The sequence below is a fragment of the Sphingobacterium sp. LZ11T8 genome, assembly GCF_024261425.1.
Taxonomy (GTDB): Bacteria; Bacteroidota; Bacteroidia; order Sphingobacteriales; family Sphingobacteriaceae; genus Sphingobacterium.
Genome location: NZ_JANBZY010000004.1, coordinates 288,358 through 346,028, shown reverse-complemented (window position 1 = coordinate 346,028; position 57,671 = coordinate 288,358). Strand labels below are relative to the sequence as shown.

Below are 57,671 nucleotides of genomic sequence, written 5' to 3'. Positions count from 1 at the left end.
CCATTGGAAATCGCATTTGCATAACTGCGCCATTGCCAGACGGTCCTTGCCTTCTCGCCCTCCAAACGAGGAAAAGGTAAGGAAGTCTCCTGATTTGCTGTCTCGATCAATTCCGTCCCTATACTTTCAATTCGATCTGCTACAGCATGCATAAACTTGGCCCGATCTCTAACCGTAGTGGACTTTAAAAATTGATACGCCTCAACAGCCAGCTCTACACATTTATCTAAGTATTCTTTTTTTTGGTTCATATTCAATTGGGATTACTATTAAAGGGACATAAAGCTGTAAGACCAATTTTATGTCCCAAAGAATGCACTTCTTCCGATTTAATTCAAAACCGGACGACTTGCAATGCCATCAGCAATTATCTTGTTTATTCTTGTCGCTTCTTCACCTACCAAAGGCAACCTTGGCGCACGAACATGCGGTGTACAGATTCCTTCAGCTGTAGCAGCTAATTTGATGTACTGGATAAGTTTTGGATGGATATCCAACTCTAACAATGGCATAAACCATCTATAGATTTCAATGGCTTTTTCAATTTCACCATCCAGGGCATAATTGTACATTGCCATGGTTTCTCTTGGAAAAGCATCAACCAATCCTGCGACCAATCCATCGGCACCAAGGAGTACTGTTTCCAATGAAATAGTATCTACACCACCCAAAACCTTAAAGCGATCGCCAAACTTATTCTTCATTCTGGTAATGTTTGACAAGTCTCTGGTTGATTCTTTCACCGCTTGAATACTTGGGTAATCCTTCAATTCTTCAAACATGCTCAATGAAACGTAGGTCGCATAATCAACAGGGTTATTGTAAATTAAGATAGGTAGGTCAGTCGCGCTGGCAACAGCCTTAAAGTATTCTACCACTTCACGGTCATCTGCTTTATAACGCATTGGAGGCAGTAACATCAAACCATCCGCGCCAAGTTCCTTTGCTTTTTTTGCAAAGTCAACCGCATTTTTGGTCGTATTTTCCGCAATATTCAGAATTAGTGGAATTCTTCCAGCAACAACTTTTTTCGCATAAGAGAGCAATTCAAATTTTTCATCATTGTCTAGTACAGCAGCATCTCCCAGAGTTCCCGCAATAATGATCCCATGAACACCCGCAGAAATCTGCGCCTCCGTGTTTTTGGCAAACATTTCAAAATCAATTTCTCCATTCTCCTTAAATGGAGTCAAAACAGCAGGATAAATTCCTTTCCAATTTAATTGAGCCATAGTAAGTTTTCTTGTTTTAAATTATAATTGTATAACCAAAACTAGCCACTTAATAGCTCCTCGCCTAACCGCCTTTTAATATTTGTTTACTGAATTTTAACCTTTTCTATTTATTGATATAAAAAGTTCTTGTAGTTTAATGCATATTCCTTGGGTGAGGTGCCGATAACACTCCGAAATACTCGATTGAAATTGGTGATGCTGTTAAATCCACTGCTGTAAGCTATAATGGAAACACAATCATATTTATCATTACCTAATAAACGACAGGCTTCACGAACCCGGATTTCATTTAAATAGGATACAAAAGTCTTTCCCGTGCATTTCTTGAAATATCTACAGAATGCCTGTGGGGTTAGGTTTGCCTTTTCTGCCACATCACATAAGGAAATGTTCTCTTTAAAATTTTCCTCAATAAACCTACATAAAGAATTGATCTTGAAACCACCAAAGGCATCTGTTTCATAATGAGAAACCCCTGAAAGTGGCGTCAAATCAGCAGAGACCATATTTAACGATTTTAACAGATAAAAGAAGTTCACCAATTGGTCCATCCTATCAGATCGTTTCAAAACCTCGATTCTTCTCCGTATCGGAGCTAAATGCTGTTTTGGAACCTGAAAACCTCTACAGTTATTGCTGATGAATTCCATTAATACGCTCAACTCAGGCAAATTTAACAAATTAAGCAAGGCGCCCTCTAGATTGAAAAATACGGAAACAGACCTTATCCCTTCTGAACTTTGGTCATTCTTGAAAACATGAGCTTGATTGGAACCAACCAAAAAGATATCACCCTGTTGAAAATTATGAAGATTGTCATCAACCAACAGTTGACCGCTACCAGCTACAATCATAATAATCTGATACTCAACATGACGATGCATATACGGATAAAACTTATCTAATATGTCTTCCTGCACAAATACCGTCCTATCCTTAGGAACTGGTACATTATATTGTATTGGTTTCATAATTTAAAAAGTTTATAAATGTCAATTTAACACTAAATATAATTATAAAGAGGTCATTCAGCAAAATATTTAACAGGAATGGCTAAGAATTGGCCATATAAAGCTAAAATCCGGCAATCTTAAAACAATTATTAAAACCATATTTGTAACAAACAAACAGGAAAAACTTAATCGTGTGTATTAAGTGTGACTTTGGATCAATGCTAATAAAACCAGTTTTTTTAGAGTAAATGGAAAACACCCCATTTAATTTCTTCCAAACTGTAATTTTGCTTCCACTAATCTAATTATTTTACTTAATACAATTAAATTTTTCCTTCCATTCATTTTTAGAATTAGATTAATTGGCTTTCTATTAATAATTCAAGACTTCAACAGAAATGATGAAAATTAAAAATTTCTATTATCTCCTTTTAGTGGCCTTGACACCTTGCTTGTCCCAACCTGCTCATGCTCAACAGAATGAGCACCCTGTTTGGAAAAAAGTAGCTGCTGAACCTCCTACCCTTGGTATAGACCAAGGCAACAAAACCTTTCCTTTGAAAGAACTAAACCTGCAGCTTTTAAACAGTTCTCAGACCGCATCATCAATCAAGCTGATCCATGCAGATACTAGCTTTGACTACACAGCAACCGAACTCTTAAACAAAAGAGATCGCAATGGTTTCTTCCATATCGGGGACATCAATCTCAAAATTCGTAATGCCGGCAACCAGGAATGGCAGGCCTTCTCCTCCGCAAATAACCGTCAAAAAGTATTAGAATTAAAGCCTGAGGGCAATGTATTGGCCATGGCTGATCTGAGTTCAACCCTTCAAAACATACCTTTGAAGGTAATCCGAAAATGGGAAGACATAAATGGAAATCTGCAACTTACCTTCCAGATCATCAATAATTCAAACAAATCCATTGAGATTGGAGGCCTTGGGATTCCATTACCGTTCAACAACAACATGGATTGGAAAAGTTTAGACGAAGCCCATGCTAAAAATGTCTTCTTCGACCCTTACATCGGAAAGGATGCCGGATATATGCAGGTAAACCGACTTCATGGAAATGGACCTAGCCTATTGGTCCTGCCCAGTGAAAATGCAGGTTTTGAAGCTTACAACCCATTAAATACAGATCCAACCCCTAGAAGCATCACCTTTGAAGGCTTTCATGAATGGTTGATACACAGCAAAACTTATGCAGAAACTGAATGGCAAAATGTCAACCCTTGGAATCAACCTACATCATCTATTTTGAAACCTGGTGAGACCAAAAACTTCTCCTTGAGATTTGTTCTCGCACCGAGCATCAAAGAAATTGAATCTACCCTATTGGCCAATAATAGACCTGTAGCCATTGCAGCCCCAGGTTATGTCATTCCAATGGACAACCCAAGCAAATTATTCATCAAGCATAATAAGCAGATCAAGAACATCGAGGTTTTCCCAAAAGATGCCCTAAGCATAAAAACCTTGAAAAAGACCAAGAATAATTGGAATCAATTTGAAGTATCAGGAAATACCTGGGGAAGGGCAAGACTGCAGATCACCTATCAAGATGGAATCGAACAAACCATTCAGTATAAGGTCATCAAACCTGAACAGGAAGTAGTCAAGGACTTAGGGAATTTCTTGACCAATGAACAATGGTTTGAGGATTCAAATGATCCATTTAAAAGATCTCCTTCGGTAATTACATACGATATTGAAGAAAGAAAACCAGTTACCCAAGAGCAAAGAGCATGGTATGCAGGCTTAAGTGATGAAGCTGGTGCTGCCAGCTGGCTCGCAGCAATGATGAAGCAGGTTATGATACCTAACAAGGTTGAAATTGAAAAACTGAAGCGTTTTGTCAATGAAACTATGTATGGCCGAATCCAGCACAAAGAGGGAAAAGATAAATATGGCGTAGTTAAAAGTCTTTTCTATTATGAGCCAGACTCCCTACCAAAAGGTACCTATAGTGAAGATATCAACTGGAAAACATGGTCGGCTTGGCCTAAAAAAGAAGCCGACAATATAGGCCGATCCTATAATTATCCCCATGTTGCTGCTGCCCATTGGGTCATGTACCGACTCGCAAGGAATTACAACCAGCTAGTTTCTGAAGAACCTTGGGATGTATACCTCGACCGGGCATTCCATACGGCAATAGCCATGGTTGAGAAGGCCCCACATTATGCTCAATTCGGACAGATGGAAGGCAGTATTTTCCTACTGATACTAAATGACTTAAGAAGGGAAGGCTTAACGGATTCTGCAAATAAGTTGGAATCTGAAATGAGAAAACGTGCCGAGCATTGGAAAACCTTAAATTACCCATTTGGCAGCGAAATGCCATGGGACTCTACCGGTCAGGAAGAAGTTTACCTCTGGTCCAAGTACTTTGGTTTCGATGAAAAAGCACAAGTGACGCTCAACGCCATATTAGCCTATATGCCGACAGTTCCCCATTGGGGCTACAATGGCAGTGCTCGCCGTTATTGGGACTTTGTATACGGCGGAAAACTATCCAGAATTGAAAGACAGCTACATCACTACGGCTCTGCCTTGAATTCCATACCAGTTCTCACCGAATATAGAGACCATCCCGATGACTTCTACCTACTGCGCGTAGGTCATGCTGGCATGATGGGTGCTTTGGCAAATGTTACCCAAGAAGGATTCGGACCAGCAGCATTCCACTCCTATCCATCAACCCTAGAAATCGATGGTATTACTGGCGATTATGGATCAGGATTTTATGGCTATGCCGTTAATTCAGGAACATATATCATCAAACACCCCGAATTCGATTGGTTGGCATTCTCAGGAAACCTGGTCAAGAATAAAGAAAATATCGATGTTAAAATCAAAACTGGAGCAAGAAACCGAATCTTTCTAGCTCCAGAAAAACTTTGGATTGAACTCGATGCTGGAGAGCTGGACCTACTTTCCTATAATGAGAAAAACAAAACGGTTACTTTGACCCTTACCCCCAATTCAGAAATCCTGGAGAATAATCTCATCAGGTTTAATTCCGAAAGTGGTTATACATTAAAAGGCTTTGAAAAAGATGCTTTGGGTAGATATGTCATTCCAAATCGCGTTACACAAATTCAACTAAGCAAAGATTAAGATGCTTAATCAACCGGTAACAACTTATTCCTATAAATACTGTGGTTCCTAAAGATGGTTCCACAGTTTTTGTTTAATTTCGTTATAAAATTTTAGAGCAATGTTTTCGTCAAGTACCTATCAGAATAGAAGAACCCAATTAAAAAATGAGGTTTCCCATGGAGTGATCGTTTTATTGGGAAATATTGAAAATCCCATCAATTTCGAACATAACACTTACCCATTCCGCCAAGACAGCAGCTTTTTATATTATTTCGGAATCCAAGCCCCCTTTATCGCTGGGATCATCGACATTGATGAAAACCGGGAAATAATCTTTGGTGATGAATTGGACATGGATGCACTGGTTTGGACCGGCAGACAAGAAACCTTGAAGGAAAAAAGCCTAAAAGCGGGCGTTTCTGAAACCATGCCTTTCAAAGAACTGGAGAACCACCTTCAGAAAGCTAAGTTCAACAATCGCCCAATCCATTTTTTACCTCCATATCAATCTTACAACAAAATCCTATTGAGCAGACTTTTGGATAGGCATTTAGATGAACTACTGCCATCTGAAAAACTGATCAAGGCCGTCGTAAAGCAGAGATCGATCAAGGAACCACAGGAAATCCAGCAGATTGAAGAGGCTCTTCGTGTTTCTACGGAAATGCATCTCCTCGCCATGAAGATTGCAAAACCTGGAATGAAAGAATATGAATTGGTGAATGCGATCCAAAAATATGCTGCAGACCAAAATTTCACATTTGCATATCCACCGATCGTGACAGTGCATGGTGAAATTCTCCATAACCAATACCGTGAGAACAGCTTTAAAAACGGTGATTTGATCTTAAACGACTCGGGCGCTGAAACTCCAATGGGTTATGCAGGTGACTTAACCAGGACTTTCCCTGTATCCGCCACTTTCACGGAAAGACAAAAAGATCTTTACAATGTGGTCTTAAGATCCTTTACAGATGCTAGAGACATGATGAAACCTGGGGTTAAATTCAAGGATATTCACCTGAAAGCTGCCAAAACTTTGGTAGAAGGCTTGACTGCAGTTGGATTGATGAAGGGGAATGCTGAAGACGCCGTTGCGAACCACGCCCATACCATGTTCTTTCAATGTGGCTTAGGCCATATGATGGGATTAGATGTCCATGATATGGAAGACTTGGGTGAACAGTATGTGGGATATACCGAAAGAGAGCCTAAGGACAAAAATACGTTTGGGCTCAAATCTTTGCGCCTAGGAAAAGAACTGGAAGCAGGCTTTGTCTTGACTGTAGAACCGGGCATATACATTATCCCTGACTTGATCGATATGTGGAAGGCTGAAAAGAGAAACCATGAATTCATCAATTATGATCTCCTAGAAGATTACCGTAATTTTTCGGGGATCCGAATTGAAGACAATTTCTTGATTGAAGAGAATGGCTACCGATTATTAGGTCCAGACCTGGTAAAAACCGTGGAGGAAATCGAAGAAATCAGAAAGCAAAGTTTAAATTAAGGTCCAATAAAAATTAGAGTTTTTTAACTTAAGTTAAACAATCATTTGCCATATAAATTGTAAGTTTGCACAAATACAACATTCTTGTCGGGCTGGTCGACAAAGTGGAAGTGGGTAATAATTATATGAAATCAACCATAAAGTTCAACAACTTAAACAGCTTATTCTCAAAATCATTAAAAAATAATATTAACGAATATTTTAATAATACCATACAAAAAAAGACTGGAAACAGTAAGTTGTACAGTAAAGCCATAATCTTGATGGCTTCCTTTGTTTTAATATACTGTATATTAGTTTTTGTACAACCGCATTGGGCCATCAGTGTCCTGTTATGTATGATATTTGGTGTCAATCTTGCAGCAATTGGATTCAATATTATGCATGATGCAGGCCATAATTCGTTTTCTGAAAATAAGCAAGTCAATAATATCCTTTCCTATTCTTTAAATCTATTGGGAGGAAATATATTTTTTTGGAAGCAAAAACACAATATCGCCCATCATACCTACACCAATATTGATGGTGAAGATCCCGATATCGAAGTGAAGTTTATGCGTATCCATCAAGATCAGAAACTAAAGAAACATCATCGCTTCCAGCCTATTTATTTTATTTTTCTTTATGGAATTTCATATTTAGCATGGATATTCTATCAGGATTATGAAAAATACTTCAGGCAAAAAATGGGCAGCTTAGAAAGAACTTTCCACTTTCCATTGAAGGAAAAAGTAATCTTCTGGATCAGTAAACTCATTCACGCCTTGATCTTTATTGTCATCCCGATTATTTATGTAGGATGGATTCCAACTCTACTTGGTATTTTGATTGCAGGTGCAGTATGCGGAATCTGTTTAGCGACAGTATTTCAGTTGGCTCATGTGGTTTCAGAAACGGAATTTAAATCTGGTGACCAACCTAAAATTGAAGAGGAATGGATGATCCACCAAATCCAATCCACAGCAAACTTCTCCACCAAAAACAAAATGTTAACTTGGCTTTTGGGCGGTCTGAACTTTCAGGTGGAGCATCACCTTTTTCCAAAGATCAGCCACATCCATTATCCGGCATTAAATAAGATCGTTAGACAGGCTTGCAAGGATTATGAAATAAAATACAACGAGTATAATTCCTTCTGGTCAGCCTTTAAATCGCATGTCAAGGTCATTAAACTCATGTCTGTTTAGGACCTATAAATCGTCCCATTAATAAAAAAGAAAAATATTATCGAAATATTTTAGTAATTTTGTAATAATATTGGAATTTATTCTATAATATCAATGACTTTGTAAACCCTCCTTAATAAACTTTGTCACTGCTTCTTCAGATTTCATTTTAATATTAATTGACATATTTTATGTCTGTAAGCAGTTTGTGCAATCGAAGAGCATTTCGTAAAACAAATTTTTAGAAGACAAATTTTAAAAACATCAATGAATTTCAACAATATGGAGCTAATCGCTCCAATCATAAAAGCACTCGAAGGTCTTGGCTACAAGGCCCCTACGGATATACAGATTGAATCAATTCCCCACATTTTAAAGGGAAATGATATCATCGGATGTGCACAGACCGGAACTGGAAAAACGGCTGCTTTTAGCATCCCTATCCTACAAAACTGTGCGAAGCAAAAATCGAATTCCAAAGCTCCAAAAGCCTTGATCTTGGCACCTACTCGCGAGTTAGCTATTCAGATTGACAAGACCTTTGCTGAACTGAACAAACACCTTGGTCTAAGGCATTTGGTCGTATTTGGTGGTGTCCCTATCTCCAGAAATATTAGATCGCTTCAACAGCCTGTAGATATATTGATCGCAACACCAGGTAGGTTATTAGACCTCATCAATCAGAAATATTTAACATTGAACAGCATTGCTACCCTAGTATTGGACGAAGCTGATACCATGTTGGATATGGGATTTATCCATGACATCAAGAAGATCCTTAAATATGTACCGGAGAAAAGACAGACCTTGTTCTTTTCTGCCACCATGCCTCCTGAAATCAGGAAGTTTGCCAATACGATCTTAAAAAACCCAGCAGAAGTAAATATCAACCCCGTTGTAAAAGCCTCTGAAAATGTCAATCAATCTGTTTTCTTCATTGAGAAAAAACAGAAAACCGACTTATTGGTTGATCTATTGAACAGAGATAAGAACCTACAAACTCTGGTTTTTATCCGTACAAAACATGCTGCAGACCGTCTGGCAAAGCAACTCAATAAAAGAGGATTCAAGGCAGATGCTATTCATGGAAATAAATCACAGAATGCAAGACAGAATGCCCTGGAATCTTTTAAGACAGGCAGATCCAAGATTTTGATCGCAACAGATATTGCTGCCCGTGGTATTGATATCCATAAATTACCACAGGTCATCAATTATGACCTTCCTACTGAATCCGAAACCTATGTACACCGGATTGGAAGAACAGGAAGGGCCGGAAATGCTGGCCATGCTTATTCTTTCTGCAGCGAAGAAGAGAAAAAAGCATTACATGGAATCCAAAAACTGATTGGCTTCCAACTAGAAACGAATTAATAATTAAGTAAGTAAATAATAATACCATGCAAGAAGGAAAAGTAAAATTCTTTAACGTAACTAAAGGATTCGGTTTTATCACTCCAAACGAAGGAGGAAAAGATGTATTCGTACATTCAACAGGTTTAGTACACGAAATCAGAGAAAATGACAATGTTACGTTTGATACTGAAAGTGGTCCTAAAGGAATTAATGCAATCAATGTACGTGTAGTTAGATAATCTAGCTCAAACGTGCATGTTGCACAACAAAAAAAGCAGCCCAAGGGCTGCTTTTTTTGTTGTGCAAAACTAATGGCTTAGCATTAGTCGATATATTTTCAAGTACAATCCGACTATACCAATTCCACTTCTGAAATTTGGTTTCCCTGTCTGGTTCTGGTGTACTTATACCTCACATTTTGATGCAAAGAAAGAATCTTGCCTGCAAGGGTATCGTTAAAATAAACAGTTTCTCTAGTCTCGTTATCGCGGATAAATCCATAGTGACCTGTTTCATTGTAATAAGAAACACGTCCCAATAGGAATTCATCCTCAGGATCCTTCGGTCTCTCTAAGTCTTCAGGTTTAAACTTATAGGTTTCTGTTGGAGGTGTATCGACGATGTTTCCAAATTCATCAACATATGCATACATTTCTTCCAATGACTTGCCTTTGTTGTTCTGAGACTTGTTCTGTTCTCTACGCTCTTGCTTTTCTTGAAGTTTTTGCTGTTTTCTTTTTGCTAGTTCTTTTTTCTTGAATGTGAGTTGGTTTCTTGACATTAAAAATTATTAAGTTAAAAAATGAAAGGGGTATCTCTTTAAATAACCTGGATTGGCTGAGGATTAAGATAGGGGCCTTTATGAATGAATACAAAGATACAAAAAATTAGCGAGATTTGCTAATCTTTACGTACTACGCCCTCCAACTAATTAGCTCTCTCCCCTTCTACTTTCTACTTTATAGGTAAAACTTTCCGCCCTGTAATAACCTAGGTTATACTCAATAGGTTTTCCTGATTGATCATATACAAAACGCTTCCTCGAAAGAATAGGCTCTCCAATGGCAATCTCCAATTTCTCAGAAATAAATTTATTGGCAGCTTTGGCATCAATCTCCTCTTGGGAAAGATCTGCAATGATATTGCATTGTTGCTGCAAAATATCATATAAAGGTAATTTGAAGTCTTCCTCCCCCGTCAGTCCGACCCTTGGGTGAAAATAGGAAATGAAATAGACAAATGGATCACCTGGCTTACCTCGCAACCTTTCTAGCTTCAGGACCTTCTGATCTTCCGGAATTTCAAAAAACTTAGCAACAGCGGGTTCCGGAACAACCCAACGAACATGGAGCTCAAAATTCTTCACCTCCAGCCCCCTGTTCTTCATCTCCTGTGAAAAACTCAACCAATTCTTGGATTTTGAACTGAATTTCTGTTGCGTAACTTTCGTCCCTACACCTTTCTTCCTCACCAAAAGTTCTTCATAGACCAACTTATTGATCACCAATCGCAAGGTAGACCTGGAAATCGACAATTTCTTCGCCAGATCTAGCTCATTGGGCAAATACTTGCCATCCTGATACTCAGGCTGTTTGATTAAATCTCGAAGCAAAGTTTCCACCTGGACGTGCAGGGGAATGGGGCTATTATGGTCTATCTTCAGATTCATACTTTTTTGATTGTGACTTAAAATAAGATAATTCTTTTTTAAATAGCAAATTATGTATGTTTGTATACACATACTTCAGTGCCCTAATATTATCGATTTTCGTAGTTATAACCAATAAAAACAATGAAAAGTTATCTATTTTATGTTGCATTCGGCCTAACGCTAACAGCCTGCAACAACCATACAAGCAACAACAACAATCTAAATTCAAGCATTCAAGATTCAGTGATTTCCGACAGTAATTATACTATTGTCAAAGACATGGCAAAGGACATTGTTAAGTCTGGTTTTAACGCTGGTGATGGGTACCAAGAGGTTTGGATCCGTGATTACAATACTTTTATTCGACTTGCCTTCGAAGTTCAACCTGCCGATCAAATCAAGAAAAACCTGCTGGCCTTTTTTGGTCTTCAAGCCAAGGATGGAAATATTCCAGATGGCTTCGTGACGAAAGAAAGTCTGAAAGGCAAAACCAGTGATTATTACAGCATTTTGTCTGAGTTAGAACCCTTATTGGCTGCCCATAAAAATACGGTGGAGACTGACCAAGAGGCATCCCTAATACAGGCCGTCTATAAATATATCCAGGTTTCCGATGACCGGGATTTCTTAAAGACCATGGTAGGTCAGTTTACAGTCGCTCAACGAATGGAACAAGCGCTTCAATTCTTAATGGACAAACGATTTGACAAAGAACATGGACTGCTCTGGGGCGCAACAACAGTGGATTGGGGCGATGTTCAGCCTGAACATGATTGGGGAGTACATTTGGATGATAATTCCCATCTCGCCATTGACATCTATGATAATGCCATGTTCTTGATCGCCCTTGACAATTTCATGGAGTTAGTCCCTGACAATAAACCAAAATGGGAAACCATCAGAAAAGATATTGCTAGCAATACCATGAAAAATCTTTGGGATGCAAAGAATCAAAAATTTATTCCGCATATCTACCTGAATGGGTCTCCCTTTCCTGCTGATTTCGATGAAAATAAAATCTTTTACCATGGAGGAACTGCAATTGCAATCGAAGCCAATCTGTTGAGCAAAGAGCAGATCAAAACTTCATTGGATAAAATGATTGCCAATGTGAAAGAATCTGGAGCTGCAACCATAGGGCTTACGATTTATCCCACCTATCCGAAAGGCTTCTTTAAAAATAAAGGTATGTATCCTTACGGCTATCAAAATGGAGGGGATTGGACCTGGTTTGGAGGCAGGATGGTTCAGCAATTGATCAGGAACGGATTTGTGACAGAGGCAAAGGAACAACTCAAACCTATGCTGGACCGGGTGATCAAAAACAAAGGTTTTTATGAATGGTACACGAAAGACAACAAACCGGAAGGATCCGGAACCTTTAGAGGCGAAGCCGGGGTGTTATATGACGCCATACAGCTATTGGAAAAATCAGGGTCTTAATCCCTGATCTTTCATCTCCTTAGCTTAGTATTTATCTTTTGGACGATTGCCAGTTTTTAATTTCAGTATCCCTCCTGCCCTTATTGACTTTAATGGGATAAATGGTTCATGGACGATCTTGCCATTCAGATTAATCTGATCAATATAGGCACCACTCGAACCTGGGTTCTCTTTCTTAATGACAAAGTCCTTACCTGAATAGTATTTTGGGTTCAATTGAATCTTGATCTCGTCAAAGAGTGGCGTCGATAGGCCCATTTTTGCATCGGCATCCGTTAGTCCAGCCACATCAAATATGCCCATGGCTGCCATTACATACCAAGCACCTAATTGCCCTTGATCCTCATCCTGCCCATATCCATATCCATGAATGCCCTCATTACCATAGAATTTATTACAGATTTCCTGAACCCATTTCTGCGTCAATGAAGGCTTCCCAGAAAAGTTAAACAACCAAGATACATGTAGATTCGGCTGATTCCCTTGGTTGTAGAGACCCTCTAGTCCTGAAAAGGCATCAATATTTTTACCTCCCGAAAACCCTAATGCTTCCGATTGCACAAAAATACTGTCCAACCTAGCGTTGAACGCTTTTTTACCTATAGCTTGTATCAGGCCTTTAGGATCATGCGGCACATAAAATGTATATTGATAGGAATTTCCTTCCTGAAAACCCCGCCATGCTTGGCTAGGTTTAAAATCCATAATAAAATCCCCATTGGCAAGTTTAGGTCTTATCAATTTCAATTGAGGGTCAAAAAGATGCTTCCAGCCCTGTGATAATGTGGATAGCTGTGCATAGTCCTGCTTCTTGCCCAATGCTTTGGCAAATTGGGCAACTGCATAGGAACTGAAAGAATATTCCAAGGTATGAGAAGCTGAAAACATCCAAGATTCATGGATTTCACTATCAGATTTATCAATATGTGGCACATATCCCTTCGCTACAAATTGATCCACATCCAATTTTCCTGCTCCTCGTGGCCTCCCCTTTCCATCAATTTCATTTTTCAATGCCGCTTCATAACCCAATTGCACATCAAAATCCCGAATTCCCTGCATATAGGCACTGGCAATAACAAGGCTTACAAAATTGGTCCCAACGCCAGAAACATATCTGCTATTGGCTATTCCATCTGCCAACCATCCTGAATCCTTATAGATCAACAATTGCGAATTCACAAAATCAGACAAGTATTCTGGATAGGCGATGGTCCATAGTTGTGTCAAATTCCAAAAAGCCCCCCATACCGCATCTGTATTGTAATGTTGATGTTTTGGCTCTCCTGTTTGGTCCTTTTCAATGTACCCTACGGTCCCATCATTTTTTGGATAGGCTCCTGAAACATCACTTGCCAATCCCCTGCCCAACAGAGCATGGTAAAGACCGGTATAAAACTTTGTGCGATCTGTTTCCTTTCCACCCTTCACCTGAATCCTTCCCAACATTTCATTCCATTGGGTTTGATTCTGTTCTTTGGCAGCATCAAAATCCAAATTACTGGCTTCTGCAGTCAAATTTGCCATGGCCTCAGCAACTGATGTATAGGAAAGGCCTAACTTGACTTCGATGCTTTCCTCATCAGCAGTAGTATAGCTGAAATAAGCTCCTGAAGAAATCCCTGAAATCCGATCAAGTCCCTCAAACTGCTTTTCTCCCCGGAATACGCCGTGCTTTTTCGCTTTTTTGTTGATCTCCGCATAGAAATACATCCTGATATCGGAACCAGCCTGATATTTCTCTACATAAAATGGTGCTGTAATCGCATATCCTTCAATGGTACCATCATCGTTTATTTTCACCTCAGCGTCCTTCACCTTTCCGCTCTCCCCCATGATATTGCCAATATCGAAAATGATATGGGATTCATCACTTTTAGGAAAGGTATAGCGATGGAACGCGACTCTTTCGGTAGCCGTCAATTCCGCTGTAATGCCATAATCTTTTAGCAATACCCGGTAATATCCCGGTTCTGCCAGTTCATCTTTACGGTCAAAACTTGAACGATAGCCCGTTTGGGGATCATCCAGATTTCCCGGGATAGTTTTCAATTTGCCATTGCTTGCCATTAACGAAATCCCACCTATCTGGAATTCATGGAAATTAGGAAAACTTTCTATGCTATGGTCGCGGAAGTCGTAACCTGTCGCCTCCCATCCACTTTTATTACCCAAACTTCCATTGGTCGACGGTCCGGGCTTGGCCATACCAAATGGCATGGCACCTGGAGCAAAATGAAACCAGCGCGCATGAGCTGTACCAATAAAGAGATCCACCGATTGAATCGGTTGTTGGGCCATAGCAAGATGACCTAGGCTAAGAACGGCAAATGTTAAATAGCTGAACAATCTTTTCATCTTAGTTTTGATTTAATAGGAATTGGATTTCTTCACTGCTCTTACCTTTGGTTTCTGGAAGATATTTAAGGACAAATAAAAAACCAATCAGACAAACTAGACCCAATAGAATAAAGGTCCCAGCAACGCCAATATCCTCCAATAGGAAGGGTGTTACCTGTCCCATTAAAAAGTCAGATACCCACATGGCTAAAATACTCAAGCCCATAGCCTTGGCGCGGATATGTGCAGGAAAGATTTCAGAAGCCACCACAAATTTCAAGGGCCCTATGGAGAATGCAAAGAATGCCAGGAAACAGACTACCGAAATCACCAGCAGCCAACTATCTGCCAGATCCAGAAAAAACAATATACTGGTCAGAAACAGGGATACAGCTCCGCCCAAAGTACCGATCAAATAGAGTGGCCTTCTGCCTAAACTATCCACCTTCCAGATGGCAATCAGTGTAAACAACATATTGGCAACACCTATGATAATCTGGCTATACAGGGAATTATCTAAGCTAAACCCTAAAGTTTTCAATATGGTAGGACCGTAATAGATGATTACATTGATCCCACAGAACTGGGAAAATATCGGTAAAAACAAACCTATTATTAATGCTTTCCTATAAATTGGTTTCCAGACCTCTGCATACCCTGAATTGGACATTCCATCATTGTTTTTAGACCAACTCGGACTTTCGGGCACAAACATCAATCCAATAAAAAAGGCCAAAGAGGGTATCAGGGACATACCGATCATGGCTCGCCACTCCTCTTCGACAAACACATGCTGAAAGAATGCTTGCGCTGAGAATTGAGCCAAAACATCCTGATCTTTAATGATCAAGGCATTCGACACATAAGCCAGTACAATGCCAAAGGTCAATGCCAATTGATAAAAGGTCACCAGTTTTCCACGATCTTTAACAGGTGCAATTTCCGACAGATATAGAGGAACAACATTCGAGGCAATACCTATCCCAATCCCCGTAAAGATCCTGGTCAGGATAATCAAGGAAAAGGACTCCAAAAAAATACAGGCAAAAGTGGCGATGACAAATATTATAGCAGCAAATTGCATGCTGCTTTTTCGTCCATATTTATCCGATAGATGACCGGAAATCATGACCCCGAGGATACAGCCTAATAGTGCCGATGAAACAAACCAGCCCTCCAAAAAGCTGTCAAGACTAAACTGCATTTTTACCAAAGGCAAAACCCCCGATACCACAGCCATATCAAAGCCAAAAATAAAACCACCTAATGAGGCTATCAAGGCCACAAAGGCCAATTGCTTATTGGAAATATTCACATGCCGGAATTATAGTTTATAATAGTTTTTTATTTTGAAATCAATCCCTATCTCGATACACCCCAATTTTTATTTGGTTCGGCACCCATTTCTAAAATCAACTCACCGCCCTGCAACAACTCAACGGCACTGAAATAAAAACTGTTCAATTTCTTACCATTCAGGGTAGCATTTTGAATGTAAACATTCGCTTTACTATTGTTCTTGGCCTTGATGACAAACTTCCCCCCCCTGTCAAACTGTTCTCCAAGGTCAATCTGAATCTCTTCAAACATAGGACTTCCAATCTCATAGACCGGTTGGCTCCTTGTACCTCCATACATCTGAAAGAGACCAATGGCCGTCATAATATACCAGGCACTCATCTGCCCTTGATCTTCATCTCCCAAATAGGCATTTGATATCCCTCTACCATAATACCTTTCTGCAATGGAACGGCTCCACTTCTGTGTCAACCAAGGTTTATTCAAATAATTGAATAAATAGGCAAAATGCATCGACTGCTGATTACCCTGAACTACCGGGTAATCCCAATACTGATCGTTGGGCCCGTTATATCTCCATTTTACACTCTCTTCAAATCCCCATTCCAGTCGCTCTGAAAATACATCGGCACCGATCCAATTGGCCAATCCAGGAATATCCTGAGGAACGAAAAACGTCAATTGCCAAGCATTCCCTTCAACATAATGATGGTTTGCACCAGATTTGAATGGATCAAAATCTTTTAACCATTCCCCTTTTGAATCCTTCATCCTGGCATAACCACTTTCCACGTCAATGGCATTTTTCCACCAATTGCCGCGATCATTGAAATAGTCGTAGTCCTTTTCATTCCCTAAGGATTTGGCAAACTGACCCACCGTCCAATCATCAAAACTATATTCCAAGGTATTGGAGAACCTTCCCAAATCAGATGGAACATATCTATATTTTAAATAGACCTCGAGGTCTCTATTCCCTGCAAATCCACCTGCAAATTTCGAAGGCATCGTAGTCTGCATTTTTTTAACGGCTTCAAATGCTTTATCTACATCATAATCCCGAATACCCATTTGATAAGCCGATACGATCAACGGAATCTCATGCTCGGCAACCATGACAGGAATATATTCCATTCCAGCGGGTCCCTTGGCCAACCAACCATCAGCGTCATACATCGCGAGCTGTGATTTCACCCATTTATTGCTCCATTCCGGAGTAACTAGGTTCCAAAACTGGTTCAAATTCCAGAAGGTATTCCAAAAAGCATCACAACCCAAGGCTAAATCCTGAGAATTGCTGAATTGACGGACCTTTTCCTGCGAATCACGCCATTCGCCATTAATATCGCTAAAGGTGTTCCGGCTTAAGGACCTATACATATTGCTATAGAATTTCTCCTTTTCAAAGTAATCATCACTTTTCACTTTCAGCCTTTCCAATAATGCGTTCCAAGTCTTTAATTGATTGTCCCTAACCTTTTCAAATGACCAACCAAATGGTCCTGAAATCTCTCTATCTAAATTTTCTTGCGCATTATCAATACTGACATAAGATATGCCTGTCCGTAATTGTACAGTCTTTTCTTTTTGGACATCAAACTCTACGTACATTCCCGCCTCTTTCACATCTTTCCCCGATGAACTCTGCCCCTTCTGGATGCGATCTGACTCCCAAGTTCCAAAATCAACAATGGCTTGATCAAACTCCATTACAAAATGGACCTTATAGTCCTGTTTTGCATCTGTGGACCAAACATTTTCCGATAATTGATCCGAATAACCGATGATCTTATAGTCTGAGACCTTTTTTAATTGATAGTCCTTGATGGTATAAGGGTATTCGCCATTGACTTTTAGATCAATCATAACCCGACCTGTCTCAGACTGATGGAAGGTGTAACGTTGGAAACTGGCTCTGGTGGTTTGGGTAAGATCGACGTCAATATCATAATCGGTCAATTTCACATGATAAGAACCTAATGGTGCTTTTTCAGTGGTCTTATCGATCCTGGAGCGATAGCCTGAATCGGGATCATATTGATCGCCAACCTGGATCTGCAATGGCCCCGAGGTGGGAAAGGTACCTAGCCCGGCCATTGTCCATTCATGGATATGGCTGAACATAGCAATTGATTCAATGGATGGTTCGTACCCGGCCTGCCATCCAACATTCTGGTTGTCAGGACTTAATTTTACCATACTGAAGGGCATCCATGGCCCTGGAGCAATCATCCAACGGGAATGGGATGCGCCAATCATGGTATTGACATAATTTGCTAATGAACCTAAGGGTTTCGGACTCCGAATCACCTGCTCTTTGCTGAGCAATTGTTCATTAACATATACCTCAACAGTACTGGTCTTACTTTTTTTCACGGCCTGCAACGGGATCTCGATCCTGGACAAGCCTTGATCCATGGACTTTAGATATGCTGTCCTGCCATCGACCAATACCTTTACGGTTTGGTTGTCTTTTAATCGCAAGATTTCCAGCAGTAAATTCTGGATCCTTTCTTTATCATTTTGCAGTTCAAAATCAGCCGTTTCAAGCCCCTTTACAACTGTACTGTATTCAGCAACGAGCTTTGTACCCGATGGTCCCAATAACCTAAAGGAATCAAACTCAATCCAGCCTCCTTTTAAACTGGTTAGGTTAATTTGATTGAAACCTTTTTTCAGGATGCCTGGATTGATATCAATCCTGATTTTTTCAGTGCCAAGTTGTCCTGCTACAGGATTACTTTCGCCAGTACCATTCTTTAGATCGTAATTGAAAAGATGTCCATTAATACCCACCTGCAAAGTGGGTTTGGCCTTACCTTCAGAATTCACGAAATCCAATTCCAGTACATATTTATCATTTGGGTCTATGGAAGTCAATTGATAGTACAGGTTCAGAAAATGGGTCCGGATACCAGAAGTCCCCCCTGTGCCGCCCCACCCGTTCGCAGGACCCGGTAAAACATAAGGAAAATCTTGGTTGAGCACCTGCTGACCAACCACAAAATAATTATCTTCATAACCAAAATCATGCGCCAAAAAATCTTTAAATCCTTGCGGACTTAAGGCAAATTCTTGGCTCGAATGATCTACTTTTCCTAATTCCCAAATCGTATTCTCTTGTCCAAAAATGCTCGAAGCGCTTGCCAGAAATAAAGCCGCAGAAAAAAATACCTTTCGAAAATGCTGCATAATCATGATTTTGCTATTGGTTATCGTTTTGATCATTTCAAGTAAGAAAGAATGACCTTAGCTTCTCCCTCTCCTAGATTCTTAATTTTATACTGTTCTGCTGCAGCCGGTACAATGAAAGTTTCGGCATAATGGAATGTTTGCTGATTTCCTGCTATGTCCTCCAGTTCAATCTTACTGCCTTCGACAAGCATCAGGACATGCACTTTATCCGCTGTCTGCACTTCGATTTGATCCTTGACATCTAATCTTTGTATTGCATAATAATGTTCAGGATGGGTTGGATATTGGATGATTTTTGCCCCCTCACGTTCCTCTAATATATAGGATTTGGAGATATGTTCCCGTTCAACCAGCTCTCCTTTTCTTGAAAAATCCAGGTTCCTGAACCCATGTTCAATATTGATGGGTCTAGGCTTCCCCTCCTTGTCCCGCTGAAGCCAATCGTACATCTTAAAAGTATAGATATAGGGTGTTGCTGAAATCTCTAAAACCAAATTATTCCTTCCAGCACTGTGTACCGTCTGATTTGGAATTAGATATAGCTTATGTTTTTCGGAATTAAATTCCTGGACAAATTCGGCAACCTCCAGCTCCTTCTCTTCTACTACACTATCTTCTAAAGCCTTTTTAAATCTGTTTGGTTCAATGTCTTCTTGAAATCCCAAATACACCTTCGCATCTTCCTTGCAATCCATGATGTAATAGGTTTCATCCTGTGTAAACTGTTCGCCAAAATTTTCCTGTATATAATCCAATGCTGGATGGCATTGAACTGAAAGGTTTCCACCATCAAAAGTATCCAGAAAATCAAAACGGATCGGGAAATAATCACCAAACTGCGGATGACCTGAGCCTAAAATATTTTTAGACTCCTGAAACATCAGCGTATCAAAACTGACCTCCAACAAATGCCCCGAACTTTCTAGAACCAATCCATTTTCAGGTGCAATAATTTCAAATGACCAAGCGTAATTCACCTCATCTTGGGCCAATTCCTGAAAATGAGCTTTCATCCATTGTCCGCCCCATACCCCAGGGTCAAACCAGGGTCTAGGCCTGAAGACCGTTCTGCTCATTTCAGATAAGGAATTTCTTAAATCTTCGCCTTGGATCCAATTTATGGTATCCAACCATTGGCTGTCTGAAAGAAGATCGATCTTTGAAAGGATCGCCTTTTTATGGGCATTCAACACGATCCAATCCACAAAATACAAACGCTTGTAGGTTTTCTTCATATTGAACCTTGTCGTGGATCCAATATTAAAGGCAGAATTTCCCCTTACCCGGAAAAGCAGTTCATTTTTTGGAATATCAAAATAGGCTATGGAATTAAAAGTGCTAACAAAACTGGCTCCAATCCCCCAGACTATATTGAGTTCAAAGCCTTGATTGGCCTCCAGATTCTTTAATCCCTCCATGTCAAAGAATTCAGCTAGGTTAAGGTCACAAACCTTTCCCCATACCGAGTCTTCATCACCCATATAAGGTGCTACCATTATATCGATCTCCGCCTCAGGCTTAAAGAAATCCTTTGTTTCAATCCAATTCACACGTACGGATCTCCTGGCAAATTCTTTTTCCAAGGCAGCCTTGATCCCAGCCCAATCTACCGCAACATAACCATCCACACAAACCGTTTTCTTGGAAATCATCCAGTCTGCTAAAGAGGAATATCCCGATGAAATCATTCCTTCGGCAATGGAAAAGGAGGGATAAATGCTATATCCATCCCTAAATTCCTTTGAAATTACGGATGGCATCACTGCTTGTCTGGTACCTCGAATGATTGAAGGGCTTTCCATGGTTGACAAATCTTCCAACATATCTATTTGCAATCTAAAAATTCTTTAATTTCAATTGGTCTACAGCACAATATTAAAACATTGTACCTACATATCAAAGAAAAATATAAACATGTTTATACATATAGGAAATTTTCACAAAACAAGAGCACAAAAAAAACATGAAATTTTCAAATTAAATCTATTTTAGGAATTCAGTGATTATGGACTTCGAAGCTTCTTGTATGATCCCTACATCAACTGCATATGAAATGTAATCAATCCCTAAGTCCCTCCATTTTCTGGCGTCCGTAAGATTATCCGCAAAAATTCCGGTTTTTTTCGAGTTTTCTTTGCAGAGCGAGACGATATATTCTATTTTCTCTATAACGGTAGGATGATTAATCTGTCCTGGCACTCCTAAGGCTTGGGATAGATCATAAGGTCCCAGAAAGATAATGTTGACATGTTCCACCTGAATGATTTCCTCAATATTCCTGATAGCCTCTTCTCCTTCCAATTGCAAGATCAGGTAATTCTTATTGGCCTCTGAAAAATATTCAAACCTATCTTTGTTTGAGAACTCTGCAGCACGGACAAACCTACAAACACCGCGCATACCTATGGGGCCAAATTTAGCATACTCAACAGCCAATTTTGCCTGTTCGGCATTACTGATCTGAGGGACTTGTATCCCCAAGGCACCGATATCCAAAGCTTTTCCGATAGCCGATGCCGCATTTTCGGGAACTCGGATGATAGGAAAGGCTCCTGTGATCTGCGCTGCCCTCACGAGGTTCTGCGCATTTAAAATGCTATTAGGACCATGTTCCAAATCGATGATGATAAAGTCAAAGCCTGCATATCCCATGGCTTCAATCATGGAAGGATCTGAAGTTTTTGAAAATGGCCCGATAACCGTCTGACCAGCTTCCAGTTTCTCTAAAAATCTCATGTAGGTTTAAAATTAAACCTAAAAATAACTTATATTGCTGATAATGACCAAGAAATCCGCAATTGAAAATGAAACAATTTCAGGATTTACAGCAATTTACCAAAACCAGGAAAATATGGCCCTGAAAAGAATTTATAACGAAGCTTTAAAATTAGGCGAAGGACCGGTTTGGGATTATAGGATCCAGAAACTTTTCTTTGTGGACATCATGGACAAAAAACTATACATCTATGATTACCAAACAAAGAGTTTTGAGGAGCATGTTTTCAACGAATATGTGAGTTGTTTGGCATTGACCCCTGACTTGGACATAATCTTAATCTCTCTTGAAAGCGGTCTGTATGAATTGGAATGGAAAACAGGGAGAAAGACTTTCATCACACAGCCTGAGCATAGGTCAAATTACCGATATAATGATGGTGCAGTTAGCCCTTGGGGAACTTGGTTAATCGGCAGCATGAACAACCTCAATAATGGTGATAACGGTCCATTGCTACCTGACGCAACCTTATATGAACTGAAGCAGGACAATGCAAAGCCACTATTGGATGGAGTCATTATTTCAAATGGGATTGTCTTTGAGGACACTTTTATCTATTTCATCGATTCTGAATTAAACTCGGTCAGACGATTCAAATACAATGATGGAAAATTGGAGGATGAAACCCTGGTCTTTCAGTATGATGGAACAGGTTCATTGGACGGAATGTGCCTCTCCAGGAGCCAAAAACTCTACATAGCAAATTGGGGCGCAAACCGGATCATCATATTTGATCTTGCAAGGTTAAAGGTCATCGATTATATCCCGTTGCCTTCCAAAAATCCAACTTCCTGCACTTTTGGAGGGCCAAATATGGATGAATTATTTATCAGCAGTTCTGCGCATGAAGATGACCAACCCGATGCTGCTGGCTTATATTGCTTAAAAATTGATGACGACGCTGCTGTGGAATTCATATTGAACCACTAAGTAAGTCTCAATAATCGTCATGATAGGTGTTGTCATCTTCGTCATAGAAATCAGTCATTTGTTCGATTAAGAAGAACATGATTTCTTTATCAGACTTGAACCTTTTGATCATTTTTTCCCAAGAACTAGGATTGAATTCGATTCTGTTTTTTTGAGAATCTTCATATACCCATTGCCTGTGAAAATCTTTGCCTAAGCTGGCTGAAAAATCATTTCGATCATATTCAAGAACACCTTGCAGGTTGCGTTTAATGCTAGCAGTACCAAACTTCCCCGATTCTTCATGATATTCATGTCCAAAAATATCCGTTCCTCTCTCGGAAGAATAACCACGATTGTCTTCAATCTTCTCTTTGCCAAACATGTCAATGACATGAGATAATCTATAATTTTTATCACGTGAATATTTACGAACCAGATTTCGCAGAAAATTGGTTTTCCCTTCATTATCTCTCATGATCCCTGGAAAATGCTTGGCTAGGTACTTTTCATCAAAGGTGATTCTATTGCTTGAATTGTCATAAAATTCCAATCCATTGAAGATATTCTTTTCAAGGGTGGCCTTATACATTCCATCAAGGGAATTGAACTCCAAGTGACCAAAAAAATTATTGCTGATTTTACCTCTTTGTGCCGATGCCGCCAGACAGTTGAAAATAATAAGGAGAAGGATCGTTAGCTTTTTCATGATTCTATTTTTCAGTTGGAATCTAATTTTGTTAAAAAGATTAAACTGTTACGAAAATAAATATTACCACAACTGTAACAAAGGTTTTTTTGGCTTTTTTATTATTTCAAAATAAAAAATTCGCATTAGTTAACCTTAAGTAAACACCAAGTTATTGGTTTGATTATCAATTGTTTAAAATCAATTAAAATATTAAGATTACATTAAAAAAAGGTTAACAGGTTCTATAATAGAATTATTTATTGCAATTCGATTAGCAGATTTGAAAAAATTATTTTAGTGTTTAAACATTGTTCGCTATTTTAGGATAAGCGATAATTAATTTCCAAACCATATATTAATTATTATGATTACCCTTGATGCCCAATTATTTGAAATCTCACATGGTCTTAATATGGGGAATTTCAGCATTCCTGACTTAGGCGATATCTTACCGGCAAGCCTCATGATCCATGATTTGAACGGAAATTCACCTAATGGCTGCAGTTATATGAACCATTGGGGGACCAGTTATTTAGGGGTATATCCTGAAGAGATCCCTGCCATGGGGATGGATTATTACGACCATTTCTTTGTTAAAGAGGAAATATTCAGCTTTTTTGTTGGTTTACAGCAGTATATCATCAATGGGGAGGCTGATAAAACATACAATTTTTTCCAAAGGGTAAAAAGGTATGCCGATCAACAGTATCAATGGTGTTTTACCAGTTGTAAACTTGCTAAAATTCAAACCGAGACTAAGTTGATCTTGATATCTGCTCCTATTGATGGATTAGACCATATCATCCAACGGGTCAATAAGACTTTGGATCAAAACGAATATGTGCATGCCCATTATAAAAAATATGCGCAACTGACCAAAAGGGAAAAAGAGATTATTCGAATGCTGGCAAATGGCTTCTCAACATCAGAAATATCAGACCAACTCTTTCTATCCTCCCATACCGTATCCACACACCGAAAAAACATTTGCAAGAAACTGGAAAATAAATCCTTTGCTGAATTATTGAAGTTTGCCGTAAATTTTGATTTGACTTAGTCTATTGCCAAATATTGGCGATTAGCAATAGGATCATATTCATTATAAACAATAAATAAAAAACCTGAGCCGGGGAAGCTCAGGTTTTTTTTAACTAACCAATTATTAACCTAAATTATGAAATTATTTACTCTTTTACTCTGTTTGCTATTATTAACGCAAAGCAAATGCCTAAATGTATATTAAGACCCATGGATTAACATTTTTTAACAAGATTGGCAGGAAAAAGCATAAAAAATGGCCTCTAAATAATTAGAAGCCATTTATATTTATTTTGGTTAATATGGGTTGGTCAAATCTGTAAGCAAAGATACTTTCCCTACTTGGCATTACCATACGGTTTTCCGTAAAGCAATCATTAATTTTATATTAATCCCTTATCCTTGCAATACAATACCAGTTGTTCATTCTTGGTAAAGCCTAATACCTCTTTCATCAGGTTCAGTCTTTTCTCGATACTACTCAATCCCGAAGGTTTGATATTCTTTTCCTGCAAGATTTGAGGGATGTTCTTTTGAAGGACTCCTTGGGATAGGGATGAGATAATCTGGATATCCATATTGGTAAATTCATGTGAATTCTTTGACCTTAGGGCCAAGCGGATATCGGGTGATTGATAAATTTTGTTGCTGGCAACCGCTTTCAGCGCTTCTCTAAAATGTTGCCCATCATGCCTTGCCTTCCTGACATAGGCATCGATCTGATAATTTCTAAAGAGATCCTCAATCAAGCTGATCCGATCAATGGAAGAAAATACAATCACCTTCAGATCTGGTTGTACTTCTTTTGCGGCTTTTATCAAGTCCTTACCATGGGAAATCTTTTGCGGGACGATATCATCTTCGAAAACCAAGTCGGTAATCAGGAGGTCATACGGCTCTCCCTCGCGAACTGCTTTTTTGATCCAACTGAGGGCATCATCGCAGTAATAGACATATTTGGTATCCGTGACTCCCATTTCCTGTACCGTCTTATGGACAGAAAGGTTGGCCACCTCATGATCTTCAGCAATCAATACTTTTTTAAACATAACATCCTATTTTTGAATAGGGATGGAAATGTGAATTCCTAAACCTCTATTATTATTTTTCTCAAAAGTAAGGGTCCCTTTCAATAGATTTATACGGTTTTCCGTATTCTTAAATCCATTGCCATATTTTAAGGAATCCGAAAGTCCAATGCCATCATCTTTATAATGAACATGAAGGTTATTACCATCGTAATCAAATCGGACGATGACTTCCTGCGCTTTACTATGCTTCTGCATATTGACTAGCAGCTCCTGCAAGACCTGCTCTAGGTTGTCCTTTTGAAGGGCATTGAATTTTTCCCAAATAGCTTCCTCGTTCCCTGCAATCAGGATGGTACGGTCCTCATTTGAAAATGACTTCAGTAATTCGGAGATGGTCAGATGGAACTGAATATCATCCATCCCGAGGTCTTCAACTTCGTAGGATATATCCCTAGACTTATCATATAGGATTTCCAACCGGTCCAATAGCTCCTCTCGGTTGATATCATCTCGATTCTCTAATTCAGCCATTACCCTGTAAATCCCATTCGCAACGACATCATGGACTTTTCTGGAAGTTTTCAGTTGACTTTCCTTCACCCTATTTTCAGCTTCCAATTCCATTCGCTGTTTCCTTCTTTTATGCCAATTCAAGAAATAGAATGAAGTCAGTGCAGCCACAATCAACAGACCGACGATGAATACCCGCATCAGGTTCAATCTATATTGCTTTTCAGCAACTTCATTGCTAAGCTTCAGGTTGTTGGTTTTACTCTTTTCCACCTCGTAGCGGATTAATGCAAATTGATTTTTTGCAGTCATCCGTGCAATTTCGACGCTGTCCTGTATCTTATGGTACCTTTCTAGTATAGGTTGGTTTCTTTCTAGAACAGAAAGTTCCAACATGCGCTGCAGGGCATCCATTTGGGCATCTGGATTTTTGATAGCCTTAGCCGCCTCATATTGCTGCTTGGAATAATACAGCGCTGAATCCTTGTTCCTCTCCTTATAATAGTTCGCCATATGGGAATAACTCGAATTGAGCCCCCAAGGGTCTTTCTTCTTCTGACGGATCAGCATGGCCTTCCTCAATACGGGCAAAAACCTGTAATTCGTATCGACATGGCTTTTTGCCCTGGCATAATTCGTTAAGAATCGTGCATAATCAATGGAATTTGAATCTGTATTGGATAGTAGTTTTTTTAAGATTTCAATGGCTTTTTGATATTCTCTATTCGCTATATAAGTGGAAGCCAAGTTATTTTCGTAAACCTTTTTATTGGCAGGGTTTGCGGCATACCGTATGGCTAATTGATTGGCTTCAATTGATTTTTCAGTATCCTTTAGGGAAGTATAGACATTACTTAAATTGTTGTAGACCATTCCCAACAAGCCGTATTGAGCGGTATCGTTCAGGTTCAGATATTCAATGGCCTTGGTGGAGGTTTCCTGGGAACCATAATAATCACCAAAATCAGATTGGGTCACGGCCATATTGATCAAGCTTTCGGCCACACCGACACTATCATCCCTTTCCAAGAACAGAGATTTTGCTTTCTCAAAATAGACAAATGCACTATCAAACTCATTTTTGTCCAAGAAATCGTATGCCTGTTCGTAATACGGATTCTTCTCTGATTCTTGAGTAGATGTAATTTGGTTTTTACAGGATACTAAAAGCAGTAGCCCGGTCAAGAGTAATAATGGTTTCACAGGTAAAAATAATAATGGTCAAAAATAGCCAATAAAACAATTACTTTTCAGCACATAACACTAATAATCACAGGAATGAAAGATTATTTTGTTAAGCGAAACAACTGTTTGAACAGACATTGCTGTAACAACTCGGCTATCTTTACAATAACAAATTGTTACACAACCATTTATCTATGTAAATTTTACAATATCAAAAAAATACGATCTTAAAATAGGCTACCTTATTAAGTCCAGAATTTAAGCAAATATTTAACCAAACGACCATTAATAAGCTAAAATAAAACCTAACTTCACTTTAATTGAGGTAAAATTAATATTCGACGATTTAGGCTGATAAGTATTTTCTCCTACAAACAGTAGATATAACACTACGAAAAATGAATTTCCTACAACATTAGCCCCTTCTAATTATGGATTTCAACCAGCCTTTGTTAACTTAAATCATCAAAAGAAACTAACACAGTAAAGTAATATATTATGGGATTTTTAAATAGGTTATTTGGAAAACCTACACCTAAACAGGAAAATGAAAAATCAGAACAACCAACCAGCAAAGAAAGCCCTATAATTGAGCCAATAAAAACGGAGAAAGAATTATTTGAGAGTTATGCAGCTTATGGATTTGAAAAGCAAGTGGACTTTTCGGAATTAATTGAAGACAAGAGCTGGGATGCGGATTTGACACGTGGGTCAATCACTTTTGGTGATGGACTTGAGTTTCCATTGCAGATTATTGGGAGCTTTTCTTATTCTGTGAACACTTGGCTTTGGTCATGGGCAAATAGTCAATCAAACTTACCTGAAAACCTCCTAATTGATGCGAAAGCATTGAAGGAGTTTGGTGTGAAAAATAAAATAGATCAATTGAGGACTCCTGAATTTTCGATCAAACAGGAAGACTTACATCGATTGGGCCTAATCGCAGTCGGAATGTTTGATGCCGACGCCTATTACCTAGCAGATTATGGCAGTGGGGTCATGCTCATGACCGTAAAATCAGAGTTAATCCAACAGAACAGAAAAGATAATCATTACAGAATATTCACAACCTTCCCGCAGGTGATCTCAAACTTTGAAGTCGATCATAGGAATACGTTGATCCATTACCTGAAGAGCAAAGGCTATGAAGTCGAAGAGAGCGATACTCAAGTCATAGGCACGAAAGCTAATGAAAAATGTACTGCAAGCTTAGATTCCCTAAATCGCGTAGTAAATTTAGGAGGATAAAAAAAGAGGACTGTTAATGTCCTCTGATTTCTTTGATAAGCTGTCCCTTATTCATGCTGTGACGATTTTTTATACCGATTTCTTTTGCTTCTGCCAATAAATCAGATTTTGATCTTTCTTCCAGCTTTTTAGAATTATGATCGATGGTACCAGCAGCCTGGGCATTTGAGATTCGGGCAGCTTTTTCTTTACTCATCCCCTTATCTACCAATGCATCATAGGTTTTTGGTTTTTTTATCTGGGGTGTTTTTTCTCTGGGCATATCATTGAAAATTTGTTTATACCCTTTGAACATTTCATGGATTTTTTTGTTGGAATTTTTTATTTATAGTTCAAGCATTTCCTGTTTTCGAGAAAAAATTGTCGTCCCTATACTTGCCAACACCACACATAAGACAGACACCCATTGATTGATACTGAGGTATTCATGTAAAAATATCAGTCCAGAGAGTGCACCGAATGCAGGCTGCAGACTGGTCAAGATGCTGAATGTTTTGGCTGGCAGTCTTCCCAAGGCCATCATGTCTAATGAAAACGGCAATGCAGAAGATAAGATGGCCACGAGAAGCCCTTTGGAAAATTGCCCAGTATTGATGTTCAATATCGCGCCATCCATTAAGGCAAATGGAACTATAAAGACCGTTGCGATCATCATCCCGGTAGTAACTGCCTGTTTACCCTCCATAACTTTGGAAAGCTTGGCCCCCATCAGGATATACACGGCCCAGAAGACCCCTGCAAGCAAGGCTAATCCCAATCCTATCGGATCGATGCCATTGCTCTTCCAAGGAACGATCAGTAAAATTCCTGTCAAAGCCAATACTGCCCAGATGACATCTGTCCATTTCTTTGATAGGACAAAGGCCAAGAACAGAGGTCCTACGAATTCAATGGTAACACCTAAGCCCAATGGGATTCTTTGGATGGCCATATAAAAAATGAGGTTCATGACGGCAATGCCGATTCCGTAAAGGCCACAGTACATCCATTGTTGCTTGTTGAAGGTACGTAGCTTCGGCCTATTAATCGCATAGAGCAGAATGGCAGATAAGCCAATCCTCAAGGTTGTTGTCGCAATGGGACCAATGGCCGGAAACAACTGCTTCGCGAATGATGCTCCCCCTTGCACACAGATCATGGATAAGATGGCAGCAGCAACAGCAATATTGGTGTTTCGGATTTTGGCAAACATGGTCAATCGCTCTTTTTAAAATTGAATCCAAAAATAGCCTTTCATTTTTAGTAAACAGGCGAAATGAGAATAATTAATTCCCCAAACGACTTCCTGTATTTAATTTTCTTAACCAATATGTTAAATATAGTTATTACTGTCATTCTAAGCCTTTAGATTTAGTAAATTAGACTAGATGAATTATTTTCACCTAAAGAAAATGAAAGCTTAATATTAGAGCTATGGCATTAAAACCGATTATTATTTCCTTCCTTTTGTTCCTTTATAGTTTGGTGGCATTTTCCCAAGCTCAAAAGAGGTATACCGGCACAGTTTACTCCAGTGACAGCAGTCTGTTGATCAAAAATGTGGATGTCATTAACCAAAGAACAAAACAAACGCTGCGATCAGATTTTGATGGTTCCTTTGGCATCGATGCCCGCCCGTCTGATAGCATAACCTTTGTCCATCCGCATTGGAATAGCCTCAGTATCTTGGCTGAAGATCTAAAGCAGCATGTTTTCCTACAGAAAAAATCCATCGTGCTAGAAGAGATCGTCGTCATGGGGAATACCAAAGCTGCAAAGCTGAAGGAACTGGAAAGCATGAAAAAAGATATCAACGTTAAAGGGGGACTATATTACTCCGGTGAACCACCATGGTACCTGCTTCTACCCTTTGGCATGCCAACCGTTACTTACTTCTACGAAAAATTCAGTAAATCTGGTAGAAACGCGAGAAGGTTCAATGCTTTTATGCAACAAGAAATCAAAAATATGGAAGTGGACCAAATCTTCAACAAAGCAAGCATCAGCGATATTATCCCCATGGACGATGAAGAGCTGGAACAGTTTATGGTGGAATATAGACCTGATTTCGAAACTGCCCAATATTGGACCAGCTATGACCTGCATGTGTATATCAAGAAATATTACAAAGAATTTAAAGAGAAAAACCCTGCTGAAAGATTGATCCTAAAGTAGTTCTAGGGATTGCTTAAGGTTTCTTCTCGGTAAAGAAGCAACCTGTAAATTGTATTATAATCACAAATAATTTCTTTTAGTTAACTCATTTAGCTAACTTGCCTACGCTTTAGGGGTGTCTGCATTAATTGCAGGCTGAGATTTTACCCTTATAACCTGATCTAGATCATACTAGCGTAGGGAAAAGTAAAATGTCATTCATGGGTGCGTCCTGTACCTAAAGTAGACATTCCTAAAGCATTAATGCTTAAATAACTATTCAGGAATGTTACTTATTATCAATAATCAGACAAAACAGTACAAGAGATCTCCATTTACCTTGGAGGAATTAATGGATTTGGAGCTTAAAGGCAAAACCAAAGGTGTTGCTGTTGCCCTAAATAACCAAGTCATCCCTAGAGACAAATGGTCGGATACCTTATTGACTGATACTGATTCTATCCTAATCATAACCGCAACTCAAGGCGGATAACCCTTAAATATTTGAAGACATGACAGAACAAAAGATTACAACCAATGCTTTTCCAAATTCCAAAAAGGTTTATATTCCAGGTAACCTATACCCTATCCAAGTTGCAATGCGTGAAATATCCCTGAGCCCAACCAAGCTGAGCAAGGATGGTCTTGAAATAAACCCTCCTGTTACGATTTATGATACTTCTGGTCCATATACGGATGTGAATTCTGAAATCGATATCCGTAAAGGCCTGGACAGGATCAGGGAACAATGGATTTTAGACCGCAACGATGTTGAGATTCTGGATGGCATCAGTTCGGAGTACGGACAAAAAAGGCTCCATGACCCAAGCTTGGATGAATTGCGGTTTTCTTACAATCATAAACCGAAAAGAGCAGCAGATGGACAAAATGTAACCCAACTGCACTATGCTAAGAAAGGGATCATCACTGCAGAAATGGAATATGTTGCCATTCGTGAGAACCAAAGAATTGAACAATTACAGTCCGCTACGAAGGGAATAGCTGAACAACATAAGGGCGAAAGCTTTGGTGCAAATACGCCAAAACGGATCAGTCCTGATTTTGTGCGGGATGAAATCGCAGCCGGAAGGGCAATCATTCCAAATAATATTAACCATCCGGAAAGTGAACCTATGATCATTGGCCGTAATTTCTTGGTGAAGATCAACGCCAATATCGGAAACAGCGCTGTAAGTTCCAGTATCGAAGAGGAAGTGGAGAAAGCAGTCTGGGCATGCCGATGGGGTGCAGACACGATCATGGACCTCTCTACCGGAAAGAACATCCATGAAACCCGCGAGTGGATTATCCGAAATTCTCCAGTACCAATAGGTACAGTTCCTATCTATCAAGCTTTAGAAAAAGTTAAAGGTGTGCCGGAAGATCTGACCTGGGAGATTTTCAAGGATACCCTCATTGAGCAAGCAGAACAGGGTGTTTCCTACTTTACGATACATGCGGGTGTCCTGTTGAGATATATCCATTTAACGGCGAAAAGGGTAACAGGAATTGTTTCTAGAGGTGGTTCTATTATGGCTAAGTGGTGCCTATACCATCATAAAGAGAATTTCCTGTATACGCATTTTGAGGAGATATGCGAAATCATGAAAAAGTATGATGTAGCCTTCTCTTTAGGTGATGGATTAAGACCAGGCTCTATTGCCGATGCCAACGATGAGGCTCAATTTGCAGAATTGGAAACCTTAGGAGAACTGACTAAAATAGCTTGGAAGCATGATGTTCAGGTGATGATAGAAGGTCCGGGACATGTCCCTATGCACATGATCAAAGAGAACATGGAAAAGCAATTGGAAGAATGTGATGAGGCTCCATTTTATACCTTAGGCCCATTGACAACGGATATTGCACCCGGCTATGACCATATCACTTCAGCTATTGGAGCTGCAATGATCGGCTGGTACGGTTGTGCTATGCTGTGCTATGTTACACCAAAAGAACACTTAGGCCTTCCCAATAAAAAAGACGTTAAGGACGGTGTAATCACCTATAAACTTGCTGCCCATGCTGCAGATTTGGCCAAAGGACACCCTGGCGCCCAATACAGAGACAATGCATTGAGCAAAGCGAGATTCGAATTCAGATGGGAGGACCAATTTAACCTTTCACTCGATCCTGATACCGCAAGAGAGTTTCATGACGAAACTTTACCTGCAGATGCAGCAAAGGTGGCTCATTTCTGTTCGATGTGCGGCCCTAAATTCTGTTCCATGAAAATAACGCAAGAGATCAGGGAGGCAACCGAAGAAAGGATGTTGGAAAAATCGAAGGAATTTATTGAAAGTGGAAAAGAAATATACCTATGATCATAGTCGTTTCTCCAAACAGCAATTATCCTAACGAACCATTGCATGTCAACAACATGTTAGATAATGGATTGGAGCTATTTCATTTCAGGAAATATGCCTCATCGGATGACCTGGCTTTGGAGTATTTGGACAATATTGATGTTTGTCAAAGAAAGAAAATCGTACTTCACTCCCACCATCACCTTGCGACTGAGTTTATGGAAATTGAGCGTCTGCATTTCAATAGTTATGATCGGATAAGAGGGAAGCAATTGGAGTATAATGGTAATTACATCTTATCGACCTCCACGCATTCTATTCAGGAATTCAATGAATTGAACAAGACTTGGTCTTACGCCTTTCTTAGCCCTATTTTTCAGAGTATCTCAAAGCCTGGACACGGTATTTCGAACAATGTTTTTGAAGATATTGAACTAAAGGACAATGCAGATGTCGATTTGATTGGACTAGGAGGAATTGAATATCAAAACATGGAAAGAGTATTAGGCAAAGGTTCGGACGGAATTGCTTTGTTAGGGTCCATTTGGAATCAGATCGATCCAACTAATTATTTGATCTCCTGCAATGAAAAACTAGCATTATGGAAGGCAGACCAACTATGAAAACTAACTTAAGTCGAATCCAATACATATCTGATGGAAGAACTTTTTCGGACCAGGAAAGAAATATCAGGAAGGCTCTGGATTCAGGAATCAAGTGGCTACAACTCAGGTGGAAATTTGGAAGAGAAAAGGAACTTCATCAGCTTGCAGAATTGAGCCGAAAGCTCTGTGAACTCTATCAGGCAACCTTTATCATCAACGACCATTTATATTTAGCCAAAGACCTGGATGCAGATGGAATCCATTTAGGGTTGCAGGATGAATCTATTTTAAGTGCTAGAGCTGTCTTAGGCAATGAAAAAATTATTGGAGGGACAGCAAACAGCTTCCAGGATGTACTTCAAAGAATTCAGGAAGAATGCGATTACATTGGTCTTGGACCATTACGGTTCACCTCAACCAAACAGAAACTGAGTCCAGTTCTAGGATTTTCAGGATACCAGGAAATCATCCAAAGACTAAAAAATGAAAAGGTACAATACCCTCCAATTTATGCCATTGGAGGGATAAAAGAACAGGACTTAACCGAATTGTTGCAAGCAGGGATTTATGGCGTGGCTATATCAAGCTTGATTCAAAATGACCCTTCTGCAACTTCAAGAATGAATCAATTTTACACAGAAGATTATGTTGAAAATAGCCGATAAAACATTTCAATCCAGACTTTTCTTAGGTTCTGGAAAATTTGGAAACCTTTCCCAAATGGAGGAAGCTATTTTAGTTTCTCAAACCGAATTGGTCACCTTAGCGTTAAAAAGAGTGGATCACCAATCTGCCGAGGATACCTTGCTGAATTCCTTGTCATTACCCAATGTGGCCTTGCTTCCCAATACTTCGGGAGCTAGGAATGCAAAAGAAGCAATTTTTGCAGCCCAACTTGCAAGAGAAGCTTTTGAAACCAATTGGATCAAACTTGAAATCCATCCTGACCCTCGATATTTGATGCCTGACCCCATCGAAACTTTAATAGCTACCGAGGCGTTAGCCAAGCAGGGTTTTATCATCATGCCCTATATTCATGCTGACCCTGTTTTATGTAAAAAACTGGAGGATGCCGGTACGGCAGTTGTTATGCCATTAGGTTCTCCAATAGGAAGCAACAAGGGATTAAAGACCATAGACTTTTTGGAGATCATCATTGAACAGAGTCAGGTACCGGTAGTAGTCGATGCGGGCATTGGAACCCCCTCTGATGCTGCCCAAGCCATGGAAATTGGAGCAGATGCCGTATTGGTGAACACTGCAATTGCCACGGCCTCGGACCCTATTAAAATGGCCGAAGCTTTCAAGCTGGCCGTGATTTCAGGAAGGATGGCTTATGAATCTGGATTAGCAAGCAAGAGCTTCAATGCCAATCCATCTTCTCCACTAACTAGTTTTTTAATGGATCAATAACAGGATGGACATCAAAGAAACCTTAAACCAATACGACTGGAAAGAAATACAAAACAAAATACAGAATTGCAAAACCTCCGATGTTGAAGCATCCCTGATTCGGCCTAAGAAGTCTATCATGGACTTTCTGAACCTAATCTCACCTGCTGCAGAACTTTATTTGGAACCAATGGCACAACTAAGCAGCCAGTTGACCCAACAGCGTTTTGGCAAGACCATACAACTGTATGCCCCTTTGTACCTGAGCAATGAATGCCAGAACATCTGTACCTACTGTGGCTTCAGTATGGACAACAAAATAAAACGAAGGACCTTGAGCAATGCTGAAATCATCTTGGAAGCCATGGCTTTAAAAGAGATGGGGATCAATCATGTCCTATTGGTTTCGGGAGAGGCCAATAAGACCGTAGAAATCCAATATTTCCTGAACGCCATCAGTCTCTTGAAACCCTTTTTTTCAAATATCTCCATTGAGGTACAGCCACTCTCCCAGGAAGAGTATGCCATGCTCCATCAGGCAGGAGTACATTCAGTGTTGGTCTATCAAGAAACCTATCACGAGGAAGTCTATAAAATATACCACCCGAAAGGCAAAAAGTCCAATTTCAAATTCCGATTAGAAACACCAGATCGCATAGGCTCTGCCGGAATCCATAAAATAGGTCTAGGCGTTCTATTAGGCCTAGAGGATTGGCGGATTGACAGCTTCTTCAATGCGGTTCATCTGAATTACCTACAACAGCGATATTGGAAAACCAAATATTCCGTTTCATTTCCACGATTGCGACCCGCGGAGGGCATAATTGAACCCAACTTCATTATGGAGGACCGTCACTTGTTGCAATTGATCTGCGCCTATAGGATCTGGAATCCGGATCTGGAGATTTCAATCTCTACGCGAGAAAGTGAAAACTTCAGGAACCATATCATCGCATTGGGAGCAACAACCATGAGTGCTGCCTCAAAAACCAATCCTGGTGGATATGTCGTGGACCCGCAATCTCTGGAGCAGTTTGAAATTTCCGATGAACGAAGTATGGAAGAAATAAAGAACAGTATAAAGGCCAAGGGCTATGACCCTATCATGAAAGATTGGGACTCCTGTTTTTCTGAACAATTCAGCAACTCAAACAGCAACCATGGATAAAGAATTCAGTCGCTATAGCCGACAGATCTTCATGGAAGAAGTATCCATTGAAGGCCAGCGCAAGATTGGAAACTCAAGGGTTCTGGTGATCGGTGCAGGCGGATTAGGATCCCCTGTCATTCAATACCTTGCAGCAGCAGGCGTTGGGAAATTGGCTGCAATCGACTTTGATATACTTGAAATCCATAACTTAAACCGACAGGTGATACACCAAGAAAGCTTTATTGGAAGGCCAAAGGTCGAAAGTGCACATTCTTTTGTACGCCAATTCAATTCAGGAATTTCTTTCGAGCCCATCGACCAGAAACTAAATAAGGAAAACATTGCGGCTGTATTTTCGGGATACGACATCATCGTAGATGGTTCAGATAATTTTGAAACGAGATACTTGGTTAATGACCACTGTATCAAAATGGGAAAAACACTCGTTTATGGAAGCATATTTTCCTTTGAGGGTCAAGTGGCTGTATTCAATTATGAGGGCAGCAAGAACCTAGGGGATATATTTCCAAGTCCCCCTAATCCAGAGGATGTACAGAACTGTGACCAATTTGGGGTTCTGGGAGCTTTGGCGGGAATCACTGGAACCATGATGGCCATGTTGACCCTGAAAGTTATTCTGGGACTTAATGTCCCTGTAAACCAGTTGACCATCATCGATGGCAAAAACTGGAACTTCAACCAGTTAAGATATTAAAGAGAGTAATTAGTGTGACAATTACTAAAGGATAAGATGGCAGGTAAAAATCCTGCCTAACCTTATCCCTTTTTATTAAAAGGCAATATTAAGGTCAAAGAACCGAACAAAAAGCCAATACCTCCATGCTTAATCTTCCCTTGAACCATCGTCAGCCATGCGGACCACCTTTGGATGGAAGGATGCAACCACATCCAGCAATTCCTTTTGGGCATCCATGACCTCATGGATATTCTTATAGGCCATTGGCGCTTCGTCCAAATCCGCTCCGATCAAGGTTATCCCTAGATCTTCCAACCGCTGATTAAGCTCTTTTCGTGACAAGGTCTTTATCGCTTGGGTACGGCTCATCAATCGTCCTGCACCATGCGAAGCCGAATTGATCGCTCCCTCAGCCCCTTTTCCACGCACCAGAAATCCTGGTGCAGCCATCGATCCCGGAATGATTCCCATCACCCCTTTTGCCGCTGGAGTTGCGCCCTTACGGTGCACGATCAGCTCCTCTCCTTTCCACATCTCTTTCCAAGCAAAGTTATGGTGATTTTCCACCTTCGTCAATCGCTCAGCACCCAATTCAGAGAGCACCTTTTCATGGATCACTTCATGGCAGGCTGAGGCATAGTCCCCCGCTAGGTTCATGGCTAACCAATATTCTTGGCCTTCAGCAGAATCTAAGTCGAAATAAGCCAAATGCTTGGCCTCATGCGGCAATTGACAGAACTGCATAGCCATTTTGGTATAGTGATTGGCGATCATTGCCCCCAATCCACGAGAGCCAGAATGCGTCAATAGAGCCAAGTACTGTCCTTGAGGAACCCCTAATTCTTTATCCTCTTCATTAAATTCCATGATGCCAAACTCCACAAAGTGGTTTCCACCACCTGAAGATCCTAACTGTGTCCAAGCCTTATCTTTTAATTGCTTCACAAAAGGATTGGCATCAAACTGATCGTTCTCCAACACCTCGTGGTCAAGACGTTCATCTTTCAAGAAACCGTTCCCCGCACCAAAGCGCGTGGTTTTCATCAAGATCTTTTTCAGCTCGTCCCGATGGGTATCCACATAACTGGCCGGAAGGTCAAATATGGAGAGCGCCATACGGCAACCGATATCGACCCCAACAGCATAAGGAATGATTGCATTTTTCGTTCCCAATACCCCACCAATAGGCAATCCATAGCCTTGGTGTGCATCAGGCATCAAGGCACCGGCAACCGTTACCGGCAGTTTCATCGCCGTTTTCATTTGGCTCTTTGCCCCATCCTCAATTTGCTCAGCGCCATACACCTCGTATGGCAACTCTTCAGTCTTCAAGGGGATATTGTATTTTCCCAATTCCTCTATATTCAACAAGGCAAATGAGAGCGGTGAAAACACGGGATCTTCAGCAAAAGCTTTTGGATCATCCAAAACAGCTTTAAATTTCGTCAACATTTCCTCTTTGCTAAAACCCAATCGCTTCTTGTTGATCTTCAAAGCAACCCCAATAGCCAAATTCTCTTTATATCCTAAGGCAATCAAATCATTGCCATTAATTCTCTTATTTTCCATCTTTCATTAATTTAACAAATAATGACCATTTAATAAATCTGCAGGGCCTTATTACCCTGCAGGACTTCCTATTTATTTAAGAACAATTGTTTCAATTGATCTACGATCTGTCCGTTTCCAGAAACAGAAATCGTATTGATCTTGTCCGCAATCTTCTCCACGTATTCCATTTCCTTTAACCGGAACAACATCGCATTCTCTTCCAAAAGCTTCGCGGTATTCAGCAAGCTCCTTGTCGAGGCCGTTTCTTCCCTTCTGGTAATGATATTCGCCTGAGCTTTCTTCTCAGCGACCAACACTTGGTTCATGATATCCTTGATTTCTCCCGGAAGGATAATATCCTTGATACCCATGGAAATCAATTCAATTCCCAATCGCTGAACCGACCTCTTCGCTTCTTCCAAGATCACCTTTGCGATCGCATCCTTATTTTCCAATAATCCATCGAATGTTTGGTCAGATACATACGTTCTTACGATCATTTGCATCAAAACATATAAATGATTATCAAAGGATTGGTTTTCCAACAAGGCCATCTTGATATCTTTTACTTGATATTGGAAACCAATATTCAATCGTATCTGTACTTTGTCCTTAGTCAAGATTTCCTGACCTGGAATCTCCATATACATAGCTCTTTTGTCCACGATGGCCACCTGAATGGCATCAGCGTTTTTCCAAAAGAAGTATTCCCCAGCCAACAATTCTCTTTCAAATTTTCCATTTACAAAAAGCAATGCTCCTTGAAATTCTTCAATCTGATATCTGCTCACATAAGATTTGAACAAGTCTTTCCTTAAATAAGCCTTGTTGATGGATGAAGGTACCTCCAAGGTATCCATATTTTCAATTTGGAATTCCAAATCCTCCAATCCTTTCCAGAAGACATGTCTTCCCGCATTCAACAAGCCTACAAGGTTCTTGTTCTTGAACATCAAAGCGATTTCATTGTCCAAGACCTCAACGATTTCAACCAATTCTAAAAATCCAGGTACAGTCAACAAAACATCTAGATGATAAGCAACCTGAAATGGTTTCGCCATATCATGGCGCTCAAGGGATTCCCCAAAGCCTAACCAGTATTTTCCTTCAGTCACAACCCTTTTTACAGCATTGTTTTTGATGATCAATCCTACTTCGTTTCTGTTAATTAATACCTTTTTCATTGTTTTTCTATTTAATTATTTCACTCATTCATTTAATCCTAAAAAGCTATTGCCAATCGTTCATCGGTCCGGAACGGAACTCTAGGGTAGTCCTAGACCATCCAGCGACCTTGCCCTTTCCACACTGGGAGAACAGGTCTTCCGGTAGTTCAGGAACAATTTGCCTTTGGTCTAGGTCTAGCAAAAAGTTGCAAAGATCCTTTCCGACTGTTATTGGCATGAACATGCCTTTAACCGAACCATTGGCAATAAGCTTTTGATCTTTTTAGAGAAGACCTAAACTCGTCCATCGTGTTTTACCACGGAAATGCATCGTGTGAGGATGTTTATGGTCCTATTTCAACCATGGGTTTGTTATTCTAACCATTTGAATTATCCTGGAAACCAGGAGCAGGATTCGAACCTGCACTGCAAACAATTAATCTATAGACCCATCTCATAATCAGTATACTTCATCCTACTGGAAAAGCACTAGCCTGCCATACAGAAACAGGACACCAGGATTACGATTTGATCTCTACAGATTATATATCCTGTTGGACATATATCGTATAAAAAGCTTATCGCTTGTTTAATCAAAGAACATTTGTCATACCCGACATTACAAAGGTGCATACAGCACTACGCAACACTTATGCGTAGTAAAATTTTATTCAAATTATTTTAATAATATACATTTATTATACTGTGTATCAATTAATTAATTTAACAACATTTTTATAACATATTTACAAAAAGACATTACTACGCAAATACTTTGCGTAGTAATGTTAAATTATCTATCTTTATTTTATTCAAAAAGGAAAGGAAATCCATGTCTACAAACAAACTTGCTCTTATTCGATACAAAATCATCGACCAATGCCTTCAACAAACCCATAGGAAATGGACCTTGGAGGACTTGATAGAAAAGGTCTCGGATGCACTTTACGAGTTGGAAGGGATCAATAGTGGTGTCAGTAAAAGGACAATTCAAGGCGATATACAGTTGATGCGAAGCAATAAACTCGGATATAATGCTCCTATAGTTGTGAAGGACCGTCGATATTATAGCTACGATGACCCGAATTACAGCATTAGCAACTCTCCTATTTCCTCCATGGACATGGAAAAAATGAAAGAAGCCGTCGATGTCCTGAAACATTTGAATGGCTTTACATTTTTTGAGGAAATGAGCGATATGATTATCCGTTTAGAGAGCCAGATGTACGCTTCTAAGGGAGAAGGCAAGTCCATTGTACAGCTTGAAGCCAATCCTTTATTAAAGGGATTGAAATGGATTACCCCACTCTATCAAGCCATAAAGGACGAAAACCCTGTTTTGATCAAATACAAATCCTTCAAGTCAAAACAGCCCACAGTTGAAGTATACAGCCCCTATCTTTTAAAGGAGTATAGAAACCGATGGTTTCTAATCTGTTGTAAAAAGCACCATTCAAGCTTAACTACTTTGGCACTGGACCGGATGGCTGAAATTGACATGATGGCCAAAAATGGGTTTCAACCTTATGAAGGTGTTGATTTCGATCGATACTTTTCAGATACCATAGGTGTTACCAAGTCTGCCAAGGAGCGTGGTCAGAAAGTCATCCTACAGGTAAACGCCGCCAATGCACCCTATGTAGAGACCAAACCTTTGCACAGCTCCCAACAGATCCAAAAAAGGCATGATGATGGTTCCATTACCATACGGATAGACGTGATACTGAATCTTGAGCTGGAGCGAGAGATATTGGGATTCGGGGAATGTGTTAAGGTATTGGCCCCAAAAAGCCTAGAAAAGAGAATACTTTATAGGCACTACAAAGCGTTAAATCAATATGCCAAAGCCCAAATCATAAGGGAAGATACAGAGCCGCAGAAGCAACCTGATAAATAATGATATTACTCACTTTATTCCCTATGCTGTGAATAATGCTTAAATTTATCCTACTATTTTAAACAGATATGAAAAAAGCTCCGAATCCTGAGCAGAAGTCCAGAAAAATCACCTCTGGACCCGTACGTGAAAAGGCAAGAACGATGAACAGAATCGTCAATGCCGTCGGAAAAGTCTTAAAAAAACATGGTTACCCTGGGTTGACCATTGCAAATATTGCCACAGAAGCAAAAGTCGACCGTAAATTGATCTATACTTATTTTGACAACTTGGACAACTTGGTGGAGCTATACATCGAAAAGAGGGATTATTGGAAAACCAAGGCCAAATCCACTATTTCCCGATTATTGAGCCAGGAGATCATTCAGGATGATGAAATGTTTGCTCTCTTGCAAGGACAGTTCAATGCTGTTCTTAACGACGAGATCTTACAGCGAATCCTGCAGTGGGAGCTTTCTGAAAACAAGGAAATCCTCCGTAAACTAGCAGATAGCCGTGAAGAAATTGGCGCGGAACTCATCCGTAAATACGAAAAGGGCCACCCTAATTCCGATGTCGACACCTGCGCCATCCTTGCCTTGCAAACTGCAGGCTTATATTACCTAGCTCTTCACGCCAAAACAAATGGAAGCACCTTCTGCGGACTAGATCTGAATTCCGAAAAAGACCAAGAACGAGTTTCCGCTGCATTAAGAGAAATACTGACTAAGACCCAAACATGAAAAGAATCATCGAAATAGATCCTCAAATCAGCTTGAAAGCAATCGTCGAGAGTGATGCCATTCGAATGTACAACATCATCAATAGCCAAAGGGAATATCTTGGAGAATGGCTCCCTTTCGTCCAATTTACCAACAGAGTAGAAGACAGCAAGGGCTTTGTTGAAATGGCAATGCTGAGCCGAAAGCTTAAAAAAGACTATGTCTATAAGATCTGTTTCGATGACCGAATGATTGGCTTGATCGGCACCAAGGAAACCGATTTATTGAACAAAAACACGGAAATTGGCTATTGGCTATCCCAAGATTTCCAAAACCAGGGGATCATGACCCGCTCGGTGGAAGCCCTGATCCAGGAGCTTTTTGAAGAGCTTAAATTAGAACGCATACAGATCTGCTGCGCCATAGGCAATGAAAAAAGCATCAATATTCCCAAAAGACTAGGCTTTAAACTGGAAGGAACCAAAAGGAATGGGGAATGGATGGGCAATTTCCAATTTAGGGATCTTCTGGTATTCAGCAGGCTGAAGTCAGACAGACCATAGTTTTAGGATATCTAAACCCTCTTGTCTCTCATCTGAAATTTTCCCAGATCAAGCGTTCATAGACCACGAGCTCTTGACCAAGCTTTACCCTTGTTCGAGCCATATTCGGAAAATTCGGAATGTGTCCCGAATAAGACCAAAGCAAAACCAGGATAAAATAGTCAAAAAATTGTAGAATAAAACACAAGGGCAGCTCAAAATTTGAACTGCCCCTTATATTTTTAGTTTAGTATTACCTATCTATTATTTTGCTTTTTAGCTTCCTTCATCGGATTGCTCTCGGCCGATTGACCGCGAGCTGCCCGTCCATTCTGCTGGTACAACTCAAACCTGGAAGGTTGAGAAGTTCTAGGCCATGCATTGTTGGACTCATCTATATCCGCAGTTTCACGATACGGATCCAATTGAATGGAGGCAACTTGCTTGCTCTTTGCAAATACTTTCGTTGCTTCATTTTCATCCATTCTCCAGATATAAGCAGGGACTTGATCGATCTCTTTGCTTCCATCGGTAAAGGTCCATTCGATGATCAATGGCATGACCAATCCACCATTGTTCCTGAAGTTCAACTCATAGAATGTAGTCTTACCATTGAAGATATCTTTTTCTTTATCAGTTAGCTTATTATAGAAATCTTGGTAGCTGGTTTCATCGGCTGGCTTCACGGCAAAACGATCCCATTTATTATAGAAATCCAGAAGAGAGGTATCCTTATCGACCAAGAAAGCCATATTCTCTTCCATGTTTCGCTGACGCGTAATACTGTTCAGGTCTTTATCAAATGCTTCTTTTTTCTCCTGTTGCGTTTTCTTAGGGTCTGCTCCACTCATTCTATATTGCGTCACATTATCTAAGGAAATCTCAACCGGATCAGTTCCAAAGAACCAACCTCTCCAGAACCAATCAAGGTCTACGGCAGAAGCATCTTCCATGGTCCGGAAGAAGTCGGCCGGAGTAGGGTGCTTGAACTCCCATCGTCTTGCATATTCCTTAAAGGCATAGTCAAAGAGCTCACGCCCCATTACTGTTTCTCTCAATATATTTAGAGCTGTCGCTGGTTTAGCGTATGCATTAGGTCCAAATTGAACGATATTTTCAGAATTGGTCATGATAGGTTCCAACTGATCTTTTGGAAGCTTCATGTAATCCACGATCTTGTAGGCCGGTCCACGACGGGAAGGAAAATCCTTGTCCCATTCTTGTTCCGTCAAATATTGAAGGAACGTATTCAGTCCTTCATCCATCCAAGTCCATTGGCGCTCATCCGAATTGACGATCATTGGAAAGAAGTTATGTCCAACTTCGTGGATAATCACACCGATCATGCCATATTTTACGGCTTCAGTATAGGTACCATCCTCATCGGCACGGCCATAATTGAAGCAGATCATCGGATATTCCATACCATTTGCTGCTTCCACAGAGATAGCTACGGGATAAGGATATGGAATGGAGAATTTAGAATATGTCTTTAAGGTATGGGCAACAACTTTGGTGGAATATTTACGGTACAATGGGTAAGCCTCAGGACCATAATAGGACATGGCCATTGGTTGATTTCCCGGAACACCTTCATTCACACGCAAAGCATCCCAGATCAAGCGACGAGAGGTAACAAAGGCAAAATCGCGAACGTTCTTGGCTTCATAAACCCAAGTTTTCTTGGCACTGGATTTCTGTTGAATGGCTTTGTTAGCATCCTCTAATGTAACGATCTCAACGGGTTCTTTCGATTGCTGAGCCTGCTTCCATCTAGCCAATTGCGTCGAGGTCAATACTTGTGCATAGTTTTGGCATTCTCCTGTCGCTCCTACCACATGGTCCGCTGGAACCGTGATATTTACTTGATAGTCACCAAAAACTAACGCAAATTCCCCTCTTCCGGTAAACTGTTTGTTTTGCCATCCCTGAAAATCGGAATAGACCGCCATACGTGGAAACCATTGTGCTATAGTGTATAGGTTATTATCATCTTTAGCAAAATGCTCAAATCCACCACGACCACCTTCGACCATACGATCAGAGATCTTATAATCCCAATCAATCTTCAGCACGAATTTAGCGCCAGGCTTCAACACTGTGGGAAGATCAATACGCATCATGGTATAGTTGATGGTATATTTTAGCGCTTTATTGGCTCCATCGGTCACCTTATGGATATTGACTCCAAAACCTTTTTTCTCTGGAACCAATGATTTCAGTTCGCCTATTGACATTTTCTCCCTTAAGCTACTTTGGTCAAACCGTTTACTTTCGGCATTGTCCGCATGCTCGTTTTCATCTAGCTGAATCCAAAGATAGGTCAATGGATCTGGAGAATTGTTGGTGTAGGTAATGGTTTCAGACCCTTTCAGCACGCGATTGACATCATCGATCTCTACATCAATGACATAATCGGCTTTCTGCTGCCAATACATTGCCCCTGGTGCACCAGATGCCGTTCGAAAGATATTTGGATCCGTCAACAGGTTACCCAGTTGCTCAAACTTGTTCCCATGGTTGGAACCTGGGTTATGCTGCATCTGCGCTTGGGCAGCATATATGCCTGCCGAACCTACAAGGGCAAGGCAGATGGTTTTGATTATTGATGAATATAATTTCATAATGGAATACGTTCGAGTGCCATAATAAAGGAGATTCCGATAACGGCCGATGAGAGGAAGAAGCTCCAATCACGGTTGCTGACCGCAAAAATCTTGAGCATCAACTCCGAAAGCAGAATAACAAAAAAGACAATGATAAGTTGTCCAAACTCCAAACCTATATTGAAGGACAGCAGTGGCAGTACAATATTTGCTTCCTGTCCCAACAACGATTGCAGGTAATTTGAAAATCCAAGACCGTGGATCAGTCCAAAGAATAGGGTCATCGCATAAAGGACATATGGGCTCCGCTGCTTTCTTCTTTTGGGCAAATTATAGAATGCAGTGGCCAAAATGGTCACCGGAATCAAGAATTCCACCCAGGCGGTATCTACCCTGACGATCTTAAATGCTGCCAATGCCAAGGTGATGGAATGGCCGACCGTAAATGCGGTTACCAGCCAAAGAATTTTCTTCCAATCTTTTAGCGTATAACTGCAACATAAAACGAGAACAAAAAGAATATGGTCATAACCCGTCAGGTCCAAGATATGCTGCCAACCAAGCTGAAAATAGATAGAGAAATCGCTCATTAATTAGGTCTTGTAATAATAACATAGCAAAATTAATATTATTTTAACATAGACAAACGGATTTACTAATTTTAGGCAGATTTGCACATAATTGTTGCAAAAAATCAATAGAATGGATTGGAAGAAATTAAGACTAGGATTGCTGCTTGTTGGAATATTTACGGCATTTATTGCTTTTGCGCATCCTTTTTATGTTAGCATTAGTTCAGTAGACTTCAACCCAAGCAAAAAACGTATTGAGGTATCCTGCAGATTGTTTTATGATGATCTGGAAGTAGCCTTGAAAAACCAATTAGGCCAGCATATCGATGTAATCCATCCCAAAAACAAAGCTGCGGCAGATTCTGCCATTTCGAAATACATCCGACAAAATTTCAAGATCAATATCAATAATCATCCTCGAAACTTACAGTATGTGGGCTATGAGATTGAGGAGGATGTTGCTTGGTGCTATTTTGAAGTCAGCGATGTTAATTCGATCAGCAAATTGGATATTGTCAACCAGCTTCTTTTCCAGGATTTCAAGAATCAGTCGAACATTATGCATATCAAGGTCAATAATGTTAAAAAAAGCACCAAACTAGACAATCCTAAAAGGACGGCCAGTTTCAATTTTTAATTCGGAAGTGAGGCTGGGGATTTAGGGCCGGGAGAAAACGAACCCGCTAGAAACACAAAATGCTTTTTTCTCAAAAAGCACGCCTAATTTAATTTGTTTTGGTTTTGTAGAAGGGTTAACTTTTCTTGTTAACACTTCTATTTTGTGGGCTTGGTTGGTTTCCGATAAACCCTACATTCGTTACATAGAATGAGAATGGGTTCTGGATCATTTTTTCTTTTTTACTTCTTTCTTTTTTAATCATATTATTTACCTTTCTTTTATTGTTTGCTAGTAATATAACAAATTTTGAGCCAAATTCCAAATTTGGAGTAGATAAGAGATCAGAGAGCTGTGTGCTGAAGTGAATGTAGAGGCGATTGGGTAAATATTTTGAACCAGGATTAAAGGGATGGGAGGATGGGCCAGGAACTGGGCAAGAACCAGGATTTAAGGGATGGGAGGATGGGCCAGGAACTGGGCAAGAACCAGGATTTAAGGGATGGGAGGATGGGCCAGGAACTGAGCAGGAATCAGGATTAAATGGATGTGAGGATAGACCAGGAACATCTTGCTATTGTGTCGTTGGAAAGACCCCAATACTGTAGGGGCGTTTTGCAAACGCCCGTTGTTGAATCAGGATGCCATTAGACGCCGCTCAGGGTACTGGATGGGAGGATTGGACTGGAATAGGTCAAAGGATATCTTTGGGATACACAACCCTTAGCAGGGATGAAATATTTTTCTATAAATCCTCTAAAGCGGAAATTAATCCCCAGAAAATAGTTTCCTCATCTTCCGATTTCGGAATTATTGCATCCCCAAGAAAAAACAAAAATTGATTCTTCGCTTCACTCTGAATCCTTCATTAGCATATTTTGATTCTGACCGATCAGTGAGGAATCTGTCCGGCTCTCCTCCAACAGTTTCTTTCATTCTCCATCGAAGATGGAGTGCCCTTACGTCAATTCAATCTTTGTTTGTATTACTCCGAGATTCTTCGGATAAACTTCAGAATGACTAAAAAATTACCCTTTCGGAAAATTCACTGTCTCACTTCTCATATCTCCCATCTCAAATCCCCTCCTTAATTCGCCATATTATTCACCGCATGTCGATGGATAAACTCAGAGGGTGAGCTATGGAGGATATGTTTAAATACACGATTAAAATGGACGACGGTATTAAATCCGCATTGGTAGGCGACTTCGGAAATATTTTCTGTGGACTTGTTGATGAGCAATTGGCAGGCTTTTTCGATTCGGATTTCATTTAAAAAGGTTACATAGGTTTTCATGGTATGCTTTTTAAAATACTTACAGAATGCGGATGGGGTCATGTGGATGAGTTTGGCAACCGCATCGATACTGATTTCCCTGTTATAGTTTTCTAGGGAATATCGCAGGACTTCATTGATACGGACCCCGACTTTATCATTGAAGTTTGATTCAGGAAGTCCGGAATACAGGGAGATCATTTCCTTTTCATTGGCGATCAGGTATTCGAAGACCTCCAATACGCGCATGAGTTTAGGCAGACCCTCCTCTCGCAGTAATGATTGAAAGATGGACCTCACTGGCAGGCTATATTTCTGCAACAACTTTTTACTGGAATCCAAGGTTGTAAAGATATCCCTGATCCGATGCAGCTCCTGCATATTGAAGAAGGACTGCATCTTGTCGAAGGCAACAAAAATATGGACTACATGGATCTGGTCATTTTCAGCTCCTTCTTTAATAAAGATATGGGGGTCGTTGGCCTTTAAGATATAGATTTCATTTTCAAAAAAAGGCTGTATTAAGTTTCCGATAACGACCGAACCCCTACCTTTTAGGATATAGGAAATTTGAATTTCCTTATGCCTATGATAGTGGGTATAGAATTCCTCCCTAAGGTCTTCTTGAATATAAAACGAACCAGCTCCAAAAGCAGGCACAGTAAACTCAATTGGATACCTTGCTTCCATAGTCTTTAAAGCTTCCATACATTCCTAATTTTTGTCCCAATCCAACCGGTTATTGTTGTTTGGGGATAATGATATTCATAATTTAGTTATAACAAAAATATCATTTTTTTACAATCGCAGGGTATTTTTTGAATTTTTATAACATTATTTACGCAACAATTTTCTGACATCAATCATATTTCATTCATTTTCATACCTTTCGCTCGGTTTTATTGAATATCGATCCATTCGGAACTTGTAAAGGAATTCATTAAATTCGAAAAAAATAAATCAACATTAGTTATTATTCATGATCAGAGAGGCATTCATTATTGCTGCAGGTGGAGCTGTCGGAAGTGTACTAAGGTATTACAGCGGTCAGTTCATCAGCAAAAATTATCCCAGCCAGATTCCGCTTGGCACTTTAATCGTGAACCTCTTAGGCTGTCTGCTGATTGGGCTATTATTGGGTTATTTTGCCAAAAACCAAGGCTTGAGCAATGAATGGAAACTGTTACTGGTAACAGGCTTTTGTGGTGGTTACACGACCTTCTCTACCTTTGCGGCAGAAAACATCAATCTTATCCAAAACCAACAGACGTCGCAGGCCTTCCTATACATTGGCCTTAGCGTTGTCCTTGGATTGGCGGCAGTTTACTGTGGCTTGATGTTCTGGAAATTATTTCAATAAATCATTAACCCCTCTTCTTTGCAACCAATTCAGAATTCAACACCTTTTTCTGAATGGTATTATCTTTCATCTGCTGGGTTAAGGCAATGACACTTTCCTTTGCTAACTGCTCAATAGGCTGTTTAACATGGATTATGGGATGATAAAAGAAATCATATACCTCACTAAAGTCAAAGCACATTACATTTAAGTCCTTTGGGATCTGGATCTCTTTTTGGGTGAGGTATTTTAATCCCGCAACCGAAAGGGTATTGGTGGCAAAAACAATGGCATCAGCTTTCTGATCGTTCAAAATCTCCTCTAGGACTTGCCCTAATTCTTGCTGTTGCTTACTGAAATTAATTTTATACAATCTGGATTGGATTGCAGAGCTGGCATTCAAGAAACCTTGTTCACGGTCTTTCATATGCTGTAGGCTACTCTTGTAGGCAACAAAAGCCAGGTTCTTGTACCCCATTTCAATGAGATGGCCCACCGCGGTCTGCATGGACTCTTTATTATCTGTGATGACATAGCTGGAATTGACATGATCAAAATGCCTATCGATCAAACAGATGGGAATGCCCAAAGAAATAATATATTCGATGGTTTCTTCGGAGTGATCCGGTGGAGAGATGATAAAACCATCGACTTGCCTTTTAATAAAAACATCGACTAGGTTTTTCAATTTCTCCGTACTTTCATCGGAACTACCTATTATGGTGGTCAGACCAAAATGTCCAGACTCATCTTCTATTCCTCGTGCGATCGAAGCAAAGAAAGGATTTGAAATATCTGCAACAATTAGTCCGATGGTATTGGTTTTACCCGTTTTTAAACTTTTGGCGATATGGTTGGGCTGATAATTCAGTTCTTTGGCAGCCTGTCTGATCTTTTCTGCAGTATCCTTCCCTACTCTGCCCTTTTCTTCATTACCACTTAACACATAAGAAACTAATGCGGTAGAAACGCCAATTTTCTGAGCAATATCCTTTAATGATACCTTTTTTACCATTTTGTAAATATATTATTATTAATTCATAACTAACCTTGCATTACCATTTTGCAAAGACATTTTCACCCCAATGATCGATGACACGATTAACTGCTTCCGAGGCTGCTCCGTTCCCCCAATCATAGATAGTAAATTCTCCAATTCCAATTCCGTTGGAATCGGTATGGCCATCATGCCCATAGTTTTCCATCATAAAGCCGTAATCCTGTTTCCTCAGAAATGGCCAGCGTTTTTGCCATTGTTCCTTGGTTTCTTGATTCTCGGGAGCATACATCATGACAAAGGACGCCTTTAAGGCAGCAATGCCCCGTTGCATATAATCTTTCCGACCTAATTCTTTTCCATATTGCATGATCAGTTCAGCAAATAAGCTCTGCCTGGAATCATTCCATTCCGCATCTGCATTCATGACTCCAAAACCGCCCAGGGCATGTATATAGATAAAGGATGGTTGCCAAACAGCTTGCCACATTAACAGTTCATCCAGCACCCTTTTTCCTTTTTGTAAATAAGCTTGGTCCGCTGTAACCTTATAGGCTTCCATGGCTGCCTGGGCCGTATAATACATGCTCAGGGTATTTTGCTTGTACATATTATTCCTAGCAATTTTCCGATCCACTAAACTGTCATGTCCAAATCGGCTACAGGACCAATAGGTTTCAAAATCTTCCCAGCGTCCGACTGGAACAATTTCCTTTACGATTACATCAAGGGCTTTTAAAGCGGATGCTTTATATTTTTCAACTTTGCTTATCTGATATAATCTCAGCAAAAAACTTACGGACATGGCAGATTCTGGAGATTTGCTCAACAGCTCCATATCTTTCTGCTGATTTAGATCTAGCCATGCTGGAAAATAGCCATCAGGGAGTTGTATGTTGACCAATGCATCGGCATATCGAATGGCATAATCCAATAATCGGGGATCTTTTTCCAACTCAGAATACCAATCCAGCATCAATAGAGCCGTATAGCTCATATCCAGAATATGGTAAGGAGATTCTTTTGCATTCCAGGTATAGGGATTACGGTTTGAGTTGCCGAAGAAATGGGTATTCCAGCCTGCCGAGCGCCAATATTTTTTTCCCTCGACTTCTACTTCCTTCATTTCTGTGGCGATCAATCCCGGGAAAAAACCATTTCTCTGCGGAAAGGAAAGCGTCAATTCCTTGGTCATATTCGCATAGCGTATCAGCGAATCTATGTTTTTCCGCTTTGCATAGCGAAATAAGCCAGATGCAGAGCGTAAGGAATTGAACCAAGCTTGGTTCCAAATGGACCTAAACTCCCTTTCGTTGACTTCACCTGGATAATTAGGGCTTTGGGTAACATTTACAATAAAGGTGGGAGCTCCTACTCTTTTGCCATTCAGGTCAAATTCCTGCCATACAGCGTCTCGCCAATATTTGAAGGCCCATTGATAGGTATAGTCTACATAAGCATCGAGATTGTTATTATCGAAAGGCTCCCCATTTTGATAGAGTTTCTTACCCCATTGCTGCCACATAAACTGATTTATACCGGCAAACGGATTATCAATGCTAGCTGGATCTGAAGAGAATTTTACGTAAAAAGCCAGACGATAGGTTCCTGCTGGAAAATCTGTCTTTTCTTCTTTTTCATAAAGCACATGATCGGTAATCTTAGAATTTGCCTGGCCTAAGGTCATGAGGTTCTCATCGGCATCAAGATCTAGATACCAAGGAACTGTAGGTTTTGATGTTAACAGCGACACATCCGGAATGATGGCCAAAGACTTTTGGCTATCCTGAACAATCAAGGCCGCCGAACGAAAAACATGTTGGGTGATGATATGGTTATCTGTAGGAGTCAGATGAGGTGCCCAATGAAAACTAGGCTTAAATTCAGGCTTTACAGCGACATAGAGCCTATCTAAGCTTGTATCGGCTTTTATTTCCCAGGTGAATTCAAGCCTAAAAGTCTGTTTATCGATTTTTTTATACTTGATTTCAGGATTTTGATTTCCAATTTTGGAATACTCCAGATTGGATATGTACGGCTGGAGCAACTTTGGAATCCCTTGGCCATACGCTATGGAAGGATCCATAGCATGCAGCCAAGTTAACAAACCAACAAATATGTAAATCCAGTGAATTCTCATTTCAGTTATTGTATGGTATTTAGCATAGAACCATAAGCCAAATACTTAGCATAGCGTTTGTCAAACAAATCCTTCTTTTCAGGATTGGGCGAATATTCTTTTTCAAATCCGGCTCCCATGTTATCCATGGCCTCAGCCAAGGAAGGATAGATTTTTGCTGCAGTTGCAGCCAGCATACTAGCTCCCATAGCACAGGTTTCATCTGATCGATGGACCATAATTGGTCTTTGAAGGATATCTGCCAAGGTTTGCATGACATAATCCGATTTTTTGGCTATTCCCCCTATTCCAATGACACCTTGAATAGCGACCCCTTGGCGTTCCACATGTTCAACGATCGCCCGGGAGCCAAAACAGGTTGCTTCGACCAGAGCCTGAAAGATATGGACAGGATTGGTCCCCAAATCCAAATGGAACAAGGCGGCAGTCAGTGAAGGGTTTACATCTGGGGTCCTCCTTCCATTGAACCAATCCAAGGCCATTTCATCATCTTCTCGGATAGGCTGTTGCTTGGCCAATTCGGATAGTTCTGAAAGTAAATTTTGCTCAAGTTCATCCCTTAAATCTGAAATGGCTTGACTACCCAGAAATGCAGTTTTTTTCAGACTGTTCCTAATTGGCCACAACAGCAAGTTTTTCAACCAATTATAGACATCCCCAAAAGCGGATTGTCCGGCCTCCAGACCTATATAGTGTGGTACGATTGACCCTTGAACCTGTCCACAGATCCCTTGGACCAATCGATCTTGTAATTCTTCTCTATCAATGACCATCATATCACAGGTGGATGTCCCCATGACCTTGCACATATATCCAGGTTGGATTTGGGCTCCGATGGCTCCAACATGCGCGTCGATCGCTCCTACGCAGATCAAAACGCTATCCTTTAACCCTAGTTTATCTGCCCAATCTGCGGACAGAACTCCAACAATCTCATCAGCGGTAAATACCTCTTTATTAATGGATTGGTATATCCTTTCCAATTTAGGGTCTAAGTGGCTAAAGAATTCCAGCGGTGGATAGCCCCCTAATTCTTGCGCCCATAAAGCCTTATGCCCGGCCGCACACACATTCCTCTTTATTTTTTGCGCATCTTGTTGACCTGTCAAAAGATAGGGCAACCAATCACTCTGCTCAAGCCAGGAATTGGTAGCGTTGTAAACCTCTTCGTCAGTCCTGGCTAAGTGGAGCAATTTGGACCAAAACCATTCCGAGGAATACGCTCCGCCACAATAGCTGAGGTAATTGATTTCAAAGTCTTGCGCTTTTCGGTTGATTTCTTCAACCTCCTTGATGGAGCTATGGTCCTTCCACAGAAAAAACATGGCATTAGGATTTTCGGAAAATTCCGAAGTCAGCGCCAAAGGATGGCCACTGCTATCAATGGCTACTGGAGTGGAACCCGTAGCGTCGATGGATATGGCCACTATATTAGTCTTGATTTCATCTTGGACATTTGCCAAACAGCCCTTTAGACAAGCTTCAAGGCTTTCAATATAATCCAATGGATGTTGACGGAATTGACTCTTTTTAGAGTCGCAGTACAGTCCTTCTTTCCACCTCCTAAAGCTGGAGGTTGCAGACCCTAGCACTTTTCCATTGGAAGCATCGACCAGCAGAGCCCTAGCAGAATCGGTCCCAAAATCAACGCCAATTACATATGATTGCTTCATTTAACCTTCTATTAATGAACGGGATTTGACATATCTAATTTACCTTCCACTTTACCTACTCCCCAAATAGCAAACACGGCTATCACCACATAGCACAGGACTGGAATAATAAATCCAGTAGCCATTGTACTATGATCGGCAATCAGGCCCATCAAAGGCGGACAGAATGCACCACCTGCTACCGCCATAACCAAGAAGGATGATCCTTTTTTGGTGAGTGTACCCAAATTGTTGATCCCCAGTGCGAAAATGGTCGGGAACATGATGGACATGAAAAAGTAGGTCAAGAACAGTGCAAACACGGAAACCCAACCTAAATTCATGAACACCAAAATATTTAAGATGACATTCATGATAGCGTAAAAACCCAAAAGACGATGTGGGGCGATGAACTTCATCAAATAAGAACCTGTCAGCCGACCTATCCAAAAAGCTCCCATTCCACCAAAGGCAAGAATCAGGGAAGCTGCCTGTTCGTCGTTTTTAGGCATGAAGAATTCACCGAATGAACCTAGATTGGCCATAATATTAGAAATCGGGGTTTTCAAATCGTGAATGGCATCGATCACATAATTGATGAAAAATGAATTTGTTCCAGTCTGGGCTGCCACATATAAGAACTGGGCAATAACAGCGAAGATGAATACCGGATGTTTCAGCAAGTTCCGCATCGGTGGGTTTTCCTCGTATTCCCCAGCCTCTTTCTTCTCCTTGATTTCAGGAAGCGTAATGATCAGGAAGACAATAGCAACCAAAACTACGACACAGCCAATTCCAATATAGGGCTGCACCAAGGAGTCAAATTTGTCATGCTCGCCTTCGGCTTCTGTCCCAAAGATCATCAATCCACCAATCAACGGTCCCAATATCCAGCCCAAACCATTGAAGGATTGGGAAATGTTGATACGTCTGGCAGCTCCATCTTTAGAACCTAGGACAATGGAATAGGGATTGGCAGCAGTTTCCAGGAATGCCAATCCACAGGCAATCACGAACAAAGCGGCCAAAAAAGGGATAAATGCGGCCAGTTTGGCTGCCGGATAGAACATAAAAGCACCTATGGCAAAGAGCACCAATCCGAATATGATACCTTTCTGGTAACCAAATTTCTTGATAAAAAGGCCTGCAGGGATGGCCATTGCCAAATATCCGATGTATAAAGAGAACTGTACAAAGCCAGACTGCGCCTTGGAAACATGCAATAGATCCTGGAAATGCTTGTCCAACACGTCCAAAAAACCATGGGCGAAGCCCCATAATAGGAATAAACTGCAGATGAAAAGGAATGGAACCAATAGATAGTTCCCTTCATCATCCCGAAACAATGATTTCTTTAGGTTGCTCATGTTGCTATCTATAAAGTGGTCCAAATACCTCACATGCCCGATAATCTGCTCCTTCTGGGTTCATCCCGAAGGCTGCCCAGGTTGCAGGTCTAAACAGACGGTTTGCAGGAACATTGTGCATACAGACTGGAATCCGAAGCATGGCTGCCATCGTAATCAGGTCATGCCCGATATGGCCATAGCTGATGGCCCCATGGTTGGACCCCCAATTGGCCATCACAGAATAGACATCGGTGAAGGGACCTTCCCCAGTCAATTCAGGAACAAACCAAGTGGTCGGCCAGGTTTTATCGGTACGTTCGTCCAATACCTTATGCACTTTTTCTGGCACATCAACTGTATAGCCTTCAGCTATTTGTATAGTTGGCCCTAAACCTTTTATTAAATTTATTCTGCACATGGTCACTGGCATTCCGCCCTTACTCAGGAAGTTGGAGGAATAACCTCCACCTCTAAAATAATCACGGTTTGCAGGATACCAGGTTGTCGCCTTTAAACAGGCTTTTGCTTCTTTATCAGAGATTTCCCAAAATGGTTTCATAACTGGTTTTCCATTGCTGGACTGCTGCCCAGTACCGTCCAGGGTAGCGGAACCAGAGTTGATCAAATGAATAAATCCTTCTTTGGCGGCCCCCGTAGGTTTCCATCCACTTACTCTTTTTACGGCCTCTGGCGACCAATATGTCCTGACATCAGCAAATATTTGTGCCGTATTGGTCAAGAGGTAATTGAATGCCATCGACACGCCATTTAATGAGTCATTCTCCGTCGCGACCATAAAAGGGTTACGGATACCGTTCCAATCGAATGAGGAATTCAAAATAGCTTCTGAAAAATCACCATTCGGGAGGAAATCGGTCCATTGCCTTTGCCCTTGGAAGCCCGAAATAAAGGCATTGTGGCCCATAGCTTCCTCAGCATGGCCCATTTTCTTCAATGTGGGATTTCCGATCATAAGGTCACGGATGATCAAGGTCATCTTTACCACAAACTCCCAGTCTTCATCCTTCTCTTTTCTGTTTTTTACCTTATGCTTTTGATTGAAATCAGCCCCTTCCTTACAATGTTTTTTGGTCCATTCCAATGCTTTTTTGAATTCTTCTTCATCATAGATACCCAATTGTATGCGCCGAAGCACTTCCGAAGAGTCTACATATTCATTACGCATGCCCAGATATTCCTGAAAGAATTCAGCATTAACGATGGAACCTACAATGCCCATCGAAACAGAGCCGATAGCCAGATAGCTTTTACCGCGCAACATTGCCACAGCAAGGCCAGATTTGGCGAAGGAAAGCAATTTGTCCTTCACATCGTCCGGAACCTTGGTATCTCCCATATCTTGGACATCATGTCCATAAATACTGAATACAGGGAGGCCTTTTTGATTATGGGCAGCGACGGTAGCCGCAAGATATACGGCACCAGGCCTTTCTGTACCATTGAAACCCCAGATGGCTTTGGGCCGTATTGGATCCATATCCATTGTTTCTGATCCATAACACCAACATGGGGTTACCGATAAGGAAACTCCGACTTGTTCCAGATCAAACTTTTCCTGGCAATCTGCGGCTTCTTTGACCCCACCGATGCAACTATCTGCTATGACGCATTGTACAGGGCTACCATCGGGATATTTCAGTTCAGTTTCATATAGTTTTGCCACAGCCTTGGCCATGTTCATGGTTGTATCTTCCAGGGATTCCCGTATGCCGCCCCAGCGGCCATCGATGATGGGTCTAATCCCGATTTTTGGATATTTGTTCATAGTCTAGGGGTTTAGAAAGCAGATTGAATATCTTCAACGGTTATATTAAAGAACTTCTTTAACAGACTAGCTATTTGTATTTTATCTCCAACAAAATGATATACATTATGGGTATGACCCAGCTTTTCAGATGGTTTAAGGAAAGCAGCAGGTGAAACACTTTCGATTTCGTAGAAAGGTCCCATTTGGCTTCCATCTTCCAATGGTCCATCGTTATAGGCATTGACGGCATCTCCTAAGAACGGATCCTTTTTGGTGGTCCATTCCTGGTTCAAATAGACCTTGCTTGAGTCGATGCTGAATTTGGTTACGGTCAGGATTCCATTGGCTAGATCGTAGCTTCCGGCAATGTTTTTTGCTCGAGAAGGCGACAATCCCAATTTGCCTCTAGACTTCCCATCTGCCTTGAAATAGAGTACCCCTGCCTTATAGCTGATTCTATCCTTATCGATTTCTCCAAAATAATCGGTCGTGGCGACCTTTCCTTTCGCAGACTCTTCAAAAGGGATAAGAATAACAGTGCTGTCAGTCGGCATAAACATATCCAGGCTC

At 40.5% G+C, this 57,671-nt stretch carries 50 protein-coding genes and 1 riboswitch (2 of these 51 only partly in view); of the genes, 23 read left to right on the top strand and 27 right to left on the bottom strand.

Features of this window, described 5'->3' with window-relative positions; translation table 11 throughout:
• The 3 genes from NLF99_RS11995 to NLF99_RS11985 form a co-directional block, all read right to left on the bottom strand.
• A protein-coding gene (locus NLF99_RS11995) for an aldehyde dehydrogenase (NADP(+)) (protein WP_254528454.1) crosses the window boundary here: on the bottom strand, window positions 1-251 show its 5' portion. The gene continues 1,246 nt to the left of window position 1, outside the view; the window shows 251 of its 1,497 coding nt (coding positions 1-251); its start codon is at window positions 249-251; its stop codon lies off the left edge, out of view.
• 78 nt (window positions 252-329) lie between these two features.
• On the bottom strand, window positions 330-1,232 hold the full coding sequence (locus NLF99_RS11990) for a dihydrodipicolinate synthase family protein (protein WP_254528452.1): 903 nt from the start codon (window positions 1,230-1,232) through the stop codon (window positions 330-332).
• A gap of 110 nt (window positions 1,233-1,342) precedes the next feature.
• Window positions 1,343-2,206 carry an AraC family transcriptional regulator gene (locus tag NLF99_RS11985; RefSeq protein WP_185211540.1) on the bottom strand — a complete coding sequence of 288 codons (864 nt, stop codon included), beginning with the start codon at window positions 2,204-2,206 and terminating at the stop codon, window positions 1,343-1,345.
• Window positions 2,207-2,586: 380 nt separating this feature from the next.
• Between NLF99_RS11985 and NLF99_RS11980 the strand changes: the two genes are divergently transcribed.
• From NLF99_RS11980 to NLF99_RS11960, 5 genes are all read left to right on the top strand, one after another.
• On the top strand, window positions 2,587-5,313 hold the full coding sequence (locus NLF99_RS11980; protein ID WP_254528450.1) for a DUF5695 domain-containing protein: 2,727 nt from the start codon (window positions 2,587-2,589) through the stop codon (window positions 5,311-5,313).
• A 100-nt stretch (window positions 5,314-5,413) separates the two neighbouring features.
• Complete coding sequence (locus tag NLF99_RS11975; protein ID WP_254528448.1) at window positions 5,414-6,808, top strand: aminopeptidase P family protein; 1,395 nt, start codon at window positions 5,414-5,416, stop codon at window positions 6,806-6,808.
• Window positions 6,809-6,933: 125 nt separating this feature from the next.
• On the top strand, window positions 6,934-7,995 hold the full coding sequence (locus NLF99_RS11970; RefSeq protein ID WP_254528446.1) for an acyl-CoA desaturase: 1,062 nt from the start codon (window positions 6,934-6,936) through the stop codon (window positions 7,993-7,995).
• 246 nt (window positions 7,996-8,241) lie between these two features.
• Window positions 8,242-9,348, top strand: a complete 1,107-nt coding sequence (locus NLF99_RS11965; protein WP_254528444.1) for a DEAD/DEAH box helicase — start codon at window positions 8,242-8,244, stop codon at window positions 9,346-9,348.
• Window positions 9,349-9,374: 26 nt separating this feature from the next.
• On the top strand, window positions 9,375-9,569 hold the full coding sequence (locus NLF99_RS11960; protein ID WP_093095228.1) for a cold-shock protein: 195 nt from the start codon (window positions 9,375-9,377) through the stop codon (window positions 9,567-9,569).
• Between the two features lie 113 nt (window positions 9,570-9,682).
• Here NLF99_RS11960 and NLF99_RS11955 read toward each other — a convergent pair whose 3' ends face one another.
• Window positions 9,683-10,111, bottom strand: coding sequence for a cold-shock protein (locus tag NLF99_RS11955; protein WP_237219494.1), 429 nt, complete (start codon window positions 10,109-10,111; stop codon window positions 9,683-9,685).
• A 150-nt stretch (window positions 10,112-10,261) separates the two neighbouring features.
• Window positions 10,262-10,999, bottom strand: a complete 738-nt coding sequence (locus NLF99_RS11950) for a GntR family transcriptional regulator (protein ID WP_254528442.1) — start codon at window positions 10,997-10,999, stop codon at window positions 10,262-10,264.
• A 123-nt stretch (window positions 11,000-11,122) separates the two neighbouring features.
• Here NLF99_RS11950 and NLF99_RS11945 point away from each other — a divergent pair, with 123 nt between their 5' ends.
• A complete protein-coding gene (locus tag NLF99_RS11945; protein ID WP_254528440.1) occupies window positions 11,123-12,424 on the top strand; it encodes an amylo-alpha-1,6-glucosidase in 1,302 nt (433 codons plus the stop codon).
• Window positions 12,425-12,448: 24 nt separating this feature from the next.
• Here NLF99_RS11945 and NLF99_RS11940 read toward each other — a convergent pair whose 3' ends face one another.
• From NLF99_RS11940 to NLF99_RS11920, 5 genes are all read right to left on the bottom strand, one after another.
• Window positions 12,449-14,782 (bottom strand): GH92 family glycosyl hydrolase, encoded by a 2,334-nt coding sequence (locus tag NLF99_RS11940; RefSeq protein ID WP_254528439.1) that lies wholly within the window; start codon window positions 14,780-14,782, stop codon window positions 12,449-12,451.
• A gap of 1 nt (window position 14,783) precedes the next feature.
• Window positions 14,784-16,079 carry an MFS transporter gene (locus NLF99_RS11935; RefSeq protein ID WP_254528436.1) on the bottom strand — a complete coding sequence of 432 codons (1,296 nt, stop codon included), beginning with the start codon at window positions 16,077-16,079 and terminating at the stop codon, window positions 14,784-14,786.
• A 47-nt stretch (window positions 16,080-16,126) separates the two neighbouring features.
• Window positions 16,127-19,255, bottom strand: a complete 3,129-nt coding sequence (locus NLF99_RS11930) for a GH92 family glycosyl hydrolase (protein ID WP_254528434.1) — start codon at window positions 19,253-19,255, stop codon at window positions 16,127-16,129.
• 32 nt (window positions 19,256-19,287) lie between these two features.
• A complete protein-coding gene (locus tag NLF99_RS11925; protein ID WP_254528427.1) occupies window positions 19,288-21,081 on the bottom strand; it encodes a class I mannose-6-phosphate isomerase in 1,794 nt (597 codons plus the stop codon).
• A 160-nt stretch (window positions 21,082-21,241) separates the two neighbouring features.
• Window positions 21,242-21,994, bottom strand: a complete 753-nt coding sequence (locus NLF99_RS11920) for an HpcH/HpaI aldolase/citrate lyase family protein (protein ID WP_254528425.1) — start codon at window positions 21,992-21,994, stop codon at window positions 21,242-21,244.
• Window positions 21,995-22,037: 43 nt separating this feature from the next.
• On the opposite strand from NLF99_RS11920, the gene NLF99_RS11915 reads away from it, so the two are divergent.
• On the top strand, window positions 22,038-22,964 hold the full coding sequence (locus NLF99_RS11915; protein ID WP_254528418.1) for an SMP-30/gluconolactonase/LRE family protein: 927 nt from the start codon (window positions 22,038-22,040) through the stop codon (window positions 22,962-22,964).
• A gap of 7 nt (window positions 22,965-22,971) precedes the next feature.
• Here NLF99_RS11915 and NLF99_RS11910 read toward each other — a convergent pair whose 3' ends face one another.
• Complete coding sequence (locus NLF99_RS11910) at window positions 22,972-23,652, bottom strand: hypothetical protein (RefSeq protein WP_254528416.1); 681 nt, start codon at window positions 23,650-23,652, stop codon at window positions 22,972-22,974.
• 346 nt (window positions 23,653-23,998) lie between these two features.
• Between NLF99_RS11910 and NLF99_RS11905 the strand changes: the two genes are divergently transcribed.
• Window positions 23,999-24,691, top strand: coding sequence for a response regulator transcription factor (locus NLF99_RS11905; RefSeq protein ID WP_254528414.1), 693 nt, complete (start codon window positions 23,999-24,001; stop codon window positions 24,689-24,691).
• Window positions 24,692-25,055: 364 nt separating this feature from the next.
• Here the strand turns inward: NLF99_RS11905 and NLF99_RS11900 are convergent, their stop codons facing one another.
• Window positions 25,056-25,721, bottom strand: coding sequence for a response regulator transcription factor (locus NLF99_RS11900; RefSeq protein WP_185217178.1), 666 nt, complete (start codon window positions 25,719-25,721; stop codon window positions 25,056-25,058).
• Between the two features lie 6 nt (window positions 25,722-25,727).
• Window positions 25,728-27,416: an ATP-binding protein gene (locus NLF99_RS11895; RefSeq protein WP_254528412.1), complete on the bottom strand. Its 1,689-nt coding sequence runs from the start codon at window positions 27,414-27,416 to the stop codon at window positions 25,728-25,730.
• 480 nt (window positions 27,417-27,896) lie between these two features.
• Here NLF99_RS11895 and NLF99_RS11890 point away from each other — a divergent pair, with 480 nt between their 5' ends.
• Window positions 27,897-28,646 carry a DUF6882 domain-containing protein gene (locus NLF99_RS11890; protein ID WP_254528410.1) on the top strand — a complete coding sequence of 250 codons (750 nt, stop codon included), beginning with the start codon at window positions 27,897-27,899 and terminating at the stop codon, window positions 28,644-28,646.
• A gap of 13 nt (window positions 28,647-28,659) precedes the next feature.
• Here NLF99_RS11890 and NLF99_RS11885 read toward each other — a convergent pair whose 3' ends face one another.
• Window positions 28,660-28,941, bottom strand: coding sequence for a Rho termination factor N-terminal domain-containing protein (locus tag NLF99_RS11885; protein ID WP_254528408.1), 282 nt, complete (start codon window positions 28,939-28,941; stop codon window positions 28,660-28,662).
• A 30-nt stretch (window positions 28,942-28,971) separates the two neighbouring features.
• The gene (locus tag NLF99_RS11880) at window positions 28,972-29,838 is read right to left on the bottom strand and encodes a DMT family transporter (RefSeq protein WP_254528406.1); all 867 of its coding nucleotides are present in this window, start codon (window positions 29,836-29,838) and stop codon (window positions 28,972-28,974) included.
• A gap of 221 nt (window positions 29,839-30,059) precedes the next feature.
• On the opposite strand from NLF99_RS11880, the gene NLF99_RS11875 reads away from it, so the two are divergent.
• The 8 genes from NLF99_RS11875 (at window position 30,060) to NLF99_RS11840 (ending at window position 36,947) form a co-directional block, all read left to right on the top strand.
• On the top strand, window positions 30,060-30,800 hold the full coding sequence (locus NLF99_RS11875; protein ID WP_254528403.1) for a hypothetical protein: 741 nt from the start codon (window positions 30,060-30,062) through the stop codon (window positions 30,798-30,800).
• 101 nt (window positions 30,801-30,901) lie between these two features.
• Window positions 30,902-31,000, top strand: a riboswitch (TPP riboswitch).
• Between the two features lie 65 nt (window positions 31,001-31,065).
• Window positions 31,066-31,272 (top strand): sulfur carrier protein ThiS, encoded by a 207-nt coding sequence (gene thiS, locus NLF99_RS11870; protein ID WP_185211523.1) that lies wholly within the window; start codon window positions 31,066-31,068, stop codon window positions 31,270-31,272.
• 19 nt (window positions 31,273-31,291) lie between these two features.
• Window positions 31,292-33,103: a phosphomethylpyrimidine synthase ThiC gene (gene thiC / locus NLF99_RS11865; protein WP_254528401.1), complete on the top strand. Its 1,812-nt coding sequence runs from the start codon at window positions 31,292-31,294 to the stop codon at window positions 33,101-33,103.
• A complete protein-coding gene (locus NLF99_RS11860; RefSeq protein WP_185217183.1) occupies window positions 33,100-33,708 on the top strand; it encodes a thiamine phosphate synthase in 609 nt (202 codons plus the stop codon). Before thiC ends, NLF99_RS11860 begins: the two co-directional genes overlap by 4 nt.
• Window positions 33,705-34,355 (top strand): thiamine phosphate synthase, encoded by a 651-nt coding sequence (thiE, locus tag NLF99_RS11855; protein ID WP_254528399.1) that lies wholly within the window; start codon window positions 33,705-33,707, stop codon window positions 34,353-34,355. Before NLF99_RS11860 ends, thiE begins: the two co-directional genes overlap by 4 nt.
• Window positions 34,336-35,103: a thiazole synthase gene (locus tag NLF99_RS11850; protein ID WP_185211519.1), complete on the top strand. Its 768-nt coding sequence runs from the start codon at window positions 34,336-34,338 to the stop codon at window positions 35,101-35,103. The genes thiE and NLF99_RS11850 overlap by 20 nt, the downstream gene beginning before the upstream one ends.
• A 4-nt stretch (window positions 35,104-35,107) precedes the next feature.
• Window positions 35,108-36,250, top strand: a complete 1,143-nt coding sequence (thiH, locus tag NLF99_RS11845; RefSeq protein WP_254528392.1) for a 2-iminoacetate synthase ThiH — start codon at window positions 35,108-35,110, stop codon at window positions 36,248-36,250.
• Window positions 36,243-36,947 carry a HesA/MoeB/ThiF family protein gene (locus NLF99_RS11840; RefSeq protein ID WP_254528391.1) on the top strand — a complete coding sequence of 235 codons (705 nt, stop codon included), beginning with the start codon at window positions 36,243-36,245 and terminating at the stop codon, window positions 36,945-36,947. The genes thiH and NLF99_RS11840 overlap by 8 nt, the downstream gene beginning before the upstream one ends.
• Before the next feature lie 129 nt (window positions 36,948-37,076).
• On the opposite strand, the gene NLF99_RS11835 is transcribed toward NLF99_RS11840, so the two are convergent.
• The 3 genes from NLF99_RS11835 to NLF99_RS11825 all read right to left on the bottom strand — a co-directional run bounded on the left by NLF99_RS11835 (window position 37,077) and on the right by NLF99_RS11825 (window position 39,884).
• Window positions 37,077-38,498, bottom strand: coding sequence for an RtcB family protein (locus tag NLF99_RS11835; RefSeq protein ID WP_254528390.1), 1,422 nt, complete (start codon window positions 38,496-38,498; stop codon window positions 37,077-37,079).
• A gap of 68 nt (window positions 38,499-38,566) precedes the next feature.
• Window positions 38,567-39,664 carry a slipin family protein gene (locus NLF99_RS11830; protein ID WP_254528389.1) on the bottom strand — a complete coding sequence of 366 codons (1,098 nt, stop codon included), beginning with the start codon at window positions 39,662-39,664 and terminating at the stop codon, window positions 38,567-38,569.
• 46 nt (window positions 39,665-39,710) lie between these two features.
• On the bottom strand, window positions 39,711-39,884 hold the full coding sequence (locus NLF99_RS11825; protein WP_254528388.1) for a hypothetical protein: 174 nt from the start codon (window positions 39,882-39,884) through the stop codon (window positions 39,711-39,713).
• Window positions 39,885-40,478: 594 nt separating this feature from the next.
• Between NLF99_RS11825 and NLF99_RS11820 the strand changes: the two genes are divergently transcribed.
• The 3 genes from NLF99_RS11820 to NLF99_RS11810 all read left to right on the top strand — a co-directional run bounded on the left by NLF99_RS11820 (window position 40,479) and on the right by NLF99_RS11810 (window position 42,807).
• A complete protein-coding gene (locus tag NLF99_RS11820) occupies window positions 40,479-41,543 on the top strand; it encodes a YafY family protein (protein ID WP_254528387.1) in 1,065 nt (354 codons plus the stop codon).
• Between the two features lie 68 nt (window positions 41,544-41,611).
• Window positions 41,612-42,265 (top strand): TetR/AcrR family transcriptional regulator, encoded by a 654-nt coding sequence (locus tag NLF99_RS11815; RefSeq protein ID WP_185211512.1) that lies wholly within the window; start codon window positions 41,612-41,614, stop codon window positions 42,263-42,265.
• Entirely contained in the window at window positions 42,262-42,807 is a 546-nt protein-coding gene (locus NLF99_RS11810) for a GNAT family N-acetyltransferase (RefSeq protein WP_185211511.1), read from the top strand. The genes NLF99_RS11815 and NLF99_RS11810 overlap by 4 nt, the downstream gene beginning before the upstream one ends.
• A gap of 236 nt (window positions 42,808-43,043) precedes the next feature.
• Here the strand turns inward: NLF99_RS11810 and NLF99_RS11805 are convergent, their stop codons facing one another.
• Both NLF99_RS11805 and NLF99_RS11800 read right to left on the bottom strand, forming a co-directional pair.
• On the bottom strand, window positions 43,044-45,410 hold the full coding sequence (locus tag NLF99_RS11805; protein ID WP_254528386.1) for a M1 family metallopeptidase: 2,367 nt from the start codon (window positions 45,408-45,410) through the stop codon (window positions 43,044-43,046).
• A complete protein-coding gene (locus NLF99_RS11800) occupies window positions 45,407-45,982 on the bottom strand; it encodes a HupE/UreJ family protein (RefSeq protein WP_185211509.1) in 576 nt (191 codons plus the stop codon). The genes NLF99_RS11805 and NLF99_RS11800 overlap by 4 nt, the downstream gene beginning before the upstream one ends.
• 112 nt (window positions 45,983-46,094) lie before the next feature.
• Between NLF99_RS11800 and NLF99_RS11795 the strand changes: the two genes are divergently transcribed.
• The gene (locus NLF99_RS11795; RefSeq protein ID WP_185211508.1) at window positions 46,095-46,601 is read left to right on the top strand and encodes a DUF6702 family protein; all 507 of its coding nucleotides are present in this window, start codon (window positions 46,095-46,097) and stop codon (window positions 46,599-46,601) included.
• Between the two features lie 359 nt (window positions 46,602-46,960).
• Window positions 46,961-47,188 (top strand): hypothetical protein, encoded by a 228-nt coding sequence (locus NLF99_RS11790; RefSeq protein WP_254528384.1) that lies wholly within the window; start codon window positions 46,961-46,963, stop codon window positions 47,186-47,188.
• Window positions 47,189-47,667: 479 nt separating this feature from the next.
• On the opposite strand, the gene NLF99_RS11785 is transcribed toward NLF99_RS11790, so the two are convergent.
• On the bottom strand, window positions 47,668-48,564 hold the full coding sequence (locus tag NLF99_RS11785) for an AraC family transcriptional regulator (protein WP_185211507.1): 897 nt from the start codon (window positions 48,562-48,564) through the stop codon (window positions 47,668-47,670).
• Window positions 48,565-48,835: 271 nt separating this feature from the next.
• Here NLF99_RS11785 and crcB point away from each other — a divergent pair, with 271 nt between their 5' ends.
• Window positions 48,836-49,216 carry a fluoride efflux transporter CrcB gene (gene crcB / locus NLF99_RS11780; RefSeq protein ID WP_185211506.1) on the top strand — a complete coding sequence of 127 codons (381 nt, stop codon included), beginning with the start codon at window positions 48,836-48,838 and terminating at the stop codon, window positions 49,214-49,216.
• A 4-nt stretch (window positions 49,217-49,220) separates the two neighbouring features.
• On the opposite strand, the gene NLF99_RS11775 is transcribed toward crcB, so the two are convergent.
• The 6 genes in view from NLF99_RS11775 to NLF99_RS11750 are tightly spaced (at most 40 nt apart) and all read right to left on the bottom strand, a layout consistent with a single transcriptional unit that may run on beyond the window.
• Window positions 49,221-50,210, bottom strand: a complete 990-nt coding sequence (locus NLF99_RS11775) for a LacI family DNA-binding transcriptional regulator (protein WP_185211505.1) — start codon at window positions 50,208-50,210, stop codon at window positions 49,221-49,223.
• A gap of 40 nt (window positions 50,211-50,250) precedes the next feature.
• Window positions 50,251-52,332: a hypothetical protein gene (locus tag NLF99_RS11770; RefSeq protein ID WP_254528382.1), complete on the bottom strand. Its 2,082-nt coding sequence runs from the start codon at window positions 52,330-52,332 to the stop codon at window positions 50,251-50,253.
• Between the two features lie 5 nt (window positions 52,333-52,337).
• Entirely contained in the window at window positions 52,338-54,005 is a 1,668-nt protein-coding gene (locus NLF99_RS11765) for a ribulokinase (RefSeq protein ID WP_254528380.1), read from the bottom strand.
• Window positions 54,006-54,016: 11 nt separating this feature from the next.
• Window positions 54,017-55,351: an L-fucose:H+ symporter permease gene (fucP, locus tag NLF99_RS11760; protein ID WP_254528378.1), complete on the bottom strand. Its 1,335-nt coding sequence runs from the start codon at window positions 55,349-55,351 to the stop codon at window positions 54,017-54,019.
• A gap of 4 nt (window positions 55,352-55,355) precedes the next feature.
• Entirely contained in the window at window positions 55,356-57,119 is a 1,764-nt protein-coding gene (locus NLF99_RS11755) for an L-fucose isomerase (protein ID WP_254528376.1), read from the bottom strand.
• Between the two features lie 11 nt (window positions 57,120-57,130).
• Window positions 57,131-57,671 carry the 3' portion of a DUF6786 family protein gene (locus NLF99_RS11750; protein ID WP_254528374.1) on the bottom strand. The gene runs 704 nt beyond the window's last position, so the window shows 541 of its 1,245 coding nt (coding positions 705-1,245); its start codon lies off the right edge, out of view — the gene reads right to left on this strand; its stop codon occupies window positions 57,131-57,133.

Coding starts and splice junctions, on each gene's coding strand:
- NLF99_RS11925 (WP_254528427.1), bottom strand. CDS start 21,081: ATGTTGGAAGATTTGTCAACCATGGAAAGCCCTTCAATCATTCGAGGT.
- NLF99_RS11960 (WP_093095228.1), top strand. CDS start 9,375: ATGCAAGAAGGAAAAGTAAAATTCTTTAACGTAACTAAAGGATTCGGT.
- NLF99_RS11880 (WP_254528406.1), bottom strand. CDS start 29,838: ATGTTTGCCAAAATCCGAAACACCAATATTGCTGTTGCTGCTGCCATC.
- NLF99_RS11800 (WP_185211509.1), bottom strand. CDS start 45,982: ATGAGCGATTTCTCTATCTATTTTCAGCTTGGTTGGCAGCATATCTTG.
- NLF99_RS11910 (WP_254528416.1), bottom strand. CDS start 23,652: ATGAAAAAGCTAACGATCCTTCTCCTTATTATTTTCAACTGTCTGGCG.
- NLF99_RS11875 (WP_254528403.1), top strand. CDS start 30,060: ATGGCATTAAAACCGATTATTATTTCCTTCCTTTTGTTCCTTTATAGT.
- NLF99_RS11945 (WP_254528440.1), top strand. CDS start 11,123: ATGAAAAGTTATCTATTTTATGTTGCATTCGGCCTAACGCTAACAGCC.
- NLF99_RS11830 (WP_254528389.1), bottom strand. CDS start 39,664: ATGAAAAAGGTATTAATTAACAGAAACGAAGTAGGATTGATCATCAAA.
- NLF99_RS11970 (WP_254528446.1), top strand. CDS start 6,934: ATGAAATCAACCATAAAGTTCAACAACTTAAACAGCTTATTCTCAAAA.
- NLF99_RS11815 (WP_185211512.1), top strand. CDS start 41,612: ATGAAAAAAGCTCCGAATCCTGAGCAGAAGTCCAGAAAAATCACCTCT.
- NLF99_RS11940 (WP_254528439.1), bottom strand. CDS start 14,782: ATGAAAAGATTGTTCAGCTATTTAACATTTGCCGTTCTTAGCCTAGGT.
- NLF99_RS11860 (WP_185217183.1), top strand. CDS start 33,100: ATGATCATAGTCGTTTCTCCAAACAGCAATTATCCTAACGAACCATTG.
- NLF99_RS11770 (WP_254528382.1), bottom strand. CDS start 52,332: ATGAGAATTCACTGGATTTACATATTTGTTGGTTTGTTAACTTGGCTG.
- NLF99_RS11900 (WP_185217178.1), bottom strand. CDS start 25,721: ATGTTTAAAAAAGTATTGATTGCTGAAGATCATGAGGTGGCCAACCTT.
- NLF99_RS11835 (WP_254528390.1), bottom strand. CDS start 38,498: ATGGAAAATAAGAGAATTAATGGCAATGATTTGATTGCCTTAGGATAT.
- NLF99_RS11785 (WP_185211507.1), bottom strand. CDS start 48,564: ATGGAAGCTTTAAAGACTATGGAAGCAAGGTATCCAATTGAGTTTACT.
- NLF99_RS11890 (WP_254528410.1), top strand. CDS start 27,897: ATGGGATTTTTAAATAGGTTATTTGGAAAACCTACACCTAAACAGGAA.
- NLF99_RS11950 (WP_254528442.1), bottom strand. CDS start 10,999: ATGAATCTGAAGATAGACCATAATAGCCCCATTCCCCTGCACGTCCAG.
- thiC (WP_254528401.1), top strand. CDS start 31,292: ATGACAGAACAAAAGATTACAACCAATGCTTTTCCAAATTCCAAAAAG.
- NLF99_RS11985 (WP_185211540.1), bottom strand. CDS start 2,206: ATGAAACCAATACAATATAATGTACCAGTTCCTAAGGATAGGACGGTA.
- NLF99_RS11765 (WP_254528380.1), bottom strand. CDS start 54,005: ATGAAGCAATCATATGTAATTGGCGTTGATTTTGGGACCGATTCTGCT.
- NLF99_RS11905 (WP_254528414.1), top strand. CDS start 23,999: ATGATTACCCTTGATGCCCAATTATTTGAAATCTCACATGGTCTTAAT.
- NLF99_RS11920 (WP_254528425.1), bottom strand. CDS start 21,994: ATGAGATTTTTAGAGAAACTGGAAGCTGGTCAGACGGTTATCGGGCCA.
- thiE (WP_254528399.1), top strand. CDS start 33,705: ATGAAAACTAACTTAAGTCGAATCCAATACATATCTGATGGAAGAACT.
- NLF99_RS11955 (WP_237219494.1), bottom strand. CDS start 10,111: ATGTCAAGAAACCAACTCACATTCAAGAAAAAAGAACTAGCAAAAAGA.
- fucP (WP_254528378.1), bottom strand. CDS start 55,351: ATGAGCAACCTAAAGAAATCATTGTTTCGGGATGATGAAGGGAACTAT.
- crcB (WP_185211506.1), top strand. CDS start 48,836: ATGATCAGAGAGGCATTCATTATTGCTGCAGGTGGAGCTGTCGGAAGT.
- NLF99_RS11850 (WP_185211519.1), top strand. CDS start 34,336: ATGTTGAAAATAGCCGATAAAACATTTCAATCCAGACTTTTCTTAGGT.
- NLF99_RS11980 (WP_254528450.1), top strand. CDS start 2,587: ATGATGAAAATTAAAAATTTCTATTATCTCCTTTTAGTGGCCTTGACA.
- thiH (WP_254528392.1), top strand. CDS start 35,108: ATGGACATCAAAGAAACCTTAAACCAATACGACTGGAAAGAAATACAA.
- NLF99_RS11820 (WP_254528387.1), top strand. CDS start 40,479: ATGTCTACAAACAAACTTGCTCTTATTCGATACAAAATCATCGACCAA.
- thiS (WP_185211523.1), top strand. CDS start 31,066: ATGTTACTTATTATCAATAATCAGACAAAACAGTACAAGAGATCTCCA.
- NLF99_RS11810 (WP_185211511.1), top strand. CDS start 42,262: ATGAAAAGAATCATCGAAATAGATCCTCAAATCAGCTTGAAAGCAATC.
- NLF99_RS11805 (WP_254528386.1), bottom strand. CDS start 45,410: ATGAAATTATATTCATCAATAATCAAAACCATCTGCCTTGCCCTTGTA.
- NLF99_RS11990 (WP_254528452.1), bottom strand. CDS start 1,232: ATGGCTCAATTAAATTGGAAAGGAATTTATCCTGCTGTTTTGACTCCA.
- NLF99_RS11755 (WP_254528376.1), bottom strand. CDS start 57,119: ATGAACAAATATCCAAAAATCGGGATTAGACCCATCATCGATGGCCGC.
- NLF99_RS11885 (WP_254528408.1), bottom strand. CDS start 28,941: ATGTTCAAAGGGTATAAACAAATTTTCAATGATATGCCCAGAGAAAAA.
- NLF99_RS11795 (WP_185211508.1), top strand. CDS start 46,095: ATGGATTGGAAGAAATTAAGACTAGGATTGCTGCTTGTTGGAATATTT.
- NLF99_RS11975 (WP_254528448.1), top strand. CDS start 5,414: ATGTTTTCGTCAAGTACCTATCAGAATAGAAGAACCCAATTAAAAAAT.
- NLF99_RS11825 (WP_254528388.1), bottom strand. CDS start 39,884: ATGCCAATAACAGTCGGAAAGGATCTTTGCAACTTTTTGCTAGACCTA.
- NLF99_RS11930 (WP_254528434.1), bottom strand. CDS start 19,255: ATGCAGCATTTTCGAAAGGTATTTTTTTCTGCGGCTTTATTTCTGGCA.
- NLF99_RS11840 (WP_254528391.1), top strand. CDS start 36,243: ATGGATAAAGAATTCAGTCGCTATAGCCGACAGATCTTCATGGAAGAA.
- NLF99_RS11915 (WP_254528418.1), top strand. CDS start 22,038: ATGACCAAGAAATCCGCAATTGAAAATGAAACAATTTCAGGATTTACA.
- NLF99_RS11775 (WP_185211505.1), bottom strand. CDS start 50,210: ATGGTAAAAAAGGTATCATTAAAGGATATTGCTCAGAAAATTGGCGTT.
- NLF99_RS11965 (WP_254528444.1), top strand. CDS start 8,242: ATGAATTTCAACAATATGGAGCTAATCGCTCCAATCATAAAAGCACTC.